Annotated in this window: 42 protein-coding genes; 29 read left to right on the plus strand and 13 right to left on the minus strand. The window is 59.8% G+C overall.

Annotated features, from left to right (window positions below):
• The 5 genes from D8U18_RS28875 to D8U18_RS15220 form a co-directional block, all read right to left on the minus strand.
• The coding region (locus D8U18_RS28875) for a hypothetical protein (protein ID WP_206663167.1) at positions 1–183 on the minus strand (183 nt) is incomplete at its 3' end.
• On the minus strand, positions 180–2,774 hold the full coding sequence (nahK, locus tag D8U18_RS15205; RefSeq protein ID WP_056853501.1) for a hybrid sensor histidine kinase/response regulator NahK/ErcS': 2,595 nt from the start codon (positions 2,772–2,774) through the stop codon (positions 180–182). The genes D8U18_RS28875 and nahK, both read right to left, overlap by 4 nt.
• Positions 2,743–3,903, minus strand: a complete 1,161-nt coding sequence (nosP, locus tag D8U18_RS15210) for a nitric oxide-sensing protein NosP (RefSeq protein WP_056853500.1) — start codon at positions 3,901–3,903, stop codon at positions 2,743–2,745. The genes nahK and nosP overlap by 32 nt, the downstream gene beginning before the upstream one ends.
• Positions 3,904–4,052: 149 nt before the next feature.
• Entirely contained in the window at positions 4,053–5,237 is a 1,185-nt protein-coding gene (locus D8U18_RS15215; protein ID WP_056853499.1) for a porin, read from the minus strand.
• 209 nt (positions 5,238–5,446) lie between these two features.
• Positions 5,447–6,253, minus strand: coding sequence for a sulfite exporter TauE/SafE family protein (locus D8U18_RS15220; RefSeq protein WP_056853498.1), 807 nt, complete (start codon positions 6,251–6,253; stop codon positions 5,447–5,449).
• Between the two features lie 162 nt (positions 6,254–6,415).
• On the opposite strand from D8U18_RS15220, the gene D8U18_RS15225 reads away from it, so the two are divergent.
• Positions 6,416–7,279, plus strand: a complete 864-nt coding sequence (locus tag D8U18_RS15225) for an MBL fold metallo-hydrolase (RefSeq protein WP_056853497.1) — start codon at positions 6,416–6,418, stop codon at positions 7,277–7,279.
• Positions 7,280–7,363: 84 nt separating this feature from the next.
• On the opposite strand, the gene bkdR is transcribed toward D8U18_RS15225, so the two are convergent.
• Positions 7,364–7,852, minus strand: a complete 489-nt coding sequence (gene bkdR, locus D8U18_RS15230; RefSeq protein WP_041476986.1) for a Bkd operon transcriptional regulator BkdR — start codon at positions 7,850–7,852, stop codon at positions 7,364–7,366.
• Positions 7,853–8,037: 185 nt separating this feature from the next.
• On the opposite strand from bkdR, the gene D8U18_RS15235 reads away from it, so the two are divergent.
• From D8U18_RS15235 to D8U18_RS15270, 8 genes are all read left to right on the plus strand, one after another.
• Positions 8,038–9,273 carry a 3-methyl-2-oxobutanoate dehydrogenase (2-methylpropanoyl-transferring) subunit alpha gene (locus tag D8U18_RS15235; protein WP_056853496.1) on the plus strand — a complete coding sequence of 412 codons (1,236 nt, stop codon included), beginning with the start codon at positions 8,038–8,040 and terminating at the stop codon, positions 9,271–9,273.
• A 1-nt stretch (position 9,274) separates the two neighbouring features.
• Positions 9,275–10,333 carry an alpha-ketoacid dehydrogenase subunit beta gene (locus D8U18_RS15240; RefSeq protein WP_053158507.1) on the plus strand — a complete coding sequence of 353 codons (1,059 nt, stop codon included), beginning with the start codon at positions 9,275–9,277 and terminating at the stop codon, positions 10,331–10,333.
• Positions 10,334–11,608, plus strand: a complete 1,275-nt coding sequence (locus D8U18_RS15245; RefSeq protein ID WP_130908205.1) for a dihydrolipoamide acetyltransferase family protein — start codon at positions 10,334–10,336, stop codon at positions 11,606–11,608. It abuts the gene before it with no gap.
• Positions 11,609–11,611: 3 nt separating this feature from the next.
• On the plus strand, positions 11,612–12,994 hold the full coding sequence (gene lpdA / locus D8U18_RS15250; protein WP_056853494.1) for a dihydrolipoyl dehydrogenase: 1,383 nt from the start codon (positions 11,612–11,614) through the stop codon (positions 12,992–12,994).
• 277 nt (positions 12,995–13,271) lie between these two features.
• Positions 13,272–14,291: a branched-chain amino acid aminotransferase gene (locus tag D8U18_RS15255; protein WP_056853493.1), complete on the plus strand. Its 1,020-nt coding sequence runs from the start codon at positions 13,272–13,274 to the stop codon at positions 14,289–14,291.
• Between the two features lie 338 nt (positions 14,292–14,629).
• Positions 14,630–15,373 carry an SDR family oxidoreductase gene (locus tag D8U18_RS15260; RefSeq protein ID WP_131107910.1) on the plus strand — a complete coding sequence of 248 codons (744 nt, stop codon included), beginning with the start codon at positions 14,630–14,632 and terminating at the stop codon, positions 15,371–15,373.
• A 220-nt stretch (positions 15,374–15,593) separates the two neighbouring features.
• Entirely contained in the window at positions 15,594–16,655 is a 1,062-nt protein-coding gene (locus D8U18_RS15265) for a M4 family metallopeptidase (RefSeq protein WP_131107911.1), read from the plus strand.
• The gene (locus tag D8U18_RS15270; protein WP_131107912.1) at positions 16,652–16,975 is read left to right on the plus strand and encodes a protealysin inhibitor emfourin; all 324 of its coding nucleotides are present in this window, start codon (positions 16,652–16,654) and stop codon (positions 16,973–16,975) included. The genes D8U18_RS15265 and D8U18_RS15270 overlap by 4 nt, the downstream gene beginning before the upstream one ends.
• A 15-nt stretch (positions 16,976–16,990) precedes the next feature.
• Here D8U18_RS15270 and D8U18_RS15275 read toward each other — a convergent pair whose 3' ends face one another.
• Positions 16,991–17,329 carry an FKBP-type peptidyl-prolyl cis-trans isomerase gene (locus tag D8U18_RS15275; protein ID WP_056853489.1) on the minus strand — a complete coding sequence of 113 codons (339 nt, stop codon included), beginning with the start codon at positions 17,327–17,329 and terminating at the stop codon, positions 16,991–16,993.
• A gap of 185 nt (positions 17,330–17,514) precedes the next feature.
• Between D8U18_RS15275 and D8U18_RS15280 the strand changes: the two genes are divergently transcribed.
• From D8U18_RS15280 to D8U18_RS15295, 4 genes are all read left to right on the plus strand, one after another.
• The gene (locus tag D8U18_RS15280; RefSeq protein WP_131107913.1) at positions 17,515–18,120 is read left to right on the plus strand and encodes a LemA family protein; all 606 of its coding nucleotides are present in this window, start codon (positions 17,515–17,517) and stop codon (positions 18,118–18,120) included.
• Positions 18,121–18,143: 23 nt separating this feature from the next.
• Positions 18,144–19,118, plus strand: a complete 975-nt coding sequence (locus tag D8U18_RS15285; protein WP_131107914.1) for a M48 family metallopeptidase — start codon at positions 18,144–18,146, stop codon at positions 19,116–19,118.
• Positions 19,119–19,250: 132 nt separating this feature from the next.
• Positions 19,251–20,543: an MFS transporter gene (locus D8U18_RS15290; RefSeq protein WP_056853488.1), complete on the plus strand. Its 1,293-nt coding sequence runs from the start codon at positions 19,251–19,253 to the stop codon at positions 20,541–20,543.
• Positions 20,544–20,567: 24 nt separating this feature from the next.
• Entirely contained in the window at positions 20,568–21,344 is a 777-nt protein-coding gene (locus D8U18_RS15295; RefSeq protein WP_056853487.1) for a substrate-binding domain-containing protein, read from the plus strand.
• On the opposite strand, the gene D8U18_RS15300 is transcribed toward D8U18_RS15295, so the two are convergent.
• Positions 21,334–22,248, minus strand: a complete 915-nt coding sequence (locus D8U18_RS15300; RefSeq protein WP_131107915.1) for a LysR family transcriptional regulator — start codon at positions 22,246–22,248, stop codon at positions 21,334–21,336. The genes D8U18_RS15295 and D8U18_RS15300 overlap by 11 nt on opposite strands.
• Before the next feature lie 159 nt (positions 22,249–22,407).
• Here D8U18_RS15300 and D8U18_RS15305 point away from each other — a divergent pair, with 159 nt between their 5' ends.
• Positions 22,408–24,216 carry a monovalent cation:proton antiporter-2 (CPA2) family protein gene (locus D8U18_RS15305; protein ID WP_130932092.1) on the plus strand — a complete coding sequence of 603 codons (1,809 nt, stop codon included), beginning with the start codon at positions 22,408–22,410 and terminating at the stop codon, positions 24,214–24,216.
• 72 nt (positions 24,217–24,288) lie between these two features.
• Entirely contained in the window at positions 24,289–25,386 is a 1,098-nt protein-coding gene (locus D8U18_RS15310; protein WP_131107916.1) for a DNA alkylation repair protein, read from the plus strand.
• Here the strand turns inward: D8U18_RS15310 and D8U18_RS15315 are convergent.
• Positions 25,383–26,267: a LysR family transcriptional regulator gene (locus D8U18_RS15315; protein WP_056853483.1), complete on the minus strand. Its 885-nt coding sequence runs from the start codon at positions 26,265–26,267 to the stop codon at positions 25,383–25,385. The genes D8U18_RS15310 and D8U18_RS15315 overlap by 4 nt on opposite strands.
• Positions 26,268–26,388: 121 nt before the next feature.
• On the opposite strand from D8U18_RS15315, the gene D8U18_RS15320 reads away from it, so the two are divergent.
• The 3 genes from D8U18_RS15320 (at position 26,389) to lldD (ending at position 31,104) form a co-directional block, all read left to right on the plus strand.
• Positions 26,389–28,035, plus strand: a complete 1,647-nt coding sequence (locus D8U18_RS15320) for a GMC family oxidoreductase N-terminal domain-containing protein (RefSeq protein ID WP_131107917.1) — start codon at positions 26,389–26,391, stop codon at positions 28,033–28,035.
• 154 nt (positions 28,036–28,189) lie between these two features.
• The gene (locus tag D8U18_RS15325) at positions 28,190–29,812 is read left to right on the plus strand and encodes an MFS transporter (RefSeq protein ID WP_056853481.1); all 1,623 of its coding nucleotides are present in this window, start codon (positions 28,190–28,192) and stop codon (positions 29,810–29,812) included.
• A 140-nt stretch (positions 29,813–29,952) separates the two neighbouring features.
• Positions 29,953–31,104: an FMN-dependent L-lactate dehydrogenase LldD gene (gene lldD / locus D8U18_RS15330; RefSeq protein WP_056853506.1), complete on the plus strand. Its 1,152-nt coding sequence runs from the start codon at positions 29,953–29,955 to the stop codon at positions 31,102–31,104.
• A gap of 51 nt (positions 31,105–31,155) precedes the next feature.
• Here the strand turns inward: lldD and D8U18_RS15335 are convergent, their stop codons facing one another.
• Positions 31,156–31,524 (minus strand): DUF427 domain-containing protein, encoded by a 369-nt coding sequence (locus D8U18_RS15335; RefSeq protein WP_056853480.1) that lies wholly within the window; start codon positions 31,522–31,524, stop codon positions 31,156–31,158.
• A gap of 208 nt (positions 31,525–31,732) precedes the next feature.
• Here D8U18_RS15335 and D8U18_RS15340 point away from each other — a divergent pair, with 208 nt between their 5' ends.
• The 3 genes from D8U18_RS15340 (at position 31,733) to D8U18_RS15355 (ending at position 35,079) form a co-directional block, all read left to right on the plus strand.
• Positions 31,733–33,682 (plus strand): DNA topoisomerase III, encoded by a 1,950-nt coding sequence (locus D8U18_RS15340; protein WP_131107918.1) that lies wholly within the window; start codon positions 31,733–31,735, stop codon positions 33,680–33,682.
• A 41-nt stretch (positions 33,683–33,723) separates the two neighbouring features.
• Positions 33,724–34,227, plus strand: a complete 504-nt coding sequence (locus D8U18_RS15345) for a GNAT family N-acetyltransferase (RefSeq protein WP_056853478.1) — start codon at positions 33,724–33,726, stop codon at positions 34,225–34,227.
• 522 nt (positions 34,228–34,749) lie between these two features.
• The gene (locus D8U18_RS15355) at positions 34,750–35,079 is read left to right on the plus strand and encodes a hypothetical protein (protein WP_056853476.1); all 330 of its coding nucleotides are present in this window, start codon (positions 34,750–34,752) and stop codon (positions 35,077–35,079) included.
• A 98-nt stretch (positions 35,080–35,177) separates the two neighbouring features.
• Here the strand turns inward: D8U18_RS15355 and cynR are convergent, their stop codons facing one another.
• Positions 35,178–36,059: a transcriptional regulator CynR gene (gene cynR, locus D8U18_RS15360; protein ID WP_056853475.1), complete on the minus strand. Its 882-nt coding sequence runs from the start codon at positions 36,057–36,059 to the stop codon at positions 35,178–35,180.
• A gap of 127 nt (positions 36,060–36,186) precedes the next feature.
• Here cynR and cynS point away from each other — a divergent pair, with 127 nt between their 5' ends.
• Positions 36,187–36,654, plus strand: a complete 468-nt coding sequence (gene cynS / locus D8U18_RS15365) for a cyanase (protein ID WP_056853474.1) — start codon at positions 36,187–36,189, stop codon at positions 36,652–36,654.
• Between the two features lie 59 nt (positions 36,655–36,713).
• Positions 36,714–37,373, plus strand: a complete 660-nt coding sequence (locus D8U18_RS15370; RefSeq protein WP_056853473.1) for a carbonic anhydrase — start codon at positions 36,714–36,716, stop codon at positions 37,371–37,373.
• A 47-nt stretch (positions 37,374–37,420) separates the two neighbouring features.
• Here D8U18_RS15370 and D8U18_RS15375 read toward each other — a convergent pair whose 3' ends face one another.
• A complete protein-coding gene (locus tag D8U18_RS15375) occupies positions 37,421–38,923 on the minus strand; it encodes an aldehyde dehydrogenase family protein (protein ID WP_131107919.1) in 1,503 nt (500 codons plus the stop codon).
• 251 nt (positions 38,924–39,174) lie between these two features.
• On the opposite strand from D8U18_RS15375, the gene D8U18_RS15380 reads away from it, so the two are divergent.
• Positions 39,175–39,690: a DoxX family protein gene (locus tag D8U18_RS15380; protein WP_056853471.1), complete on the plus strand. Its 516-nt coding sequence runs from the start codon at positions 39,175–39,177 to the stop codon at positions 39,688–39,690.
• An 11-nt stretch (positions 39,691–39,701) separates the two neighbouring features.
• On the opposite strand, the gene D8U18_RS15385 is transcribed toward D8U18_RS15380, so the two are convergent.
• Positions 39,702–40,322: a cell wall hydrolase gene (locus D8U18_RS15385; RefSeq protein ID WP_056853470.1), complete on the minus strand. Its 621-nt coding sequence runs from the start codon at positions 40,320–40,322 to the stop codon at positions 39,702–39,704.
• Between the two features lie 141 nt (positions 40,323–40,463).
• Here D8U18_RS15385 and D8U18_RS15390 point away from each other — a divergent pair, with 141 nt between their 5' ends.
• From D8U18_RS15390 to D8U18_RS15410, 5 genes are all read left to right on the plus strand, one after another.
• Entirely contained in the window at positions 40,464–41,315 is an 852-nt protein-coding gene (locus D8U18_RS15390) for a CAP domain-containing protein (protein ID WP_056853469.1), read from the plus strand.
• Between the two features lie 175 nt (positions 41,316–41,490).
• A complete protein-coding gene (gene moaA / locus D8U18_RS15395) occupies positions 41,491–42,489 on the plus strand; it encodes a GTP 3',8-cyclase MoaA (RefSeq protein WP_056853468.1) in 999 nt (332 codons plus the stop codon).
• A gap of 120 nt (positions 42,490–42,609) precedes the next feature.
• Positions 42,610–43,956, plus strand: a complete 1,347-nt coding sequence (gene chrA, locus D8U18_RS15400) for a chromate efflux transporter (protein ID WP_131107920.1) — start codon at positions 42,610–42,612, stop codon at positions 43,954–43,956.
• A gap of 320 nt (positions 43,957–44,276) precedes the next feature.
• Positions 44,277–45,641, plus strand: coding sequence for a glutamine synthetase family protein (locus D8U18_RS15405; protein ID WP_056853466.1), 1,365 nt, complete (start codon positions 44,277–44,279; stop codon positions 45,639–45,641).
• Positions 45,642–45,772: 131 nt separating this feature from the next.
• Positions 45,773–47,059 carry an FAD-binding oxidoreductase gene (locus D8U18_RS15410; protein ID WP_131107921.1) on the plus strand — a complete coding sequence of 429 codons (1,287 nt, stop codon included), beginning with the start codon at positions 45,773–45,775 and terminating at the stop codon, positions 47,057–47,059.
• Positions 47,060–47,336 lie beyond the last annotated feature (277 nt).

Here is a 47,336-nt window from a genome sequence, read left to right on the forward strand (position 1 = left end):
GGTTTTGTGAACAGCACACATCCATTGTGGGAGCTGGCTTGCCAGCGATGAGGCCCTCACAAACACCGACAGGCTCATGGCCTTGCGAGCAAGTGACTCCCACAGGGTTTTGTGAACAGCACACATCCATTGTGGGAGCTGGCTTGCCAGCGATGAGGCCTTCACAAACACCGACAGGCTCATGGCCTTGCGAGCAAATGACTCATCGCCGTCTTCAGCTTCATCGGCCGCACCGGTTTGTGCATCAGCGTATGGCCCAGCTCGCGGATCTGCTGCTTGAGTTCATTGCTGTAGTTGGCGGTGATCATCATCGCCGGGATCGCTGACTTACGACCGGCATTGATGCGCGCCACGGCGTCGACGCCGTTCAGTTCGTTGTCCAGGTGATAATCAGCAATCAGCAGGTCGGCCTCGGCGTGGTAGTTGTCCGTTTGCCGCGCGAGGTCCTGTTCCGACAACGCCGTTACCACCCGACATCCCCACCCTTCCAGCAACGTGCGCATGCCGGCGCAAATGGTCGCATCGTTGTCCAGCACCCATATCCGAGCCCCACGCAGGCGCTCAAGCATCGGCTCGCTCATCTGCAACGTCGGCGGTGCTGCAGGCGCGGTGGCGCTGATTGGCACTTCGACCGAGAACATCGAGCCCTGGCCAGGCCATGAACGCACCTGAATGCGATGGCTGAGGATGCCGGCAATTTTCTCGACAATCGCCAGACCCAGGCCCAGACCGCGATCCTGGTCCGGGCGCTGCACATCACCGCGCTTGAACTCCTGGAAAATCTCCTCCAGACGATGCTCGGCAATGCCCATGCCGCTGTCCCAGACCTCGATCGTCAGGCGCTGCCGATGACGGCGACAACCGAGCACCACACGACCTTTGCTGGTGTAGCGAATCGCATTGCTCAGCAGGTTACGCAGAATGCGCGCCAGCAACTGAATGTCGCTGCGCACCAACGCCGAACAGCCGATGTAGCGCAGTTGCAGGCCTTCACTGAGTGCCACCTGGGTGTACTCGGCGGCCAGGTTGTCCAGCAATTCACTGAGGGCGAACGGCGCAATGTCAGCCTTGATCACCCCCGCATCGAGTTTGGAAATATCCACCAGGGTGCCGAGCAGATTCTCCACGTCTTCCAGGGAATTGCTCACGTTGCGCACCAGAATCTCGCTGGCCATCGGCTCGCGCCGTTCCAGCAAGGCGCTGGTGAACAGGCGTGCGGCGTTCAATGGTTGCAGCAGGTCGTGACTGACCGCAGCGAGGAACTTGGTTTTCGACAGGTTGGCTTGTTCGGCTTCCTGCTTGGCCTCGCGCAAGCGTGACTCGACCAGGCGCCGCTCACCGATTTCGCGCAACAATTGATCGTTGAGAGTGGTCAATTCCGCCGTGCGCTCGCGCACCCGCAACTCAAGGTTCTGATACGCCTGATGCAGCGCCTCGGCCGTGCGACGGCGCTCTGTGATATCGCGAATCAGCACGAAAATCCCTACCACCTCTCCATTGGCCAAACGGTTAGGCACATAGGAACGCAGCATGTAGCGCTCCTGGTTGTTGACGTTGGTTTCAGCAAACTCGAAGGTCACGCTCTCCCCCGCCAATGCCCTGGCCACGTAGGATTCCAGGCGCTGGTAATGCTGTTCACTGTGCACTTCGCGCAAGCTCTGGCCGAGCATTACGCCCCGCGGCCAGCAATACCATTCTTCGTAGACCTTGTTGGTGAACTCGTAGACCAGGTCGGCATTGAGGTAGGCGATCAATGCCGGCACGTGATCGGTGATCAGGCGGATCCAGCGCTCGCTTTCACTCAGGGCCTCGGCGTGCTGATAGCGTTCGGTGATGTCGGTAAAGGTGTTGACGAAGCCGCCTGTCGGCAATGGATGGGTGCGGATTTCCAGGACCCGGCCGTCGTATAAACGCTGTTCGCATTCGCGTATCGGGCGACCGTTGCCATCGCGGCTGAACGGGGTCAGCAGGGTCAACTCGCTGTCGCCAATCACCTCGGCAAACGGCCGGTGGGCAGCTACCGGTGCCAGTCCGCTCAATTCCAGGAAACGCCGGTTCCATAACTCCAGAATGCCCTCGGCGCTGACCATCGCCACCCCTTGCGAGAGGTTGTCGACCGCGCGTTGCAATAGATGCGACTTCTGCGCTACCGCCTGCTCGCGGCGCATGGTTTCGCTGAGTTTGACGTCGGTGATGTCGATGAACAGAATCACCCGCCCGCCTTCCTGGGTCGGCCGCTCGCTGACTTGCAGCCAGCGCCCGTTCTGCAGGCGATACAGCAGGTTTTCATCGGCATGCCCGCGAGGCTCTTCGGTGAACAGGCCGTTGCTCATCATCAGGCGCTTGACCTCGCTCAGGCGCATGCCAGCGTTGATTCGTACTCGGCTCTTGCTCCAGAACGCCTTGAAACGACTGTTGAACAGCACAATGCGCTGCTCGGCGTCGAACAGCACAAATGCGTCGGAAATGCTTTCGATGGCATCGATCAGGTGTTGGTGCGCCGTTTCCGCACGCAGGCGGGCTTCGCTGAGCAGATGATTGCCGGCCTTGAGTTCGGCCATGGCCTGGTTCAGCGCATCGGTGCGCTCGCGCACTTGCTCGGCCAGCACGACCGAATGCTGGAAGGCCGCGTACGGATCATTGCCGCGAGTCACCCCGGATTCGACCCGCTCGATCAGCGCACCATTGATGCGTTGCAGTTTGTGGTTTTCAAGACGCAGCCTGGCGAGTTCGGCCTGCAGTTCAGCGATGTCCTGGGGCACGGCCGCGGGCAATGGCAACGCCGGTGAAGGTCTGGTTGATGTGCATGCCATTGAACTGTTCTCCATAGGTGTTGAAACCCATCACCCGTTGCTCACGCAAAAAACTGCCGATCTGTTCAAGGCTGCCATCGTCTTCGAGCTCCAGGCGTCGCAGGAAACAGTCGCACCCGATGGTCAACAGCAACTCCCCGAGGCGCGCCTGCAAGCCCTCGAACAGATTTTGCAGGTTCGGCAGCATCGGGCCTGGGGTCATGGCGGTCAGAACGATGCCGTTTTCCACGGCGCAGTAGAAACTCAGGCTCAGGTCCGGATGCACCTGCTGGATGGCCCGCACGTAGTACTGATCATTGATGCGCACGGCCAGCGGGTGTGCGGCGAAGACCCGGTGATCGAGTTGCGCCACCGGCACGCCGATATGCCGGGCATACTCGGCGGCGGCCGGTTCGGCATTCAGTTCGAACACCCGGCGCAAGGCATTGTCGGCCCCCGTGACCACCAACTTCTCGGCGCGCGGCATTACGTGGTGGGTGGTGAATACTTCGAAATCCAGCCAGGTATTGACCAGTACCACCACGGCGGCGCCACTGTAAAACTCGCCATCGAAGTACACATGGGTATGGGTCAGGTAGTTATCGTCGCCGGCCGAACCACCAAAATGCGGAATGTCGCCCAAGGCCGCGCTCAGCGCCGCCAGGACCATTTCTTCACGGCTGGACAGTCCATCAAGCAGGGTCAGGGCAAAACTGTTGCCCTTGATCGGCGCCAGGGTATTGCTGCGACAGCCACTGACCAGGCGCTCGACCATTTGCTGGGCGTCGATCAGGCTGAAGTGCTCCATTTGATCGATCAGCTCCACCGCGATTGAAAAATGCCGATGATCGAAGCCCACCGCCGTCACGCAATTGCGTCCGTAGCCCAGCGGCGTGATTTCTCCGGCGCTGGTGCAACCCGCCAGCCGAATGCCACCGAAGCTTTGCTGCAAGGCCTTGCCCAACGCCTGCAAGTCGTACTCGGCTGAACAGAAAAACAGCACGAACCCCAGGTGCGGATGCAACAACTGCCGCGCCAGCTCCTGCGCCACCTGAAAGGCATCGGTGGCCTGGGACATAGCACTGACGACCCCTTCGCTCTGCTGCATCATCGCCTCCGGCAGGCGCGTGTATGAGGCACGAGTGTACGAAGTCTGTGGGGTGCGACGAATGCTACTTGGGTAGCGGGTAACCGCTTCGATGGGATGAGACGGTTGGCGGCCCTGGCCGCGATGCGCACGGCCAGGGCCACCAGCCGGGGTTACCAGGTCAGCACCGCACCCACCGCAAAGGTATCGGTGTCTTCGTTCTGTTCATCGGTGTCGTGACCGTTGATTTCGAACTGGTTGTATTCGGCCACCAGCTTGAGGTTGTCGTTCACGTCATGGAACAACGCGATGCCGCGAGTCTCGTAGTCCGCTCCGCTGCCCACCACGCCGTTGCCGTCGTCATTGGTCTTGCCGTAGGACAAGGCCAGGCGGTTCTTGCCCAGTTTGTAGGAGCCCTGCATCAAGTAGCCGTCGCTGTCGACGTTGCGCAGGGTCGGCTCGCCCGCATTGTTGGTAAAGAACGGGTTGATACCCTTGGCCTGGAAACCGGACCCGGTCAGAGACAGGCCGCCCATCTTCGCCTGCACGCCATAACCGAGCCCTTTGGAGGTGACGGTCTCGACGGTCGAATCGGTGTTGTCCGAAGTCTGGTAGCTGCCGTTGACCCAGCTGTAGATCTTTGCACCGGCCAGGTCGAACTGATAGGTGATCTCGCTCTCGGTGCGCGGGTTTTCCTGATAGGCCTTGCCCGTCGGGCTGCTGTCGTTGGTGTCCACCGGGTCCATGATGCCGACCGCCACGCGCAGACCGTCCATCACCGGGGTGCGATAGGTGATCTGCGACGTCGGGAACGGGTACGGGTAACCGGTACCGATGTTGCCGAACGAGACCCCGCCGCCATCCACCAGCCCCAACGTATCGCTGACCTGACCGTAACCGGCGAGCATTTCGTCGAGCAGGATGTTGGAACGGGCGAACAGACCGAAGTCCTTGCCGATCAGCACTTCACCCCACTGCGGGTTGGCCACTGTTCCATAGAACTGCCGCACATCGATGGCGGTATCGGTGCCGTTGGTTTCACTGTCGTTGATGGTGACCCAAAACGATGCCCGGGCACCGAGCTTGAGGTCGTCAACTTGCTTGCCCATGTTGAACCCCAGGTAGTTGGGCAGAAAGCCCATCTTCACCCGCGACTGCCGACGATCGTACTGATCGCCAGCGCGGTCCACATCGCTGTTGACGTAAAAGGCGTTGATGTAACCGTCGGTGGAAAATGTGGTCTGGTCTTTGTCGTACAGCATGATCTCTGCCTCGGCCACTGGGGTCAGGCCGAGCGCGGACAGGCTGGCAATGAACGCTGGCAGAAAACGCTGGGTGAATTTCTTATTGTTGTGCATGGGGCGCTCCGAAACGGGGGACGAAGTGTCGGAGGCGATTATCGAAACCTGACAGGCGGCGCCATACGCTGCCTTGGGGCTGGTTTTCAGGTGCTTTGGATTGGCCAGCGGCGCGTGACTACAACGGCGTAAGACCGCCTGTCGGCGAGGCTTGCCACTTAGGGCTTAGGGCTGCCGACGCAACTGGCGTTCGCAGGAACCGGTACTGGCTAGGCGTTGGCGCTGAACAGCATGTAGGCGGCGACCACCAGGCAGATACTGGCAAACCCCACCTGCAACGCCCGCGCCGGCACCCGCGCACTAAGTTTGCGGCCGATGAGCATGCCGACAATGCTTGAGATGATGAACACGATGCCCACGCCATCGATGCGCACCCCGGCGTGGAAAGCACCGATCACGCCGATGGCCGAGATCAGGCTGATCACCATCAGCGATGTGGCAACGATCCCGCGCATCTGCACGTCGGTCAGTTGCTTGAAGGCCGGCACGATCAGGAACCCGCCGCCGACGCCCAGCAATCCCGAGACAACGCCGGTCACCGCACCTAGCGCGGCGAGGGTCGCGGTGCATTTGGCGGTCCAGGAAAAGCGCCCGGTCTGTTGGTCGAGCATGCAGTTTTTCTGGCCCCAGTTGGCGTGACCGTGATCGCTTGGCCCTTGATCCTTGCGCTCACGGCGCAGCATTCGTGCGGCCACCATGACCATCAGCAGGCTGAACAGGACCATCAGGATTTTTTCCGGCAACTGATGGGCAAAGTAGATGCCCACCGGCGAAAACACCGCACCGAGTGCCGCAATCAACAACGCCGCGCGGTAGCGCACCAGGCCATGACGCAAGCCGTCGATGGCGCCGACCGCCGCCGCACTGCCCACCGCAAACAACGCGACGGGCGCCGCCGTGGTCATGCTCCAACCCAGGCCCAGCACCAGCGCCGGCACGGCCAGAATGCCCCCGCCGGCGCCGGTCAAACCCAACACCAAACCCATGACTACACCGAAAAAACTCGCCAGCAACATAGAACGCTCGTAATCCATGACAAAGGCCGGGAACGCCCGGTATCGATAGCGTGACAGGATAGAGCCCAGCCGGATTTTTCGATAACAGAAATGACGCGGGGGCTGGTCAGCGCAGGGAAAATGAAACTAACCTCATGACTTGTTCACCAAGAAACAATCCTCATGCCTGCCCTGATTGAAGCTTTTTTCGACGATGCCTCCTCTACCTACAGTTACGTGATCTACGAAGCGGACGGCGGACAATGCGCAATCGTCGACCCGGTGCTCGACTACAACCCCGCTGCCGGACGAACCTCCACCGTGCAGGCAGACCGGATCATCGCGTTCGTGCGCGAACACCGGCTGCAGGTGCAATGGCTACTGGAAACCCACGCCCACGCCGATCATTTGTCCGCCGCGCCCTATCTGCGCCGGGAACTGGGTGGCCGGATCGCCATCGGCCAGTCGATCTGCAAGGTGCAGAACGTGTTCAAGGCACTGTTCAACCTTGAACCGCAATTCTGCATCGACGGCTCGCAGTTCGATCACCTGTTCGCTGCGGATGAGTCGTTTTCCATCGGCAACCTCAAGGCCAAGGCCCTGCATGTGCCTGGGCATACCCCGGCGGACATGGCATACCTGATCGGCAACGATGTGATTCTGGTTGGCGATACGCTGTTCATGCCCGACGTGGGCACCGCGCGCTGCGACTTTCCCGGCGGCAACGCCAACCAGATGTTCGCTTCGATCCATAAACTGCTGGCATTCCCCGCCAGCGTGCGCCTGTATGTCTGTCACGACTACCCGCCCGAGGGCCGCGAACCGCATTGCATGACCACCGTCGGCGAACAACGCAAAAGCAACATCCATGTGCGTGACGGCATCGATGAGGCGGCATTCGTTGCGATGCGCACCCGGCGCGATGCCACGCTGGGCATGCCGACGCTGTTGCTACCGGCGATCCAGGTCAATGTGCGGGCGGGGAATTTGCCGCCGGCGGAAGACAATGGCGTGACGTACCTTAAAATCCCGATCAATCAACTCTGATCTGTAGGCGCAAAGCTTGCTCGCGATTGCGCCCTTGAGATCGCTATCGCGAGCAAGCTTCGCGCCTACGGATTTGCCCTGGTTTTACGCGCCGAGCGTCAGGCCGTTGGCCGGCAGGGGCAGCGCGGTCTTGTAGCGCACTTGCTTGAGCGCAAAACTCGAGCGGATATTCGCCACCCCCGGCACTTTGGTCAGAAAGTCCATCATGAAACGCTCCAGCGATTGAATGCTCGGCACCAGCACCCGGATCAAGTAATCCGGGTCGCCGGCCATCAAGTAGCACTCCATCACCTCCGGGCGGTCGGAGATCGCCTCTTCGAAATGCTGCAAGGCCTCCTCCACCTGCTTCTCCAGGCTGACGTGAATGAACACGTTCACGTGCAGCCCCAGCAGATCAGCATCCAGCAACGTCACTTGCTCGCGAATCAAACCCAGCTCTTCCATCGCCTTGACCCGGTTGAAGCACGGTGTCGGTGACAGGTTGACCGAGCGTGCAAGGTCGGCATTGGTGATCCGCGCGTTCTCTTGAAGGCTGTTGAGAATGCCGATATCGGTACGGTCAAGTTTGCGCATGAGACAAAACCACCTTTTTTTTAGGTTTATGCAGATTTTTTATCTGCAAATGATCTTAAGCGCAACGAAACAGAGAGAAATATTCTTCTTGGCCGGGCCTATGATTGTTGTAGGACAAGATTTCTTCTACCGAACGAAATCTGTCAGCTCACTACAAGAAATTCACAAGATCGAGCGTAGAAGCCATGACCCAAGCGTACGAACCGCTGCGCCTGCACGTCCCTGAACCCTCGGGCCGCCCAGGCTGCAAAACCGACTTCTCCTACCTGCATCTGACCGATGCCGGCACGGTGCGCAAACCCCCAATCGACGTTGAGCCCGCCGACACGGCCGATCTGGCCCGCGGCCTGATTCGCGTGCTCGACGATCAGGGCAATGCCTTGGGGCCTTGGGCCGAAGGCGTTCCCACGGAGATCCTGCGCAAAGGCATGCGCGCCATGCTCAAGACGCGGATTTACGACAACCGCATGGTTGTCGCCCAGCGTCAGAAGAAGATGTCGTTCTACATGCAGAGCCTCGGCGAAGAAGCCATCGGCAGCGCCCAGGCCCTGGCCTTGAACATCGACGACATGTGCTTCCCGACCTATCGTCAGCAAAGCATCCTGATGGCTCGCGAAGTGCCGCTGGTCGACCTGATCTGCCAACTGCTGTCCAACGAGCGCGATCCGCTCAAGGGACGTCAGCTGCCGATCATGTACTCGGTCAAAGAATCCGGTTTCTTCACCATCTCCGGCAACCTCGCGACCCAGTTTGTCCAGGCGGTTGGCTGGGGCATGGCCTCGGCGATCAAGGGCGACACCAAAATCGCTTCGGCGTGGATCGGCGACGGCGCCACTGCTGAGTCGGACTTCCACACCGCCCTGACTTTCGCCCACGTTTACCGCGCGCCGGTGATCCTCAACGTGGTCAACAACCAGTGGGCAATCTCTACGTTTCAGGCGATTGCCGGGGGTGAAGCGACCACGTTCGCCGGCCGTGGCGTCGGTTGCGGCATCGCCTCGCTGCGCGTCGATGGCAACGATTTCTACGCGGTCTACGCCGCTTCCGCCTGGGCTGCCGAACGCGCCCGACGCAACCTCGGCCCGACCATGATCGAGTGGGTCACCTACCGTGCCGGTCCACACTCGACGTCCGATGATCCTTCCAAGTACCGCCCTGCCGATGACTGGAGCCATTTCCCGCTCGGCGATCCGATTGCGCGTCTCAAGCAGCACCTGATCAAGATCGGCCAGTGGTCCGAAGAGGAACACGCCGCCGTCAGTGCCGAACTGGAAGCCGAAGTGATTGCCGCACAAAAGGAAGCCGAACAGTACGGCACCCTCGCCGGTGGCCAGATTCCAAGCGCCGCGACCATGTTCGAAGACGTCTACAAAGAGATGCCGGAGCATTTGAAGCGCCAGCGTCAAGAGTTGGGGATCTGACATGAACGATCACAACAACAATATCGAGCTGGAAACCGCCATGACCACGACCACCATGACCATGATCCAGGCCCTGCGCTCGGCGATGGATGTGATGCTTGAACGTGACGACAACGTCGTGGTGTTCGGCCAGGACGTCGGCTACTTCGGCGGCGTGTTCCGCTGCACCGAAGGCCTGCAGAACAAGTACGGCACCTCGCGGGTTTTCGACGCTCCGATCTCCGAAAGCGGCATCGTCGGCGTTGCCGTGGGCATGGGCGCCTATGGCCTGCGTCCGGTGGCCGAGATCCAGTTCGCCGACTACGTCTACCCGGCATCCGACCAGATCATCTCCGAAGCCGCACGCCTGCGTTATCGTTCGGCCGGCGAATTCACCGCGCCAATGACCCTGCGCATGCCCTGCGGCGGCGGCATTTATGGCGGCCAGACCCACAGCCAGAGCATCGAGGCGATGTTCACTCAGGTGTGCGGCCTGCGCACCGTCATGCCGTCCAACCCGTACGACGCCAAGGGCCTGTTGATCGCCTCCATCGAAAACGATGACCCGGTGATCTTCCTCGAGCCAAAACGCTTGTACAACGGCCCGTTCGACGGCCACCACGACCGCCCGGTAACCCCGTGGTCGAAACACCCGGCCGCGCAAGTGCCGGACGGTTATTACACCGTGCCACTGGACGTCGCCGCCATCACCCGTCCGGGCAAGGATGTGACCATCCTCACCTACGGCACCACCGTGTACGTGTCGCAAGTCGCCGCCGAAGAAACCGGCATCGACGCCGAAGTCATCGACCTGCGCAGCCTGTGGCCGCTGGACCTGGAAACCATCGTCAAGTCGGTGAAGAAAACCGGACGCTGCGTGGTGGTTCACGAAGCCACCCGCACCTGCGGTTTCGGTGCCGAACTGGTGTCGCTGGTGCAGGAACACTGCTTCCACCACCTGGAAGCGCCAATTGAACGCGTCACCGGCTGGGACACCCCCTACCCGCACGCGCAAGAGTGGGCGTATTTCCCTGGCCCGTCCCGAGTGGGCGCGGCTTTGAAACGGGTCATGGAGGTCTGAATGGGCACGCACGTCATTAAAATGCCGGACATTGGCGAAGGCATTGCAGAAGTTGAATTGTCACAGTGGCACGTCAAGGTCGGCGACATGGTCGTCGAGGATCAGGTGCTGGCGGATGTCATGACCGACAAGGCGATGGTGGATATCCCGTCGCCAGTGCATGGCAAGGTCATCGCCCTCGGCGGTCAGCCGGGCGAAGTCATGGCGGTCGGCAGCGTGCTGATCAGCATCGAAGTCGAAGGCGCGGGCAACGTCAAGGAGTCGGCGCAACCGGCACCGGTCAAGCAAGCGCCGGTTGCAGCAGCGAAAGCCGAAACAGTGGTGGAAAACAAACCGGTCGCTGCCGCAGCACCGAAGGCAGCCGTTTGCCAGGGGCCGATGATTGCTCGCGAAGCCAATGAGCGTCCGCTGGCCTCACCGGCCGTGCGTAAGCATGCGCTGGACCTGGGCATCCAGTTGCGTCTGGTGCGTGGCAGCGGTCCGGCCGGTCGCGTGCTGCATGAAGACCTTGAGGCCTATCTGGCTCAGGGTCAAGCCAACGCCTCGGCACCGGTCGCCGCCGCTTACGCCCAGCGTAACGATGAAGAACAGATCCCGGTAATCGGCATGCGCCGCAAGATCGCCCAACGCATGCAGGACGCCACCCAGCGCGCGGCACACTTCAGTTACGTCGAGGAAATCGATGTCACTGCCGTCGAAGAATTGCGCGCTCACCTTAACGAGAAGCACGGTGCGACCCGCGGCAAGCTGACTTTGCTGCCGTTTCTGGTCCGCGCCCTGGTCGTCGCCCTGCGCGATTTCCCGCAGATCAACGCCCGTTACGACGACGAAGCCCAAGTCATCACCCGACTCGGCGCGGTGCACGTCGGTATCGCCACCCAGGCCGATAGCGGTTTGATGGTGCCTGTGGTTCGTCACGCCGAAGCCCGCAGCTTGTGGGACAGCGCGACGGAAATTTCGCGCCTGGCCACGGCCGCCCGCAACGGCAAGGCCAGCCGCGATGAACTGTCCGGTTCGTCTATCACACTGACCAGCCTCGGCGCATTGGGCGGCATCGTCAGCACACCGGTGCTGAACCTGCCGGAAGTGGCGATCGTCGGCGTGAACAAAATCGTCGAACGGCCAATGGTAATCAAAGGCCAGATCGTGATCCGCAAGATGATGAACCTTTCCAGCTCCTTCGATCATCGCGTGGTCGACGGCATGGACGCGGCGCTCTTCATCCAGGCCATCCGTGGCTTGCTCGAACAACCCGCCACCCTGTTTGTGGAGTAAGCAATGCAGACTTTGAACACCACGCTACTGATCATCGGCGGCGGCCCTGGCGGTTACGTGACGGCGATCCGCGCCGGTCAGTTGGGCATTCCAACGATCCTGGTGGAAGGCCAATCGTTGGGCGGCACCTGCCTGAACATCGGCTGCATTCCGTCCAAGGCATTGATTCATGTCGCTGAGCAGTTTCACCAGACGCAGCAGCATAATCAGCACTCAGCCCTGGGCATCAGCGTTGCGGCGCCGACGCTGGACATCGGCAAGAGCGTCGAGTGGAAGGATGGCATCGTCGATCGCCTGACCACCGGCGTCGCCGCGCTGTTGAAAAAGAACAAGGTTCAGGTCGTGCAAGGCTGGGCCAACGTGGTCGACGGTAAAACCGTCGACGTCGGCGACACGCGCATTCAATGCGAGCACCTGGTGCTGGCGACAGGTTCGAAAAGCGTGAACCTGCCGATGTTGCCGATTGGCGGGCCGATCATCTCGTCCACCGAGGCCCTGGCGCCGACATCCGTACCCAAGCGCTTGATCGTGGTAGGTGGCGGTTACATCGGTCTGGAACTGGGTATTGCCTACCGCAAGCTCGGCGCCGATGTCAGCGTGGTCGAGGCGCAGGATCGGATTCTGCCAGCCTACGACGCTGAATTGACTCAGCCCGTACACGACGAACTGAAAAAACTCGGTGTGAAGCTTTACTTGAATCACAGCGTACAAGGCTTTGATTCTTCTAATAAAACCTTGCAGGTTTCGCAGCCGAACGGCGATACCCTCAACCTGGAAACCGATCAGGTTCTGGTCGCGGTTGGCCGCAAACCCAACACCCAAGGCTGGAACCTCGAAGCGCTGAACCTGGACATGAACGGGTCGTCGATCAAAATCGACAACCGCTGCCAGACCAGCATGCGCAATGTGTATGCCATCGGCGACCTGAGTGGCGAACCCATGCTTGCGCACCGGGCCATGGCCCAGGGCGAAATGGTTGCCGAGTTGATCAGTGGCAAGCCCCGCGAGTTCAACCCGACCGCCATCGCCGCCGTGTGCTTCACCGACCCGGAACTGGTGGTGGTCGGCAAGACTCCGGACGAAGCCAAGGCTGCAGGTTTGGACTGCATTGTTTCCAGCTTCCCGTTCGCCGCCAATGGCCGGGCGATGACGCTGGAATCGAAAAGCGGCTTCGTGCGCGTGGTCGCCCGTCGTGACAACCATGTGATCGTCGGCTGGCAGGCGGTAGGCGTGGGTGTGTCGGAGTTGTCCACGGCATTCGCGCAAAGCCTTGAGATGGGCGCGCGGCTGGAAGACATCGGCGGCACCATCCATGCGCATCCGACGCTTGGCGAGGCGGTGCAGGAAGCAGCATTGCGTGCTCTGGGGCATGCATTGCATCTGTAAACACCATCAACTGTGGCGAGGGAGCTTGCTCCCGCCGGGCTGCGAAGCGGCCCCTGGCTGACTTAATGGCGAACCGCGTTGCCTGGATTTACGACTGCTTCGCAGCGGAGCGGGAGCGAGCTCCCTCGCCACAGGATTTCGAGCATTGTCTAGTCGGCGGCAAATAGCCGATAGACCGGGCTGCGAAACAGGCCCGGAATGAAGTATTGTTGTGCCCATCCAAAAAACGTCAGAAGCCTTGAACCGTTTCGACGGTTGTTCAGTGATAGAGGGTGTCATGGGTAACGAAAGCATCAATTGGGACAAGCTGGGTTTTGACTACATCAAGACCGACAAGCGCTATCTGTCGTATTTTCGCAATGGCGAGTGGGACAAAGGCACCCTGACCGAAGACAACGTGCTGCACATCAGCGAAGGCTCCACTGCCCTTCACTATGGTCAGCAGTGCTTCGAAGGCATGAAGGCCTATCGCTGCAAGGACGGCTCGATCAACCTGTTCCGCCCGGACCAGAACGCCCTGCGCATGCAGCGCAGCTGTGCGCGTCTGCTGATGCCTCAGGTAGAAACCGAACAGTTCATCGAAGCGTGCAAGGCAGTGGTTCGCGCCAACGAGCGTTTCATCCCGCCTTACGGCACCGGCGGTGCGCTGTACCTGCGCCCGTTCGTGATCGGCGTGGGTGACAACATCGGCGTGCGCACCGCCCCCGAGTTCATCTTCTCGATCTTCTGCATTCCCGTCGGCGCCTACTTCAAGGGTGGCCTGACCCCGCACAACTTCCAGATTTCCAGCTACGACCGTGCCGCACCACAAGGCACCGGCGCAGCCAAAGTCGGTGGCAACTACGCCGCCAGCCTGATGCCGGGCTCCAAGGCCAAGAAAGCCAACTTCGCCGACGCCATTTACCTGGACCCGATGACCCACACCAAGATCGAAGAAGTCGGTTCGGCCAACTTCTTCGGTATCACCCATGACAACAAGTTCGTGACCCCGAACTCGCCGTCAGTACTGCCGGGCATCACTCGCCTGTCGCTGATCGAGCTGGCCAAGACCCGTCTGGGCCTGGAAGTGGTTGAAGGCGACGTGCTGATCGACAAACTGTCGGACTTCAAGGAAGCCGGCGCCTGCGGCACCGCTGCGGTAATTACGCCAATCGGCGGCATCAGCTACAACGACCACTTGCACGTGTTCCACAGCGAAACCGAAGTCGGCCCGATCACCCAGAAGCTCTACAAAGAGCTGACTGGCGTGCAGACCGGCGACATCGAAGCGCCAGCGGGCTGGATCGTCAAGGTTTGACCTGACCTCTACCCGCCATGAAAAATCGCCGCCTTCGGTACTCGGAGGCGGCGATTTTTTTTGCCTGCCCGACAGATACCTGTGGGAGCGAGCCTGCTCGCGATGGCGACCTCAAATTCAACATCCCCAATGACTGGCACGCCGCTATCGCCAGCACGTTTGCTCCTACATGGATTTATGCAGTCATATCGACCATCACGCAGTCAGAAAGACACCAAACCGATCAAGTCACAATAACTACAACATCCCTCAAAGCCCCGAGAATCAAGGCCCGGCACATTGGCCTGCTTTTTGGAACGTGAACTGCGAAAGCTCATTGACCAAAAAGGAACGCCTTTATGAACACTGCTTTTAAGGATCATCTGGCTGTCGTCACCGGTGCCAGTTCCGGAATCGGCCTGGCTGTCACCGAACGTCTGTTGGCTCAGGGTGCCCGTGTGCTGGCAATGTCGCGTCAGATTGGCGGCCTCGGTGAATTGGCTGAACGTTTCCCGACGCAGCTGTCATGGGTGGCGGGTGACGTGACCCAACCCGCCGACCTGGCGCGGCTGGCAAAGCAGGCGGCAACCCTGGGGCCGGTGAGCTATCTGGTGCCGAACGCCGGCATTGCGGAGCTGGCCGATGGCCTGGATCTGGCAGCGTTCGACCGGCAATGGGCGGTGAACGGTGCCGGGGCATTGAACACCCTGGCGTGCTTGCGCGGTCAACTGGCGGCATCCTCCTCGGTGGTGTTCATTGGTACTTTCCTGGCGCAAGTGACCTTTCCCGGCCTCGCCGCCTACATCGCCTCAAAAGCCGCGCTGATTCACCATGCCCGCACGCTGGCGGTCGAATTGGCGCCTCACGGCATTCGCATCAACACGGTGTCCCCCGGCCCGACTGCGACACCGATCTGGTCAACGCTGGGCTTGAAGGATGAGCAATTGAGCGCTGTCGCCAGCACGGTCAATCAACGCTTGCTAGACGGCCGTTTCCTCGAGCCAGGCGCTGTTGCCGACGTGATTCTATTCCAGCTCGGCAACGGTGCCCGTAACGTCATCGGTCAGGACTGGGTGGTCGATAGCGGTTACACCATTCAATAATATATCCATAAATATCAATATCTAATGAAATAAACGTGATGTTTTTTCGAGGTACATTTCGAGCGTCATCAGACATCACGTTCTCAATCTACAGGGTGAGCGTGCTGATCATTTGTACTGATTGCCAAGCACTTCACACTCGTCAAAAACCGGCACGGAACCGAACACGCGGTGTCTGGATCTCATCAGTATCGACATCTATCACGCCAGGGATGCATTGATGACCGACTCACAAACACCGCGCAGTTTTATCCCGCCCTACATTCTCAACCGTATCATCGCCCACGGTTCAGAGCCGCAACGCACGGCGGCAATGATCACCCTGCATCATGTGCAAAGCCTGCTGCACAATCCCGGTCCCCCTGTGCGGCCGCCGGAGCGGGCAATTCTGCCGCAACTCGGGAAACCGGGCGTGGTCCAGCGCAGCCTGCACGACGCGCAAAACAAAATGCTCCTGCCGGGAATGCCAGTGCGCCTGGAAGGCCAGCCGGCCACGGGTGATGCAGCCGTCGATGAAGCTTACGATGCATTGGGTGCCAGCTATGATTTTTTCTGGAAGGTGCTCGGTCGCGATTCGATCGACAACCAAGGATTCGCACTGGTCGGCAGCGTGCATTACGGCCTGGGCTACGAAAACGCCTTCTGGAATGGTGCACAAATGGTCTTCGGTGACGGCGATGGGGAAATTTTCCAGCGCTTCACCCGCTCGCTGGACGTGGTCGCCCATGAATTGGCTCATGGCGTGACTGAAAGCACGGCCGGGCTGATCTATGCCAATCAGTCCGGGGCCTTGAACGAGTCACTGTCGGACGTTTTTGGCATCCTTACCAAGCAATACGTTCTCGGACATACCGTCGAGCAGGCAGATTGGCTGATCGGCGCGGATTTGCTCACGGCAAAAATCAACGGCCGGGGCTTGCGCTCGATGTCCCATCCAGGCACAGCCTATGACGACCCATTGCTGGGCAAGGACCCGCAACCGGATCACATGCGCAAATTTGTCATCACTCAAGAGGACAATGGCGGCGTGCACATCAATTCGGGCATTCCCAATCGCGCGTTTTATCTCGCGGCCAGGGCACTCGGCGGGTTCGCCTGGAAGAAAGCCGGAGTAATCTGGTACGACGCGCTGTGCGACAAACGCCTGAGTCCGGACGCCAGTTTCGATGCTTTCGCTCGACTGACCATCGACCATGCCGGCCAGCGCTTCGGTGCACAGGAGGTCGACGCTGTGCGCCAGGGCTGGTCTCAAACGGGTATCGACATCACGGAGGTCAAATGAAAACCCTGCCTGCATTAGGCGACGACGCCCGGGTCCGCCTTTCCCGCCAAGGCGGCTTTGCGCCGATTCACGCCCTGAGCCGACCTCGGGAGATCGAGTTTGCGCAATGCGACATCAGCCAGCGCACTCGCATCTGCTCGGTACTGGAGGGATGCCTGACCCTCGACACCTCGGAATCCGGGCGTAGCGACCAGCGTTTCTACCAGGTCGAGGTGAGCTACCGGCAGGGCGAACAGGAAGACCACATGGTGCTCAAAGTGCCGGAAGACCAGGCACCGGGGGATCTGGTGCACCTTTGGGATACAGGCCAGCTGCTGTAGATCTCCCCCCGCCACTCAATCCTCCCGCGTCAGCACTTCCAGCAACTCGATCTCGAAGATCAGGTTCGAATGCGGCGGAATCTTGCCCATCGTGCGTTCGCCATAAGCCAGGTGCGCCGGGACCAGCAACTTGCGCTTGCCGCCAACCTGCATGCCCATGATTCCCTGATCCCACCCCTTGATGACACGACCAGTGCCAATCACGCACTGGAACGGTTTGCCACGGCTGTAGGAAGAGTCGAATTCAGAGCCGTCTTCCAGCCAGCCACGGTATTGGGTGGTGATCAACGCGCCTTTGACGGCCGCTTTACCGTCACCGGCCTGAATATCGATTACCTGAAGTTCGTCGTTCATTGAATTCACTCGTATGCTCTTTCGCCCTTAGGCCTGTTGGGCGCCGTTTTCCCAGATTTGTCCGCGATTGGCAACCATGGCCGACTCTGCTTCCGTCGAATAGCACAATGACTGGATCAAACTACCCAACACTTTTCCGTTATTATCCGTCCGAAAATTCTCCCGAGTGAACAAGGACATCACCCATGAATACTGGCGGCATCGTTTTAATGGTTAGTTTGGCTATTGTGGTGCTTTGCGCTCTATACGCCATAAGACTCTTCAATAACCTCGTCGCTGGTCGCAACGAAATCAAGAATGCGTTCGCGCAGGTTGAAGTCCAACTCAAACGTCGCTATGACCTCATCCCCAATCTGGTGGCGACTGCCAAAGGCTATCTATCCCACGAACGGGACACGTTTGAAGCTGTCACTGCCGCGCGTAACACTGCGCTGGCCGGCCTCAAAGCAGCCAAGGCACAACCGGGGGATGCGCAAAAAATCGCACAACTAAGTCTGGCTGATGGCGCACTCAACAGCGCCATGGGCCGCTTGAATGTCACGCTGGAAGCCTATCCCGAACTTCGGGCGGTGGAGGCCATGCAGCAACTGAGCGAAGAAATCAGCAGCACCGAAAACAAAGTGGCGTTCGCGCGCCAGTTTTTCAACGATGCGGTGCTGAGCTACAACAATCTCAAGCAAAGCTTCCCCGCCCTATTGCTGGCTGCCAGCTTCGGCCATGGCGCCGACGCCAAGCCACTTGAGTTTTCCGACACTGCGTCCATTCAACAAGCGCCGCAGGCTTCCTTCTGATTCTTCTGCCCACGGATGGCACAATGAATTTTTTTGAACAACAGAGCAGGGCCAGATTCCTGTCGTCGCTGCTGCTCGTATCACTGCTCCTGTCGGTAGTGGGCATGATCATCATCACCTGTCTGCCCTTCGGCCTGAGAAATGCCAGCCCCGGGAGCGACGAAACGGTCATCGACTGGGAAGTCGTGTGGACTGTGGTATCAGTCATCGGCGGCATCGTGGTAGTGGCCGGTCTCTGGGAATACAAGCATCTACGAGGGGGTGGTAAAGCGGTAGCCGAAACACTCGATGGACGTCCGATCATAGGAAGAGGCCGTACACGCAATGAAAAACGTTTGATCAACATCGTCGAGGAAATGGCGATTGCTTCGGGCGTATCTGCACCTCTGGTCTACCTGTTACCGGACGAGGGTATCAACGCTTTCGCGGCCGGTTTCAACTCTAAAGACGCAGTGATCGGCGTGACGCAGGGGGCGATATCACTGCTCACACGGGAGGAAATGCAAGGTGTGATCGCCCATGAATTCAGCCACATCTACAACGGCGACATGCGCCTCAGCATGCAGATGCTAGCAGTCTACGGCGGACTGATAACGCTTGGCCTCCTGGGTGGTTTACTCGTCGGGAGCAAAGCGGGGCTGATTTTCGTATTGATGGGCATTGTGTTGGCAATCGGGGGGTTTACCGGAAGTTTTTTTGTCAGGTTCATAGAGGCCGCCGTTAGCCGGCAGCGCGAATTTTTGGCCGACGCAACGGCGGTGCAGTACACCCGAGATCCACAAAGCCTTGCCGGAGCACTGAAAAAAATCGGTGGTTACGCGGGCTCGGACATTTATGCCAAAAAAGCGCGCAAGTATAAGCACCTATATTTCGCTACTGGCGTGTCGTCCGCAATGAAGGGATGGTTTGCCTCCCATCCCGACCTGAGCGAACGCATTTGGCGGATTGATCCGAAATGGGATGGCAAGTATCCCGAAGACCTCAGACTTCAACATTGATCCACCTCGCGCATCAATACATGCCAACTATGCAATTAACATATCGATCGCCCTGCTCCACCATTCGCCTCAATAAGAACCGTGCGCCGCGTCCAGGCAGCGCACGTCATAAAAGCGGTGGAGTATTTATCGATGACAGCCTCAATCCCGCGCGGACGCTCTCGCGCCAGCGCCATTTTCCGGGTTACCTCGGGTAACTTCCTCGAACAGTTCGACTTCTTCCTGTTCGGCTTCTATGCCACACAGATCGCGGCCGTGTTCTTCCCGGCCAGCAGCGAGTTCGCCTCGCTGATGATGACCTTTGCCGTGTTCGGCGCCGGTTTCCTGATGCGACCTCTGGGCGCAGTGGTGCTGGGTGCATACATCGATGATGTTGGCCGGCGCAAAGGGCTGATCGTCACCCTGTCGATCATGGCCAGCGGCACAATTCTGATTGTGCTGGTCCCCGGATACGAAACCATCGGCCTGTTCGCCCCGGCGCTCGTGTTGATTGGCCGGTTGCTGCAAGGGTTCTCCGCCGGCGCGGAAATGGGCGGCGTCTCGGTGTATCTCGCGGAGATCGCCACGCCGGGTAACAAAGGCTTTTTCACCAGTTGGCAGTCGGCCAGTCAGCAAGTGGCGATCATTGTTGCCGCAGCCTTGGGCTATGGCCTGAACCAATGGCTGGCGCCATCGGAGATTGCCGACTGGGGCTGGCGGATTCCGTTCTTCGTCGGCTGCATGATCGTGCCGTTCATTTTCTTCCTGCGCCGTAACCTGGAAGAAACCGAAGAGTTCGCCACCCGCAAATCACGTCCGAGCATGGCAGAGGTGTTCCGCACGCTCGCGCAAAACTGGGTGCTTGTCTTTGCCGGGATGATGATGGTCGCCCTGACCACCACTGCGTTTTACCTGATCACCGTGTACGCGCCAACTTTTGGCAAAACCGTGCTGCACCTGAGCACGTCTGATGCGCTGTTGGTCACCTTATTGGTGGGCGTGTCGAATTTCTTCTGGTTGCCGATTGGCGGCGCACTCTCCGACCGCGTCGGCCGTCGTCCCGTGTTGATTGCCATGGCCCTGCTGGCATTGGCCTCGACCTATCCAGCCCTGTCGTACCTGGTGCAGGCGCCAAGCTTCATCAACATGCTGTTGGTGCTGCTGTGGCTGTCGTTCATTTATGGCTTGTACAACGGCGCAATGATCCCGGCGCTGACGGAAATCATGCCGGTCGAAGTACGGGTTGCGGGTTTCTCTCTGGCTTACAGCCTGGCCACCGCCGTGTTTGGCGGCTTCACCCCGGCGATGTCGACGTTCCTGATTCAGTACACCGGCGACAAAGCGGCGCCTGGCTACTGGATGAGCTTCGCCGCGCTCTGTGCGCTCTGCGCGACGTTTTATCTCTATCGCCGCGCCAGCGGTCGCCTGCAACCAGCCCTTTCGTAAACCTGCCTTGTTAGAGAAATCCCTATGAAAAAGCTTTTCAACGTTGCGGCCATGAGCTGGCTGGTCAGCCTGGCCTTAAGCACCGCGGCACAGGCCGAAGAGTTACGCGTGATGACCTCCGGGGGCTTCACCGCGGCCTACAAGATCCTCGGCCCGAAGTTCGCCGAAGCCACCGGCAACACCCTCAACACTGCCCTCGGTCCGTCGATGGGCAAGGCCCCGGAAGCGATCCCTAATCGCCTGGCCCGCGGTGAACAAGCCGACGTGGTGATCATGGTCGGCTACGCGCTTGACGATCTGATCAAGCAAGGCAAGGTCGACCCGTCGTCCCGGGTTGAACTGGCGGATTCGCGGATCGGTCTGGTGGTGCGCGAGGGTGCACCCAAGCCCGATATCAGCACCGTCGACAACCTGAAAAAAACTTTGTTGGACGCCAAGTCCGTGGCCTATTCCGACAGCGCCAGTGGCGTGTACATCGAGCAGCAACTGTACAAACGCCTGGGCATCGAAGACTCGCTCAAAGCCAAGTCGACCATGGTGCCGAAGATTCCTGTGGGATCGGTGGTTGCCACCGGCGACTATCAGTTGGGTTTCCAGCAGGTCAGCGAACTGCTGCCGGTACCAGGGGTGAGTTTTGTCGCGAAGATTCCGGAATCAGTGCAGTCGGTCACGCGTTTCGCCGCGGGTATTCCGGTTGGCGCGCAACACCCCGCGCAGGCCAAGGCGTTGCTTGAGTACATGGCATCGGCCCAGGCGCAAGCAGATGTAAAAGCCACCGGCCTGGATTCTGTCAGCCGCTGATAGCCGGCAGCTGGACTTTCATCGCCACCACCAAACGTTCCAGTTCAAGTGCTGCCGGGGTCAGAGTGCGACCCCGGCGCTTGATCAAACCGACGCTGCGCATCACTTGCGGATCGGTCAGAGGCACCCGCGTCAGGATCGGGTGATCTTCGCCCGGCATCGCCATCAGCGGCACCGCGGCAACACCCAACCCCGCCTCCACCAGCCCGATCATCGTCGTCACATGCCGGGTTTCGCAGATGCTCGGCCGCTGTGGCACCACACCAGCCAACGCCTGATCCAGTAAAAAGCGGTTGCCCGAGCTCTTGTCCAGCGAGATGTAGTCCTGCTGATAGAACTCGTCCCAGGTCACGCTGGTACGGCTCGCCAAGGGGTGATCACGCCGACAGGCTACGACGTAGCCCTCCTGCACCAACGGCTCGAAATCCACCTCGGCCTCCAGCGTACCCATGAAGCTCAGGCCAAAATCCGCTTCACCGTTGACCACCGCACTCAGCACTTCATGGGCACTGGAATCGAGTACTTTGACCTTGATCCGCGGAAATTGCCGGTGATAGTGCGCGACGACGCGGGGCATAAAGTAGTACGCCGCCGAGGGCACACAAGCGACAGTGACATGACCCAGCCGGGTCGATGCGACTTCGCTGATGCCTAGCAGTGCCACGTCGAGATCATCCAGCAGGCGCTCGACGCTGGGCATGAAGCCGCGACCGGCCTGGGTCAGACTGACCTTGCGGGTGGTGCGTTCGAACAACCTCACCCCGAGGGCGTCCTCGAGTTTTTCAATACGCCGGCTCAGGGCCGGTTGGGAGATGCGTACGGTATCGGCCGCCTTGCGAAAGCTGCCCTGCTCCACCACGGCGCGAAAAGCTTGCAGATCGTTGAGGTCGAAATTGATGGCCATGGGATGGACTCGGCGCGGGGATCAGATTGATTCGATTATTCTATAAATGTAACCAATTAATGCAAAATGTAACAACTCGGTTGAAACACTATGCTGACGCGACCGGGTCGAGCCTTTATCCTTGTCGCCCCGCCGTACCGAGTTAATGGAGTTTTCGCCATGCCCCATGAAGGCAGTCTGTTGCAAGCCGCAGTCGTGTTTCTGCTCGCGGCCGTGCTTACCGTTCCCCTGGCCAAGCGCCTGCAATTGGGTGCAGTACTCGGTTATTTGTTTGCCGGGGTGATCATTGGCCCCTCGGGGCTGGGCCTGATCAGCGATACGGAAAGCGTTGCGCACATCTCGGAGCTCGGTGTGGTGTTGCTGCTGTTCATCATTGGCCTGGAATTGTCGCCAAGACGGTTGTGGGTGATGCGCAAGTCAGTGTTCGGGGTCGGATTGGCGCAAGTGTTGCTGACAGGAACAGTGTTGGGCGTGCTGGCGCTGTATGTTTTCGGACAACCGTTGAACACCGCCATCGTTTTGGGCCTGGGTCTGGCGTTGTCGTCCACTGCGTTTGGCCTGCAAAGCCTTGCCGAACGCAAGGAACTGACCAGCCCTCACGGGCGTCTGGCCTTTGCGATTCTGCTGTTTCAGGACATCGCCGCGATCCCGCTGATCGCCATGGTGCCGCTGCTGGCCGGTAGCGCTGAAAACGTGACTGCGGCCGACGATGTCAATCAGGGTTTGCGCGTGCTGGTGAGCATCGCCATTGTGGTGATCGGTGGACGCTATCTGTTGCGGCCAGTGTTTCGCGTGGTGGCCAAGAGCGGTTTGCCGGAAGTGTCCACAGCGACCGCGTTGCTGGTGGTGATGGGCACCGCATGGCTGATGGATCTGGCGGGCATTTCCATGGCCCTCGGCGCATTTCTTGCTGGCCTGCTGCTGGCGGACTCCGAGTACCGCCACGAACTGGAAGCGCAGATCGAGCCGTTCAAGGGCCTGTTGCTGGGGCTGTTTTTCATGAGTGTCGGCATGGGCGCGAACCTCAGCCTGTTGCTGCGCGAGCCCATCGTCGTGCTGGGGCTGACTGTGCTGTTGATCGCCGTCAAGTTGCCGCTGCTGTTCATCCTGGGTCGACTGGCCGGCGCTTTGAACAAGGTCAGCGCGATTCGACTCGGCATAGTCCTGGCCGCCGGCGGTGAATTTGCCTTCGTGGTGTTCAAGATTGGTCGCGATCATGGCTTGTTCGACCCGCGCCTGTACGACCTGTTGGTATTGGCGATTACCCTGTCCATGGCGTTGACGCCCTTGTTGATGCTGATCTGTGGGCGTCTTGTCAGCCCCAAGGTGCAACCTGTGGCAGTGCCGGAAAAATTCCGCGAAATCGACACTGATGAACCCCGGGTGGTGATCGCCGGCATGGGTCGCATGGGGCAGATCGTCGCCCGTATCCTGCGGGCGCAGAACATCAAGTTCGTTGCCCTCGATACCTCGGTGGAAACCATTGAACTGTCGCGCAGCTTCGGCGGCGTGCCGGTGTTCTACGGCGACCCGATGCGCCCGGAAATCCTCAGTGCGGCCAAGGTCGGCGAAGCCGAATTCTTCGTGATCGCCACCGATGACCCGGACACCAACATCAAGACCGCCGAACTGGTGCGCAAGCTCTACCCGCACATCAAGATCATCGCCCGCGCACGCAACCGCCAACATGTACATCGGTTGATGGACGTGGGGGCCCACGCGGTGCGCGAAACCTTTTATTCGAGCCTGGAAATGAGCCGGCAAACCCTGATCGGACTCGGCCTGACCCAGGCCCAGGCCGACGCACGGATCAAGCGCTTCAAGCATCACGACGAACAGGTGCTCGAAACCCAGCATTCGATTTACGACGATGCGGTGAAGGTCAAGCAGACAGCACAGGAAGCGCGGGCGGAACTGGCGCGGTTGTTTGAGGCGGATCAGCTGGAAGAGCAAGCCAAGAACAATTGAGGTGGCAGTACTGGCCTCGTCGGAACGATAACGCGGTGTACCGGATAAATCACAACGACCAAGGAACTCGTAATGGCTGCCGATCAATCCCCCGCCCTCAAGGAAATCTTCAACGTCGAGCGCCTCCAGCATATCGCCAGCGAAATGACGGCGGTCTATCCGGAGTTCGATGCGCAGAGATTCCTCAAACTGGCCAGCACCGGCCTGGCGGACCTGTCGGTCATGCAACGCATGGCACGCGTCAGCGAATGCCTGCACGCGGTGTTGCCGCTGGGTTATGAAGCATCGCTCGAAGTCCTGCGCGCACTCGCCCCGCGTCTCAACAGTGGCTTCGTCAGCATGTGCCTGCCGCAGTACGTGGCGGCTTATGGTGCCGACCGCTTCGACGTATCGATGGACGCGCTCAAGTACTTCACTGCATTCGGCTCCTCGGAGTTTGCCATTCGCCACTTCCTGCGCAGGGACCTCGAGCGCTCGCTGAAGCTGATGCACGACTGGTCACTGGACGACAACGAGCATGTCCGGAGGCTGGCCAGTGAAGGTTGCCGTCCGCGACTGCCGTGGTCGTTTCGCCTGGAGCAAGTCCAGGCCGACCCGAGCCTGGCCGCGCAGATCCTCGACAATCTCAAGGCCGACACCAGCCTGTATGTGCGCAAGTCCGTGGCCAACCACTTGAACGACATCACCAAGGATCATCCCGACTGGGTGCTTGAGCTGATTGAAGGCTGGTCGCTGGACAACAAACACACCGCGTGGATCGCCAAACATGCGCTACGCAGCCTGATCAAACAGGGCAACCCACGAGCGCTGGCGATCATCGGCGCGGGTGGCAAGCCTGAAGTCGAGATCGTCGATGTGCGAGTCAACCCGCCAGTGATTGGCCTGGGGGAGAAAATCACCCTGTCCTTTGCCGTCAAATCCAGGGTCGAGGACAGCCAGCGCCTGGTGATCGACTATGCCATCGACTACGTGAAAGCCAACGGCAGCACCTCGGCCAAGGTGTTCAAGCTCAAAGCCCTGACGTTGCCCGGTAAAGCCACCGAGCAACTGAGCCGCGGCCAGCACATCAAAGAACTGACCACCCGCAGGCATTACGCCGGTCGCCATGCGGTGCACATCATGGTCAATGGCGAACGACTGGCCAGTACGGCGTTTGAAATCCTTCCTTAACCCAACAACAACCCCTGCTCGCGCTCACACAACTCCACCACGTAATCCCACATCACCCGCAGCCGCACCGATTTGTGCAGCTCGCGCCGGGTACTGATCCAGTAGCTGCGCAGAATGCTTTCATCGGGAAACAGCGGTACCAGACCGGGATCGGCGCTGGCCATATAGCACGGTAAAACGGCAATCCCCAGACCTGCGCGCGCAGCCTGTTGCTGAGCGATAACGCTGGTGCTGTGAAAGACCACCTGCGGGTTGCGGCAGAAGCTGTTGAGGAACATCAGTTCCTGACTGAACAACAAGTCGTCGACGTAGCCGATCCACGCATGGCGCCCCAGATCCTCTCGATTGCCCAGCGGCGGCGAACGATCGAGGTAGTCCTGACTGGCGTAGAGGGCCAGGCGATAGTCCGTGAGCTTGCGCGTGACCAGCATGTCCGCCGATGGCCGTTCGAGGTGGATGCTGATTTCCGCCTCGCGATTGAGAATGCTGACAAACCGCGGCACCGCGACCAGTTCCACTTCCAGCCCCGGGTAACGTTCGAACAAACCGTTCATGCGGCTGGATAGAAACATGATGCCCAGCCCTTCTGTGACCCCGACGCGGATCTTGCCCAACGGTGCCGTGGACTGGGTGATTTCCTCCTGTGCCAACAGCGCGACGTTCTCCATGGCTTCCGCATGCTTGAGCAGCGCTTCGCCGGACGGGGTCAGTTCATACCCCTGGGCATGCTGCACGAACAGCGCGGTGCCGAGGCTCTTTTCGATGGCCTCGATGTGCCGCGCCACGGTGGCGTGCGTGGTGTTCAAACGGCGGGCAGCGGTAAGCAAACGCCCGCTGCGCTGCAATTCGAGAAAAAACCGCAGGTCATTCCAGTCGAACATCGTCCATCCTTAGGTCGTCGCTGTTTAAAAACGCACAGCAGCTGCGCAAAAACTAACATTCTTTTGACGAAAGCTAACAACTAGGATGACCGACAACAAGAACAACAAGACGAGGTCAGGGATGCAGTCTTCCCTTGATGAATACGATTACATCGTGGTCGGGGCCGGTCCCGCCGGGTGTTTGCTGGCCAATCGGCTATCGGCCAACCCACAACACCGGGTTCTGTTGCTCGAAGCCGGTGGCCGCGACAACTATGCATGGATTCATATTCCCGTGGGTTACCTGTTCTGCATCGGTAACCCGCGCACCGACTGGTGCTTCAAGACCGAAGCTCAACCTGGCCTGCAGGGGCGCGCCCTGAGTTACCCACGGGGCAAAGTGCTGGGCGGCTGCTCGTCAATCAACGGCATGATCTACATGCGTGGCCAGGCCGGGGACTACGATGGCTGGGCAGCCGAAGGCAACCCCGGGTGGCGCTGGCAGGACGTGTTGCCGCTGTTCAAGAAAAGCGAAAACCATTTTGCCGGCGACTCCGAATTTCACGGTGCCAGCGGCGACTGGCGGGTCGAACGCCAGCGTTTGTCATGGCCGATTCTCGATGCGTTCCGCAGCGCTGCCGAGCAAAGCGGCATCGCCAGCATCGATGACTTCAACCAGGGCGACAACGAAGGTTGCGGGTACTTCCAGGTCAATCAGAAGGCCGGCATCCGCTGGAACGCGGCGAAGGCATTCCTCAAACCGGTGCGCAACCGCGCCAATCTGACCGTGTTGACCGGCGTTGAAGTTGACCGCGTACTGCTGGAAAACGGCCGCGCGTCAGCGGTCAGCGCCCGCTGGCAAAATCAGCCGAAAACTTTCAAGGCGCGCAAGGAAATCGTCCTCTGCGCCGGTTCCGTGGGCTCGCCAAGCATTCTGCAACGTTCCGGTATCGGCCCTCGCCCGCTGCTGCAACGCTTGGGCATCGGCGTCGTCCATGAACTGCCCGGCGTCGGCGGCAACCTGCAGGACCATCTGCAACTGCGGCTGATCTACAAACTGGAAAACGCCCGCACCCTCAATCAAATCGCTGGCAGCCTGTGGGGCAAAATGGGCATGGGCTTGCGTTACCTGTACGACCGCAGCGGCCCGCTGTCGATGGCGCCGAGCCAGCTCGGTGCGTTTGCCCGCTCCGGTCCGGAGCAGACCTCGGCCAATCTTGAATACCACGTGCAACCACTGTCGCTGGAGCGCTTCGGTGAGCCATTGCATGCGTTCCCGGCGTTTACCGCGTCGGTCTGTGACTTGCGTCCGCAGAGCCGTGGCCGGGTGGAGATCCGTTCGGCCAACCCGCAGGAAGCACCGCTGATTCAACCCAACTACCTGAGCCATCCGGAAGACTTGCGGGTCGCCGCCGATGCGATTCGTCTGACCCGGCGCATCGTTGCCGCACCGGCCCTGAAGGCGTTCAAACCGGTCGAATATCTGCCGGGAGACAACCTGCAAAGCGAAGAACAACTGCACGAAGCCGCCGCGCGCATCGGCACCACGATTTTCCATCCGGTGGGCACTTGCCGGATGGGCAACGACGCGGACGCGGTGGTCGACGCCGAACTGCGCGTGCAAGGCATTCCCGGCCTGCGCATCGCCGACGCGTCGATCATGCCGCGCATCACTTCCGGCAACACTTGTTCGCCTACGCTGATGATCGCGGAGAAAGCGGCACACATGATTCTCAATGCTGCAAACACCATCCCTGTGGGAGCAGGTTTACCCGCGATGACGGCATGACAGTCAACATTCATGCTGACTGCCCCTTCCCAATCGCGGGCAAGCCTACTCCCACAGGGACGTTACTGGTTTCACGGACATCGAGCATCACCCCCTGCAAGGAATACGCAACATCAGTGGAACAACAAAAACAATCACTGTGAGGGATACCGATATGTCAGAACACGTTCAGCCCCTGGAAGCCGTGCGCAGCGAGGGCACCAGCCAGGAAACCCAGAAAGTCATCTTCGCTTCGTCACTTGGAACAGTGTTCGAGTGGTATGACTTTTTCCTTTATGGCGCCCTCGCGGCAGTCATCAGCAAACAGTTTTTCGCCGGAGTCAACGACACCACGGCGTTCATTTTTGCCCTGATGGCCTTTGCCGCCGGGTTTATCGTCAGGCCATTCGGTGCCCTGGTGTTTGGCCGTTTGGGGGACATGATCGGACGCAAATACACCTTCCTCGCCACCATCGTTCTCATGGGGCTGGCGACCTTCTGTGTCGGCTTGCTGCCGACCTACGCCAGCATCGGCATTGCCGCGCCGATCATTCTCGTGGTGCTGCGCATGCTCCAGGGCCTGGCCCTGGGCGGTGAATACGGTGGCGCCGCGACCTATGTGGCGGAACACGCGCCCATCGGCAAACGCGGCTTCCACACCAGCTGGATTCAATCCACCGCCACCCTCGGCCTGTTGCTGTCGCTGCTGGTGGTACTCGGTTGCCGCTACTTCACCGGCGATCAGTTCGAAGTCTGGGGCTGGCGCATTCCGTTCCTGTTTTCGATCATTCTGCTGGGCATCTCGACCTGGATTCGCCTGAGCCTGCATGAATCCCCCGCCTTCGTGAAAATGAAGGAAGAAGGCAAGCTGTGCAAATCGCCGATCCGTGATTCTTTCGGCAAATGGGAAAACCTCAAGGTCGTGCTGATCGCCCTGTTCAGCATCAACGCCGGCCAAGCCGTGACCTTCTATGCGGCGCAGTTTTACGTGCTGTTCTTCCTCACCCAGTTTCTGAAAATGGACCCGGCCGTGGCCAATGGCTTGCTGATCGTCAGCGTGACCATCGGCGCGCCGTTTTTCATCTTCTTCGGCTGGCTGTCGGACAAGGTCGGACGCAAGCCGGTGCTGATGCTCGGCCTGTTGCTGGCGACCGTGTTGTACTTCCCGATCTTCAAGACCCTGGCCCACTACGCCAACCCGGCGATTGACCTGGCCAGCCGCCAGGCACCGATCACCGTGCTGGCTGACCCGGCCACCTGCACCTTCCAGTTCGACCCGGTCGGCAAGGCGAAATTTGATAGCCCCTGCGACAAGGTCAAGACCTTCCTCGTCAAGCAAGGCTTGCCCTACGCCAGCGCGGCGGCTCCAGCCGGCAGCGGCGTGCAAGTCAGCGTGGGCGACGTGAAGATCGACGGTTTCGACGAAGCCGCATTGCGCGGCGCGGTCACCCTCGCCGGTTACCCGCAACAGGCCGACATGCAGCAAATCAACAAGCCAATGATCGTCGCATTGATCGTGGCACTGATCATCATCTCCGCCATGTGCTACGGCCCGCTGGCGGCACTGATGGTCGAACTGTTCCCGACGCGCATCCGCTATACCTCGATGTCGCTGCCCTATCACATCGGTAACGGCTGGTTCGGCGGCTTCTTGCCGACCGTGTCGTTTGCCCTGGTGGTCTACACCGGGGACATTTTCTACGGGCTCTGGTATCCGGTGCTGATCACCGGGGTGAGCCTGGTGGTGGGGATGATCTGTTTGCGTGAGACGCGCAACGTCGATCTGGACAAGAACTGACAGCCAACTCACAAACTGGATTCTGTAGGAGCGAGTTCGCTCGCATAGGTCTCAAGAGCGCCGTGTTCAACCTGAAGGCACGCGCTATCGTTAACGACCATCGCGAGCAGGCTCGCTCCTACACTGACCGAGGCACCGGCATGATCATTTCCTCTGCATCCGATTATCGCGAGGCAGCACGTCGCAAACTCCCACGTTTCTTGTTCGATTACATTGATGGCGGCGCTTACGCGGAACATACCCTGCGGGCCAACAGCGCCGACCTGACCGGCATCAGCCTGCGCCAGCGTATCCTCAAGAACGTCGAAACTTTGAGCCTGGAAACCACCCTCTTCGATCAACCTCTTGCCATGCCGATCATCCTCGCGCCAGTGGGGCTGACCGGCATGTTCGCCCGCCGTGGTGAGGTGCAGGCCGTGAGAGCGGCGCAGAACAAAGGCATCCCCCTGTGCCTGTCCACCGTCTCGGTCTGTTCGATCGAGGAAGTCGTGGCGCAAAGCGAGCAACCCATCTGGTTTCAGCTGTATGTGCTCAAGGACCGCGGCTTCATGCGCAACGCCCTGGAACGGGCGAAAGCTGCCGGGGTGAAGAACCTGGTGTTCACCGTCGACATGCCAACCCCCGGCGCCCGCTACCGCGACGCCCACTCGGGCATGTCCGGGCCTTTTGCGTCATCGCGGCGCATGCTTCAAGCGATGACCCGACCCGACTGGGCATACAACGTCGGCCTCATGGGCCGGCCGCATGATCTGGGGAATATCTCCAGGTACCTCGGCAAAGCCGTGACACTTGAAGACTACATGGGCTGGCTGGCCAACAATTTCGATCCATCGATCAGCTGGAGCGACCTGGAATGGATTCGCGATTTCTGGAAAGGCCCGATGATCATCAAAGGCATTCTCGACCCGCAGGACGCCAAGGACGCGGTGAGTTTCGGTGCCGATGGCATTGTCGTGTCGAACCACGGCGGCCGGCAGCTGGACGGGGTTCTCTCCACTGCCCAGGCATTGCCGCCGATCAAACAAGCGATTGGCGATGACCTGACGGTGCTGGTCGATTCGGGTATCCGCTCAGGGCTGGACGTTGTGCGCATGCTGGCGCTGGGCGCCAAGGGCGTGTTGTTGGGGCGTTCGATGGCTTACGCGCTGGCCGCCGATGGTCAACGCGGGGTAGAGAACATGCTGGATATCTTTGCCAGGGAAATGCGTGTGGCGATGACGCTGACCGGGGTGACGTCGATTGCTCAGATCGACGAAAGCACCCTGGTACAGGCAATCAAGAATACCGACTGACGATGCTTGTTCCTGCCGTGTGCGCAAACGATTCGTCAGCCGCACAGACAATCACTCTTCAAGCTCGACCACCTCGAATTTCACCTGGTCGGGATAAAACGCCATGTATTCACGGATCTGCGCCACCGACACTTTGGGGTTTTCATAACTCCACACGGCGTTAGCACCTTCATGCCCTGGCACTTGCAGACTGAAATAACTGGCATCACCTTTGTACGGGCAGTAACTGGTGTGATCGGTGCGGGCGTAATACTTCTCGTCGATGTCTTCGCGGGGCACGTAGTAAACCGGTGGGTAGTTGGCCTCAAGCAGCACCAGCGCGCGGGAGGACGCCGCGACCTGGATCCCGTGAAACTTCACCAACAGGCAACCGGGCTGCTCGGCGATGGTGATGACAGGGCTGGGACCTGAAGTTTTCATGTATACGTTCCTCGAGACGGTGATGAGTCGATTCATCAGGTATAACGCAACTTGGCTGACCTTGGCGGCCTCGCAGCCGAACGGATTGCGAAGGCGATGAAATCAAATGCAACGCCAAGGCTGTACATCCATACAGATAATGATTGCTCCGGCGCGCATCACCCGCCATTCTGTGCACCTCCCCGGACACTGATCAACGATGGTGGTTATGCGGCTGTACCTCTGTGAAAAACCTTCCCAGGCCAAAGACATCGCGACTGTGCTCGGCGCCAGACGCCGGGGCGACGGCTGCTGGCTGGGCACGGACCTCACGGTGACCTGGTGCATCGGCCATCTCCTGGAAACCGCGCCGCCGGATGCCTATGACGCGCGCTACAAGCGCTGGGTACTGGCCGACCTGCCAATCATTCCGGACACATGGAAGATGACCGTCAAGCCGCGCACGGCGAGCCAGTACAAGGCGGTCAAACGCCTGCTCGGTGAAGCGTCGGAACTGATCATCGCTACCGACGCTGACCGCGAAGGCGAGATGATCGCCCGGGAACTGGTGGAGCACTGCAAGTATCGCGGCCCGATCCGCCGCCTGTGGCTGTCGGCGCTGGACGACGCCTCGATCCGCAAAGCCCTCGCGTCGCTCAAACCAGGTGCCGAAACCTTCAATCTCTACCATTCCGCACTGGGGCGCAGTCGTGCCGACTGGTTGATCGGCATGAACATGAGTCGACTGTTCACGCTGCTCGGGCGCCAGTCCGGGTATCAGGGCGTGTTACCGGTAGGCCGGGTGCAAACCCCTACCCTGCGCCTGGTAGTGGATCGCGACCGCAGCATTGCCGACTTCGTCCCGGTCGCCTACTGGGCCATCGACGTGCAACTGCTGCACGACGGCCCTGCTTTCACCGCGCAATGGCGCGCGGCATCCGGAGTTTGCGACGATCAGGATCGCTGCCTGAATCAGGCACTGGCCCAACAGGCAGCCACAGCAATGATGGGCGCGGCAAGTGCCCGGGTGATCAAGCTGCGCACCGAACGCATGCGTGAAGTGGCGCCACTGCCCTTCGATTTGGGCACGCTACAGGAAGTCTGCTCGAAGAAACTCGGGCTCGGCGCTCAGGAAACCCTCGACATCGCCCAGGCACTTTATGAAACCCACAAGGTGATCACCTACCCGCGCAGTGACTGCGGCTATCTGCCCGTCAGCCAGCACGGCGAAGCACCGGCGATTCTCGCCGCCCTCAGGCAAGCCGATCCGGCGCTGGATGCCTTGCGCGATCACCTGGAGCCCCATAGGCGCTCACGGGCCTGGAACGATGCCAAGGTCAGTGCGCACCACGGCATCATCCCTACTGCTGCGGCCAAAAACCTCGAACGCCTGACCGGCAAGCACCGCGCGGTCTATACGCTGATCAGGGCCAGGTATCTCGCGCAGTTTCTGCCCAATCACGAGTTTGACCGCACCCAGGCTGATTTCGACTGTGCCGGTGAAGCCTTGCGCGCGGTGGGCAAACAAATCGTCGATCCCGGCTGGAAACGCGCTCTGCCCGAAGCGCTTGCCCCGGCGAAAGGTCGTGAAGCCCCAGCGCCTCAAACCTTGCCCAACCTGCGCGAAGGAATTGATTGCGCAGTGGCCAGCGTGCAGCTCAAGGACCTGTGGACCCAACCGCCCAAACCGTTCACCGAGGGCGACCTGATCAAGGCGATGAAAAACGTCGCCAAACTGGTGGAAGACCCTCTGCTCAAGCAGAAACTCAAGGACACCACGGGTATCGGCACCGAAGCGACCCGCGCCTCGATCATCCAGGGTCTGCTCGACCGTGGTTACCTGATCAAGAACGGCAAGGCTCTTTCTGCCACGCCGGCCGCTTTCAGTCTGATCGATGCGGTGCCTCGCGCCATTGCCGATCCGGGCACTACGGCCATTTGGGAGCAAGCCCTGGACATGGTGCAGAGCGGGGAAATGAGCCTCGAAGAGTTCGTTGCCAAACAGGCGGCCTGGATGAGCAAACAGGTCAGTCGATGTGCCGGTTTGAACCTGACCATCAGCGGTCCGGCAAGCCCCGCCGGACGCGATGCCACGCCATGGAAAAACAAGCGCAAGCCTGCCAAGCGCAAAGCAGCGGCTGGCACCAGACGCAGCGCGAAACCGGCGAGCAAGGGTTGATCGGCCATACTGTCCTGGCATCAAGACAGGAGTTCACCAGTATGCCCTCGATAGAACTGCACGCCGCGCAACGCGACGAACTGGAAACCATTGAAAACCTGATGCAGTTCTACACCTACGACTTCAGTGAATGGTTGCCGCTGAAACTGAGCGAACACGGCTTTTTCAGCCTTCGCCCCTTGTCGGACTATTGGCAAAAACCCGCCACCCGACCGTTTTTGATCCGGGTCGACGGCGAACTGGCGGGTTTCGTGACCGTGGATGACAACACCCACTTGCCCGGCGCCGATTACAACATCGGCTACTTGTTTGTCAGCCGACGCTTTCGTGGCCAGGGTGTCGCCAGGTTTGTCGTTTCCACCCTCTTGAGCCGATTTCCCGGTCAATGGCAAATTTTCCACATCGAAGCGAACCTGCCTGCTCGGTTGTTCTGGGCCACCGTGATGCCCGATCTCAGCGCAGGCGGTTTTACTCGACATTTCCTCACGGTAGAAGGTTATCCCTGCACCCTTTACCGCTTCGAGGCGCCAGCGCCGCCAGCCTGAGTGACGCCTTTACAGCGCCTTTTTTAATTCCTCCCAGCTTTGTCCGACAATATGTAGTGACTGAAAATAATCACTACAAAACCGTTGACGAGCACGATTTGCCCTTGCATGATGCAGACGTCTCCCCGATCGGGAGTACACGCAACACGCTTGAGCAAGCTCGTCTGACCGCCGAGCTGTTTTTTCCGGATACACGCTGCCCACAAGGCAGATTGAAGAAGCTGACCTGGCCTGAACGTCCAGTACAAGGACGAGAAGCGCTGGCGATCCATCCTCATGAAGCTTGTGGCCGACCTTGAAAACGTCGGCAGGGGCCAAAGGTTATCGCCGCTTCTCTTCGTTGTGACGCTATTGCGTAGCAGTTATTCAACACGACTACATGCAACAGACGCAGGACCTCGTCGCTTATGACGGACGGCTGCTGACGTCCTGGTTTCGGTGCCAGGGATCAACTAACCGATGGGCTACTTGTATTAGCGAATCAACTTTGAAAGATCACCAAATGGTCAAGGGGGCTTTATCATGAATCTGAACAATCAACCTACTATCGAAGAACTGGCTCGTATGTTCGCGGCAAAGAAAGACAGCCACGACAGCCATATCCTGTGGATCAGCAAATCGGGTCAGGTTCATATCGACTGCCTGTCGCCACATGCCCATGAAGCAGAGTTCGACCAGAACAACCAGAACCTGCTCGCCCGACTGAAGATGTACCGTCGCGGCCAGGGCTATGTCGGCAAAAAAGCCGCGGCCGACAAAGACTTCATCGGCAATGTCCTGCAAACGCTGAAACAGGCCTGGGATTCGATGCAGAACAAGAACGAAGTTCGGGTGATTGATCGGTTCTACTAATTGAAATGAGTCATTGTTGACTCATAAATAAAAAGGGCCTGCTCCTGATAAGAGCAGGCCCTTTTTAATGGCTCAATGAAAGTGGGGAATGTTGCCAATCAAGACATACCAGCAGCCAACACCACCTGCACAAAAGCCAAAGCCGCCGCACTGTGATAGTTGTTTTTACGACGCAGTAATGCAGCGCCACGCTGGGGCGCCTCCCCCGCTAGCGGGATCATGCGCAGAGCGCGGTCGCTGGTTGCAATGGGCTCCGGAAGGATTGTAGCCATTGCCGTATGCCGAATGACTTCCAACAGCGTGTTGACTGAATTGACCTCGATCGCCACTTTCGGCGTTATCTGCGCCCGGGTGAAATACTCGTCAATGCAGGTGCGCGTGAAAAAATCTGCGCTGAGTAAGGCAAACTGCAGCTGCGCCACCTGGTCATGGGTCACGGTGTCCCGGCTTTCATACAACGGATGCGCCTGGCCGACCATCAATCCCAGGGTTTCGGTAAATGCAGGAATCGATTCGATATCAGGGTTTCTCACCTGATCAAACGCAATCGCGATGTCCAGAGAGTCCTGCGCCAACCCGGTTTCGATGTCGTCCATCGACAGCTCGAACACCTCCAGGTGAATGTTCGGGTAACGCGCCACGAAATCGCGCACCAGCGGCCCCACCAGGTAGGCCATGAAAGTCGGGGTCATGGCCAGACGCAAAGTGCCCCGGGACAAATCCTTCACGTCGTGCAGCGCACGCTTGCCCGCCTCCAGCTCTATCAGCACCCGCCGAGCGCATTCGATATACGCCTGACCCGCGTCGGTCGGCTTGACCGTACGCGACGTGCGATCGAACAGGCTGACACCCAGGGTCTCTTCCAGTTGCCGGATCTGTTGTGAAAGCGTTGGCTGGGAAACATGCAGGGCTTCGGCCGCACGGGTGAAGCCGCCATGGTCAGCCACGGCCAACAGGTAACGCAGATGTCGCAGCAGCATGCTCAGACCTTTCTATCTATAGGCAGTACTTATGCCTTGCATTGTATATCGGTCTTGGACGCTATGGATTGAACGGAAGAAGATGGCTTCACACCCAGACACTTCCCCCAGCGACAGGAGAACCACCATGCAACAGTCTCACGCCTATAACGATCCAAGCCTGGCCCTGACCACCGCAATTCTCGATGCCAAAGCTCGCAAAAATCTGTCGTGGCAAGACCTGGCTGACGGCACCGGCCTGGGCCTTGCCTATGTCACCGCTGCACTTCTCGGCCAGCATCCACTGCCGCAAAGCGCCGCAGAGGTGATCGGCGAGAAACTCGACCTGGATGCCGAGGCGGTGGCTCGCCTGCAGATCATCCCGCTGCGCGGCAGCCTTGCGGGTGTCCCGACCGATCCGACCATCTACCGCTTCTACGAAATGATCCAGATCTACGGCACCACCTTGAAGGCTCTGGTTCATGAGCAGTTCGGCGACGGCATCATCAGTGCGATCAACTTCAAGCTCGACATGAAGAAAGTCGAAGACCCGGAAGGCGGTTCGCGCGCAGTGATTACGCTCGACGGCAAGTTCCTGCCCCTGCGTCCGTTCTAAGTCGAAAACGGCCCGTACCACCGTGCGGGCCAAATCCGCTCATCCATGAGGACGCCGCCATGAAAGCGCTCATCGAAGGCTTTGTAAAATTCCAGAAAGAAGTGTTTCCACAACGAACCGACCTGTTCAAACACCTGGCCACCACGCAACAACCGGGTACCTTGTTCATCACCTGTTCCGACAGCCGTGTAGTGCCCGAATTGCTGACCCAGCAAGAACCCGGCGAGTTGTTCGTAATCCGTAACGCCGGCAACATCGTGCCCTCCTACAGCCCTCATCCGGGTGGTGTGTCGGCCACCGTCGAATACGCTGTTGCCGTGTTGGGCGTAACGGATATCGTCATCTGCGGGCATTCGGACTGTGGCGCCATGACCGCTGTCGCCAAATGCACCTGCATGGATCACCTGCCCGCCGTCAGCGGCTGGTTGCAGCACGCCGAGTCGGCGAAAGTCATCAACGAGTCACGGCCTCACGTTACGCAAACGGCGAAAATAAGCGCGATGGTGCGCGAGAATGTGATCGCGCAATTGGCCAACATCCAGACTCATCCAAGCGTGCGCCTGGCCCAGGAAAAAGGTCTGCTGAATTTGCACGGCTGGGTCTATGACATCGAAACCGGCTCGATCGATGCACTCGATGGCAGCAGCCATCGTTTTCTGCCGCTGGCTGAGCATCCTGGCACTTGCGCTGTGCCTGGCAAAGCAATGGAAGCGGCCTGATCAAGGCGATGGCGACCGCCATTGCGGCGGTCGCCCAGCTGAATCACTCAGCGTTTGACGCCCAGATCGATCTGGGTCATGCGGCTGCGGATGGTGAACACGCCATCGCCCGAGAGAATGGCACTGCGCGCAAACAGGCGCCCGCTCTCCCAGTTCGACAAACCGAGCTCCGGCTTGTTGAGCGCGTACTGGCCATCGACCCAACGGGTAATGCCATTGCCGACAAAAGGCGCGTTGACTGCGTTGTAGAAACGCTCCTGCGTCGCGGCATCTTCGCTGATCAGCGACACGGTGAACTGCGGGCTGTAGCGGTTGAACAAGGCAATGGCGCTGTCCAGGTCGTCGACGATTTTCAGGCTGACTTCCGGCGTTTCTTCCCACTCCCACTCGCGGCCCAGTTGATCCTCGGGCAACGGCTCGGTCAAGGCTTCGCTCTGGTAGCCTTCGGCGCGGTAAACCTCGACGGTTGCATTGAGCCAATCGGCCGGCAGGCATGCTTCGCTGCCTTCGACGATGTGCAACTTGCAGCCCTGGCCCCGTGCCTTGCCGGCCTGTTGCAAGGCATCGAGAAACACCGGCACCAGTTCGGCGGCGCGGTTGCGATGGATCAGGCAAACATTCAGGGTGTTGCAGACTTTACGGTCGAGGGAGTTGCGCACCACGCTGGCGAAGCGACCGGTATCGGCATCGGTATCAGCGATCAGCCACGCACCACCGGTACCGTGCAGGCTGACAGCCGTTCCGGCCTGTTGCGCGATACTGCCCAACTGGCTGACGGCACGTCCCGAACCACGGGCCACGGCCAGCGACAGGCGCCGGTCGGCAAACATCGCCCAACCGGCTGCATGGTTGACGCTTTCCACCAGTGATACCGCGCCGCTCGGCAACCCGGCATCACTCAATGCCGGATTCAACGCATGGGCCACAATGGTTTGGGCGGTGCCCAGCGCATCGCTGCCGATGCGCAGCACCGCGGTGTTCCCCGTGCGCAAAACACCCGCGGCATCGGCAAAAACGTTAGGTCGACCTTCGAAGACAAACGCGACGATGCCCAGCGGCGACACCACTTGCTCGACCTTCCAGCCGTCGTGCTCGACGCAGCTGATCACTTTGCCACGGGTGGCAGAGGCGTCTCGCCAGGCGCGCAGGCCGGCAATCATGTCGCGACGCATGCGTTCATCGGCCAGCAAACGCGTGGTCGACCGGCCACGGGACTTCGCTCGCTCGATGTCAGCCTGGTTGGCGGCTTCGATCAAGGCCCAGCACTGCGGGGTTTCCAGACGCTGGGCGAACAGGTCGAAGAAGTTGCTGATCGCCTGATCCGACACCACCGACATCGCAGCAAACGCCGCTTGCGCGCGTTCGATTGCCACGGCGGCCGCCTGCTGATCAGCCACCGGGATCAACAGCAACTCGCCGCTGACCTGTTCTACCAGCAAGTGGTCTCCGGGCTGGAAGCGTGCCGCCAGTTCGGGGCTGACCACAGTGACACGGTTACCGGCGAAAGGGATCGGCGTGCCAGCGACTAGACGTTCGAGCGCAAGAGACATGAAGCGGTTTCACCATGCAATGGGCGGGCAGAAAATGTATAGCAAAACACCTGTGTGAGCGAGCCTGCTTGCGATAGCGACCTGACCTGCGGCCTCCACGTATCAAAGTGTGTACAGCCCCGCCCCCGACACAACAAGCCTTAAACCCCCGCGCAAGTGACACAACGCAGATACACCCGCCTGATGAAATTCATCTGTCGCTAAACGGGCACACCTCGCCCGACATCACTGACTTGAAGGAGACACCGTCCATGAATACTTCGATTTCATCGGCCGTCAAAGGCTTGCACCTGAACCTTGATCGCGTCGGCCACTGGATCGCGCCTTTGACGCTGCGAGTGTTCCTGGCCTGGGAGTTCTTCGAGTCGGGGCTGGAGAAATACAACGGTGAAAACTGGTTCGCCGACATTCAAGAGCGCTTCCTGTTTCCGTTTAACCACCTGCCGGCCACGCTGAACTGGGAAATGTCGATGTGGGTGGAATTGATCTGCGCCCTCGCCTTGCTGGTTGGCCTGGCTACACGGTTTTCGGCCATCAGCCTGATTGTCGTCACCATCGTCGCAACCGCCGCCGTGCACTGGCCCGCTGACTGGTCGAGCCTGAGCGAACTGGCCCAGGGTTACTCGATCACCAACAAAGGCTACGGCAACTTCAAACTGCCGCTGATCTACCTCGCCGCACTGCTGCCGCTGCTGCTCTCGGGTCCGGGTAAATTCAGTCTCGATGCGCTGCTGGCGCGGTTCTTCTGGCGTCGCCGTCATAACTGAAAAAAAGGCCGCTATTTGGCATCCCCATTTAGCGGCTTGTAAAACTTGAACAGGCCGATGTTCGCCGTATTGGTATATTCCTTGGCCCAATCCGGTTTAACCGTGCGATCGTGAAAGTACAGCGCGCCTTTGGTGCGATCCGGCAACTGCTTGTTCAGCGCTTTGCGTGCGATCTCCTTGGCAAGGGCGTAAGGCACCTCCTCCTGAACCGAATCGGCACGCCCGTCGCACCACCACGAGAACTGGCAGCTTTTGGTTTCCGAGCCTTGCTTGACCACGCCGCAGACGGTATCGGGAAAGCCATCATGGCCGAGACGGTTCATCACCACGTTGGCCACCGCTTCCATGTCGGCAGCGTCCTTGCCTTTGGCCTCCCAGTAGATCGATCGGGCGAGACACGTGATGGCGTCGTCCAGCGGCGCCTTGCCGGCCGGGTCAACGGCCTGCACTTCAGGCTGGGTAATGGCTTCGGACTTGGGCACCGGTGCCGGGCTGCTGTTCTCGGCAGCCTTTTGCTCCAGCACCTCGGCCTTGTCTTCGGCGACTTTTTGGGTTTGCTGCTGATCGGCGGCCAATGCCGGGCCAGCGAGCAGAATCAGGGCGAAGCAGGTTGTTATCCAGTGTTGGCACATGGTCGGGCGGTACTCTGTAGGCAGTATCGCTAGAGTGTAGTAGTGAAATGATTGCACTTGCGCCACAACTTTCGGGAAAATCCGTTGACTGTGACAAGGCAACTTCGCGCATCATGGCGCAGTCAGCACAAGGAGTTTTCCATGGGTTTTCTACCATCCGCTATGCGCTTTGCCGGTTTGTCGTTGGGAATGCTGTTGGCCGCCAGCGCCGTGGCCAGCGATGAGTCACAGTTGATCGAATCGATCAATCTCTATCGCAGCCAGTTGCAACGTTGCGCCGGTCAGGTTTCATCGGAATTGCCACCACTGGCGGCCGATCCGCGACTGGCACTTTCCGCCACCAGCATTGGCAATCTGCAGCAAGCCATGGTGACTGCCGGCTACCCCATGAAGAACGTGCAGGCGATCAGCCTGTCCGGACCGCGTGATGCGGCATCGGCGATGAAAGCGATTCAGGAAAGCTTTTGCCAGATCGTGCTCGACCCGCAATTTGTCGATGTCGGCGTGAGCCGCCAGGACCGCGAATGGCGAATTGTAGTGGCGCGTCCACTGCTGAGCGCACGCTTGGGCGACTGGCAAGCCGAAGGCCAGAAGTTGCTGGCCGAGCTGAATGCCGCACGCACCAAATCGCGCCAGTGCGGCGCTCAATCGTTCAACGCCACCACACCACTGGCCTGGAACGCCACGCTGGGTGCCGCTGCCGAAACCCACTCACGGGCAATGGCCAACAACAATTTCTTCGATCACAAGGATCGCGACGGCCGCACACCGGGTGACCGCGCGGAACTGGCAGGCTACAACTTCCAGCAGATCGGCGAAAACATTGCCGCCGGGCAGGACACCGTGCGCAAGGTCGTCGACGGCTGGCTCGCCAGCCCGGGCCACTGCGCCAACCTGATGAACCCGCAGTTCAACGAATTGGGCGCGGCGTATGCCAATGATCCGAAGAGCGATGCCGGCATTTACTGGACTGCCATGTTTGGTGCGCAGTGAGCACCTGCCAGCCGCAAGCCCGTCAGCGACCTTACGGATAAATCAATCCATCATAGATCCGCTCGATCACTTGGTTATTAATAGTGATTGGACGCCTATCAACGTTGCTCTTAGCCTGCGCTCAACACTTGCGTCAAAAACGCAAGTCTCTATAAAAGCGCCAAGCGAGGGTGTCATGTCAGAACGGGTCCTGCTAGATGGGTTCTCCCGGCGCGTGGACTATCTGCGGATGTCGCTCACCGACCGTTGCGATTTCCGTTGCGTGTATTGCATGGCCGAGGACATGCAGTTTCTCCCGCGCCAACGGGTGCTGACACTGGAAGAAATCTATCAGCTGGCCGCCAGTTTCGTGGCGCTCGGCACCCGCAAGATCCGCCTGACCGGGGGCGAGCCGCTGATCCGTCCGGGCGTGGTACAGCTGTGTGAAAAGATCGCCGCCCTGCCCGGCCTGCGTGAACTGTGCATGACCACCAACGGCTCGCAATTGGCCAAACTGGCGCAACCGTTGTTCGATGCAGGGGTCAAGCGCCTCAACATCAGTCTCGATTGCCTGGACCCACAGCGCTTTCGCGAACTGACCCGCACAGGTGATCTGGCGCAAGTGATCAAGGGCATCGACGCCGCCAACCAGGCCGGGTTCAGCCATACCAAACTCAATTGCGTGGTGATGAAGGGCCGCAACGACCACGAGATCAACGATCTGGTGAGCTTCGCCATCGATCGTAACCTCGACATTTCCTTCATCGAAGAAATGCCCCTGGGCATCATCGATGAACACAGCCGCGCCGAAGCGTTCTGCTCCAGCACACAAGTGCGCGAGCGGATTGCCGAGCGCTTCACGCTGATTGATTCCGCCGAGTCGACCCAAGGCCCGTCACGCTACTGGCGCCTGGCCGAAGCACCGCAAATTCGCCTGGGGTTCATTTCGCCCCACAGCCATAATTTTTGCGGTACCTGCAATCGGGTGCGACTGACCGTGGAGGGACGCTTGCTGCTGTGCCTGGGCAATGAACATTCGGTGGATTTGAAGGCGGTTTTGCGTAGCCATCCGGGGCATCCCGAACGCCTGGAGAAAGCGATCATCGAAGCGATGAAACTCAAGCCCTATCGACACAATTTCGAAGTGAACGACGATGTTCAAGTCGTTCGGTTCATGAACATGACGGGCGGCTGAAGCTGACGACCGCCAGCCGTATCAGCCATTCCCCATCAACGCACAAGAACCATTGGACGCGATAAATCGTTATCCGTAGCCTGAGCTCAATTCAGTGGCATCGACACCAGGAGCGCAGGCTTGAGCGTCTTACCAAAACAGGAACACTCCACGCCCGAGCCGATCAGCCTGCGCGAAGCCTTGCGCTTCTGGATCAAGCTTGGCTTGATCAGTTTCGGCGGGCCGGCGGGACAGATTTCGATCATGCACCAGGAGTTGGTCGAGCGCCGACGCTGGATTTCCGAGCGACGCTTTCTGCACGCGCTCAATTACTGCATGTTGTTGCCCGGCCCCGAAGCCCAGCAACTGGCGACGTACATCGGCTGGCTGATGCACCGCACCTGGGGTGGCGTGATCGCGGGTGTGCTGTTTGTGCTGCCTTCGCTGTTCATCCTGATCGGCTTGTCCTGGGTCTACATCGCCTTCGGTGAAGTGCCGGTGGTGGCCGGTGTGTTTTACGGGATCAAGCCGGCGGTCACCGCGATTGTGCTGCAAGCCGCACACCGGATCGGCTCGCGGGCACTGAAAAATGGCTGGCTGTGGGGCATCGCCGGCGCCTCCTTCGCGGCGATCTTTGTGCTGAACGTGCCATTTCCGCTGATCGTCCTGGGTGCCGCAGTGATCGGTTACTTCGGCGGCCGACTGGCCCCGGAAAAATTTCGCACCGGTGGCCATGGCGCAACGCAAAAGTCGTTCGGCCCGGCCGTGATCGACGATGACACGCCGCCCCCCGAGCATGCCCGTTTCAGCAGCCTGAAGCTGGCACGCCTGGCGCTGACCGGTGTGATCCTGTGGACACTGCCCATGGCCACCCTGATCGCTTTGTTTGGCTGGGACGGCACGCTCACGCAAATGAGCTGGTTCTTCACCAAAGCGGCGCTACTGACATTCGGGGGTGCCTACGCGGTGTTGCCGTATGTCTACCAGGGCGCGGTCGGTCACTATGGCTGGCTGACGCCGACGCAGATGATCGACGGCCTGGCGCTCGGTGAGACCACCCCCGGGCCACTGATCATGGTGGTGGCGTTTGTCGGGTTCATCGGCGGCTACGTTCTGCAAGTCTTCGGCCCGGACCAGGCCTTTGTCGCCGGTGCCGTCGCTGCAACGCTGGTGACCTGGTTCACCTTCCTGCCTTCTTTCCTGTTTATCCTCGCCGGCGGGCCGCTGGTGGAATCGACGCACAACGAACTGAAATTCACCGCACCGTTGACGGCGATTACCGCGGCCGTGGTCGGCGTGATCCTCAATCTAGCGTGCTTTTTCGGCTACCACGTGCTGTGGCCCAAGGGCTTCGAAAATTCCCTCGACTGGCCCTCGCTGCTGATCGCGATCGTGGCGGCCATTGCCCTGTTTCGCTTCAAGCGCGGGGTGATCGAGGTGTTGCTCGGCGCTGCGATAATCGGCCTTGGCGTACACATGATGCGATGAATGAAACGTTTACACGCATCAGATTCCCCCCTAGTATCCAGACACGCCCGATGGCGGGTCACACCCGCCATCGACGAATCCCAATGCCGGAAACATCCGATATGAACCGCATTGTCAACCTGCCCATGGCCTTGAGCCGTTCCAAACTCCGTCACTCCGCACGTCCGCCGGATAGCACCCTGCTCGCCTGATCGCGTCCCAAACGCGTAGAGCCTCTTCCTTCGCTAATCCTTTGCCTGCATGCCCCGGATCTTTGTATCCGTAGTCGTGCCGAGGCCCGAATCCGTGCGTCCGCAGGACGCCAACGTGAGTGACGAACAATGAAATTCGCAGCCCTTGAAGACGCCCAGACTTTCCTGGCGAACAACCCCGATATCGACATGATCGAGCTGTTCATCCTCGATGCCAACGGTGTGCCGCGCGGCAAACTGTTGCACCGCGAAGAACTGCTGGCGGTGTATGAAAGCGGTCGTCCGCTGCCCAGCACCATCCTCGGCCTGACCTTGCAGGGCGACGACGTCGAGAACTCCGGGCTGGTTTGGGATGTGGGCGATATCGACTGTCGTGCCTACCCGCTCGAAGGCAGCCTGGTGCGCTTGCCGTGGCGGCAGATTCCGACCGCCGCCGTGCAAGTCAGCATGCACCCGCAGGAAGGCAGGCCGGCGAGCATCGCCGACCCGCGCCACCTGCTGATCAACGTGATCGAGCGCCTGAAAGCCCAGGGTTACTACCCGGTGATGGCGTGCGAGCTGGAGTTCTACTTGCTCGATGCCAAGCGCGATCATCTCGGGCGCCCGCAACCGGCGCTGGACGCCGACGGCGGTCGACCGCGACACACGCAAGTCTATGGCCTGCGCGAACTGGAACAGATTGAGCCGTTCCTGGCCGACCTCTACGCGGCGTGCAAACTCCATGGCATTCCGGCGCGCACGGCGATTTCCGAATACGCACCAGGCCAGGTTGAAATCACCCTGGAACACGGTGATGCCTTGCAAGCGATGGATCAGGCGGTGCGCTACAAACGCCTGGTCAAAGCCATTGCACATCAGCACGGCATGCAAGCGACCTTCATGGCCAAACCCTTTGACCATTTGGCCGGCACCGGCATGCACATGCATGTCAGCATCGCCGATGCCGAGGGCCGCAACCTGTTCGCCTGCGAAGACCCGGCCGGCACACCGCTGCTGCGCACGGCCATCGGCGGCATGCTCGCCTCGTTGCTTGACTCGTTGCTGCTGTTTTGCCCCAACGCCAACTCCTACCGGCGCTTCCAGGCCAACAGCTACGCGCCGCTGGCGCCGACCTGGGGCGTCGACAACCGTACCGTGAGCTTGCGAGTTCCAGGTGGCCCGGCCAACAGCAGGCACATCGAACATCGCATCTGCGGCGCCGACGCCAACCCGTATCTGGCGGCAGCAGCGATACTGGCCGGCATTCATCGCGGCATTACTGAAAACCTCGATCCGGGGGAACCGGTAGAGGGCAACGGTTACGCACAAGCCACGCAATTGTTGCCGACCGACTGGCTGACATCGCTGACGGCACTGGAAAACTCGGTGTGGGCGCGGGATGCATTGGGGCAGGAATTTCTCGGGGTGTATCTGGCGGTCAAGCGTGCCGAGTATCGGCAGTTCATGGCTGAAGTGGGTGAGCAGGATTGGCGTTGGTATTTGACTGAGGCGTAAGCCCCTGTAGGAGCGAGCCTGCTCGCGATGAGGTCGTGTCAGCCACCATCACTGGTCAATGACACACCGCCATCGCGAGCAGGCTCACTCCTACAACGACTGCACTCCCCACATTTTCCCCGGACACAGCCATGACTCAACAACGCAGCAATTCCTACTACACCGCCACCCTCAACCAGGACACCGATTACCCGACCCTGCAAGGCCGGCACCGGGTCGATGTGGTAATCATCGGCGGCGGTTTCACCGGCGTCGCCACCGCCGTCGAACTCGCGGAAAAAGGCCTGAAAGTCGCCATCGTCGAAAGCCATAAAATCGGTTGGGGCGCTACCGGACGCAACGGCGGTCAAGTCACCGGCAGCCTGTCGGGCGATGAAGCGATGCGCAAACAGATGCGCCACACCCTTGGCGATGAAGTCGACGATTTCATCTGGCATCTGCGCTGGCGCGGGCATCAGATCATCAAGCAGCGGGTCGAGAAATACGCCATCGCCTGCGACCTCAAGCACGGTCACCTGCATGCCGCTTACAAGCCCAGCCACATGGACGGTCTGCGCAAGGATTACGACGAAGCCGTGCGACGCGGCATGGCTGATGAGGTCAGCCTGCTCGACCGCAGCCAGGTGCGCGACCTGCTGCAAAGCGACCTCTATCACGGCGTAATCAAAAACACCCGCAACATGCACTTGCACCCGCTCAACCTGTGCATCGGTGAAGCGCGGGCCGCAGAGAGTCTGGGCGCGCTGATCTTTGAAAACAGCGAAGTGCTGGAAATCATTCATGGCGATACTCCCGGGGTGCGTACCGCTCACGGCCGCATCGATGCCAATCAGGTGCTGCTGGCCGGCGACGTCTATCACAAGCTTGAGCCGGGCAAGCTCAAGGGCAAGATTTTCCCGGCCATGGGCGGCATCGTCACCACCGCGCCACTGGGGGATCTGGCGAAACAGATCAACCCCGAAGACCTGGCCGTGTATGACTGTCGTTTCGTGCTCGACTACTACCGCCTGACGGCCGATGGTCGTTTGCTGTTCGGCGGTGGCGCCAATTACAGCGGCAAGGATTCACGGGACATCGCCGCCGAGCTGCGTCCGTGCATCGAGCAGACGTTCCCGGCACTCAAAGGCGTGGCCATCGATTACCAGTGGAGCTGCGCGATGGGTATCGTGATCAACCGCATCCCGCAATTGGGCAAGCTCTCGGACAATGTCTGGTATTGCCAAGGCTACTCCGGCCACGGCATCGCCACCAGCCACATCATGGGTGAAATCATGGGCCGTGCGATCACCGGGCAGCTTGAGCACTTCGACACCTTCGCCGCCTGCCAACACATCCGCGTGCCGATGGGCGACTTGCTGGGCAATCCGATGCTGGCGGCGGGCATGTGGTATTACCAGATGCTTGAGCGATTGCGCTGAGTGGTTCGAGCCGGCATTGATGTTGTTTGTGCCGGCCTCATCGCTGGCAAGCCAGCTCCCACAGGTTCAGTGGCGTACACAAAAGCTGTGTTGAACGCGGTCATTGTGGGAGCTGGCTTGCCAGCTCCCACAGGTTCAGTGGCGTATACAAAAGCTGTGTTGAACGCGGTCATTGTGGGAGCTGGCTTGCCAGCGATGAGGCCGGCAAACTCACCGCACCTCTGCCGGCAGTCACACAGCTTGCACCACCTCAATCCCCAACCCGCGGTAATCCTCG

Source organism: Pseudomonas sp. Sample_10, from assembly GCF_004321495.1.
Taxonomy (GTDB): domain Bacteria; phylum Pseudomonadota; class Gammaproteobacteria; order Pseudomonadales; family Pseudomonadaceae; genus Aquipseudomonas.

What these genes read in the sequence shown, in the direction of transcription:
- nosP (WP_056853500.1), bottom strand. Translation starts at nt 3,903, where the DNA reads ATGATGCAGCAGAGCGAAGGGGTCGTCAGTGCTATGTCCCAGGCCACC.
- D8U18_RS15215 (WP_056853499.1), bottom strand. Translation starts at nt 5,237, where the DNA reads ATGCACAACAATAAGAAATTCACCCAGCGTTTTCTGCCAGCGTTCATT.
- D8U18_RS15220 (WP_056853498.1), bottom strand. Translation starts at nt 6,253, where the DNA reads ATGTTGCTGGCGAGTTTTTTCGGTGTAGTCATGGGTTTGGTGTTGGGT.
- D8U18_RS15225 (WP_056853497.1), top strand. Translation starts at nt 6,416, where the DNA reads ATGCCTGCCCTGATTGAAGCTTTTTTCGACGATGCCTCCTCTACCTAC.
- bkdR (WP_041476986.1), bottom strand. Translation starts at nt 7,852, where the DNA reads ATGCGCAAACTTGACCGTACCGATATCGGCATTCTCAACAGCCTTCAA.
- D8U18_RS15235 (WP_056853496.1), top strand. Translation starts at nt 8,038, where the DNA reads ATGACCCAAGCGTACGAACCGCTGCGCCTGCACGTCCCTGAACCCTCG.
- D8U18_RS15240 (WP_053158507.1), top strand. Translation starts at nt 9,275, where the DNA reads ATGAACGATCACAACAACAATATCGAGCTGGAAACCGCCATGACCACG.
- D8U18_RS15245 (WP_130908205.1), top strand. Translation starts at nt 10,334, where the DNA reads ATGGGCACGCACGTCATTAAAATGCCGGACATTGGCGAAGGCATTGCA.
- lpdA (WP_056853494.1), top strand. Translation starts at nt 11,612, where the DNA reads ATGCAGACTTTGAACACCACGCTACTGATCATCGGCGGCGGCCCTGGC.
- D8U18_RS15255 (WP_056853493.1), top strand. Translation starts at nt 13,272, where the DNA reads ATGGGTAACGAAAGCATCAATTGGGACAAGCTGGGTTTTGACTACATC.
- D8U18_RS15260 (WP_131107910.1), top strand. Translation starts at nt 14,630, where the DNA reads ATGAACACTGCTTTTAAGGATCATCTGGCTGTCGTCACCGGTGCCAGT.
- D8U18_RS15265 (WP_131107911.1), top strand. Translation starts at nt 15,594, where the DNA reads ATGACCGACTCACAAACACCGCGCAGTTTTATCCCGCCCTACATTCTC.
- D8U18_RS15270 (WP_131107912.1), top strand. Translation starts at nt 16,652, where the DNA reads ATGAAAACCCTGCCTGCATTAGGCGACGACGCCCGGGTCCGCCTTTCC.
- D8U18_RS15275 (WP_056853489.1), bottom strand. Translation starts at nt 17,329, where the DNA reads ATGAACGACGAACTTCAGGTAATCGATATTCAGGCCGGTGACGGTAAA.
- D8U18_RS15280 (WP_131107913.1), top strand. Translation starts at nt 17,515, where the DNA reads ATGAATACTGGCGGCATCGTTTTAATGGTTAGTTTGGCTATTGTGGTG.
- D8U18_RS15285 (WP_131107914.1), top strand. Translation starts at nt 18,144, where the DNA reads ATGAATTTTTTTGAACAACAGAGCAGGGCCAGATTCCTGTCGTCGCTG.
- D8U18_RS15290 (WP_056853488.1), top strand. Translation starts at nt 19,251, where the DNA reads ATGACAGCCTCAATCCCGCGCGGACGCTCTCGCGCCAGCGCCATTTTC.
- D8U18_RS15295 (WP_056853487.1), top strand. Translation starts at nt 20,568, where the DNA reads ATGAAAAAGCTTTTCAACGTTGCGGCCATGAGCTGGCTGGTCAGCCTG.
- D8U18_RS15300 (WP_131107915.1), bottom strand. Translation starts at nt 22,248, where the DNA reads ATGGCCATCAATTTCGACCTCAACGATCTGCAAGCTTTTCGCGCCGTG.
- D8U18_RS15305 (WP_130932092.1), top strand. Translation starts at nt 22,408, where the DNA reads ATGCCCCATGAAGGCAGTCTGTTGCAAGCCGCAGTCGTGTTTCTGCTC.
- D8U18_RS15310 (WP_131107916.1), top strand. Translation starts at nt 24,289, where the DNA reads ATGGCTGCCGATCAATCCCCCGCCCTCAAGGAAATCTTCAACGTCGAG.
- D8U18_RS15315 (WP_056853483.1), bottom strand. Translation starts at nt 26,267, where the DNA reads ATGTTCGACTGGAATGACCTGCGGTTTTTTCTCGAATTGCAGCGCAGC.
- D8U18_RS15320 (WP_131107917.1), top strand. Translation starts at nt 26,389, where the DNA reads ATGCAGTCTTCCCTTGATGAATACGATTACATCGTGGTCGGGGCCGGT.
- D8U18_RS15325 (WP_056853481.1), top strand. Translation starts at nt 28,190, where the DNA reads ATGTCAGAACACGTTCAGCCCCTGGAAGCCGTGCGCAGCGAGGGCACC.
- lldD (WP_056853506.1), top strand. Translation starts at nt 29,953, where the DNA reads ATGATCATTTCCTCTGCATCCGATTATCGCGAGGCAGCACGTCGCAAA.
- D8U18_RS15335 (WP_056853480.1), bottom strand. Translation starts at nt 31,524, where the DNA reads ATGAAAACTTCAGGTCCCAGCCCTGTCATCACCATCGCCGAGCAGCCC.
- D8U18_RS15340 (WP_131107918.1), top strand. Translation starts at nt 31,733, where the DNA reads ATGCGGCTGTACCTCTGTGAAAAACCTTCCCAGGCCAAAGACATCGCG.
- D8U18_RS15345 (WP_056853478.1), top strand. Translation starts at nt 33,724, where the DNA reads ATGCCCTCGATAGAACTGCACGCCGCGCAACGCGACGAACTGGAAACC.
- D8U18_RS15355 (WP_056853476.1), top strand. Translation starts at nt 34,750, where the DNA reads ATGAATCTGAACAATCAACCTACTATCGAAGAACTGGCTCGTATGTTC.
- cynR (WP_056853475.1), bottom strand. Translation starts at nt 36,059, where the DNA reads ATGCTGCTGCGACATCTGCGTTACCTGTTGGCCGTGGCTGACCATGGC.
- cynS (WP_056853474.1), top strand. Translation starts at nt 36,187, where the DNA reads ATGCAACAGTCTCACGCCTATAACGATCCAAGCCTGGCCCTGACCACC.
- D8U18_RS15370 (WP_056853473.1), top strand. Translation starts at nt 36,714, where the DNA reads ATGAAAGCGCTCATCGAAGGCTTTGTAAAATTCCAGAAAGAAGTGTTT.
- D8U18_RS15375 (WP_131107919.1), bottom strand. Translation starts at nt 38,923, where the DNA reads ATGTCTCTTGCGCTCGAACGTCTAGTCGCTGGCACGCCGATCCCTTTC.
- D8U18_RS15380 (WP_056853471.1), top strand. Translation starts at nt 39,175, where the DNA reads ATGAATACTTCGATTTCATCGGCCGTCAAAGGCTTGCACCTGAACCTT.
- D8U18_RS15385 (WP_056853470.1), bottom strand. Translation starts at nt 40,322, where the DNA reads ATGTGCCAACACTGGATAACAACCTGCTTCGCCCTGATTCTGCTCGCT.
- D8U18_RS15390 (WP_056853469.1), top strand. Translation starts at nt 40,464, where the DNA reads ATGGGTTTTCTACCATCCGCTATGCGCTTTGCCGGTTTGTCGTTGGGA.
- moaA (WP_056853468.1), top strand. Translation starts at nt 41,491, where the DNA reads ATGTCAGAACGGGTCCTGCTAGATGGGTTCTCCCGGCGCGTGGACTAT.
- D8U18_RS15405 (WP_056853466.1), top strand. Translation starts at nt 44,277, where the DNA reads ATGAAATTCGCAGCCCTTGAAGACGCCCAGACTTTCCTGGCGAACAAC.
- D8U18_RS15410 (WP_131107921.1), top strand. Translation starts at nt 45,773, where the DNA reads ATGACTCAACAACGCAGCAATTCCTACTACACCGCCACCCTCAACCAG.